47 protein-coding genes and 3 pseudogenes (2 of these 50 only partly in view) are annotated in these 56768 nt (G+C 71.5%); 29 read left to right on the top strand and 21 right to left on the bottom strand.

Annotated features, from left to right (window positions below):
• From ACZ7OY_RS04360 to ACZ7OY_RS04350, 3 genes are all read right to left on the bottom strand, one after another.
• On the bottom strand, positions 1–719 hold the 5' portion of the coding sequence (locus ACZ7OY_RS04360) for a sugar ABC transporter permease (protein ID WP_471909960.1). The gene continues 193 nt to the left of window position 1, outside the view; the window shows 719 of its 912 coding nt (coding positions 1–719); its start codon is at positions 717–719; its stop codon lies off the left edge, out of view.
• Positions 720–732: 13 nt separating this feature from the next.
• Positions 733–1737 (bottom strand): carbohydrate ABC transporter permease, encoded by a 1005-nt coding sequence (locus ACZ7OY_RS04355; RefSeq protein WP_471909959.1) that lies wholly within the window; start codon positions 1735–1737, stop codon positions 733–735.
• Between the two features lie 132 nt (positions 1738–1869).
• The gene (locus tag ACZ7OY_RS04350) at positions 1870–3144 is read right to left on the bottom strand and encodes an extracellular solute-binding protein (protein WP_471909958.1); all 1275 of its coding nucleotides are present in this window, start codon (positions 3142–3144) and stop codon (positions 1870–1872) included.
• Between the two features lie 424 nt (positions 3145–3568).
• Here ACZ7OY_RS04350 and ACZ7OY_RS04345 point away from each other — a divergent pair, with 424 nt between their 5' ends.
• Together ACZ7OY_RS04345 and ACZ7OY_RS04340 are read left to right on the top strand one after the other, a co-directional pair.
• A complete protein-coding gene (locus tag ACZ7OY_RS04345) occupies positions 3569–4603 on the top strand; it encodes a substrate-binding domain-containing protein (protein ID WP_162468175.1) in 1035 nt (344 codons plus the stop codon).
• A gap of 166 nt (positions 4604–4769) precedes the next feature.
• On the top strand, positions 4770–5768 hold the full coding sequence (locus ACZ7OY_RS04340) for a phosphatase PAP2 family protein (protein ID WP_471909957.1): 999 nt from the start codon (positions 4770–4772) through the stop codon (positions 5766–5768).
• 70 nt (positions 5769–5838) lie between these two features.
• On the opposite strand, the gene ACZ7OY_RS04335 is transcribed toward ACZ7OY_RS04340, so the two are convergent.
• Complete coding sequence (locus ACZ7OY_RS04335) at positions 5839–8850, bottom strand: bifunctional [glutamine synthetase] adenylyltransferase/[glutamine synthetase]-adenylyl-L-tyrosine phosphorylase (RefSeq protein ID WP_471909956.1); 3012 nt, start codon at positions 8848–8850, stop codon at positions 5839–5841.
• A 309-nt stretch (positions 8851–9159) separates the two neighbouring features.
• Here ACZ7OY_RS04335 and ACZ7OY_RS04330 point away from each other — a divergent pair, with 309 nt between their 5' ends.
• The 4 genes from ACZ7OY_RS04330 (at position 9160) to ACZ7OY_RS04315 (ending at position 13955) form a co-directional block, all read left to right on the top strand.
• Positions 9160–10050 carry an alkaline phosphatase family protein gene (locus ACZ7OY_RS04330; protein ID WP_471909955.1) on the top strand — a complete coding sequence of 297 codons (891 nt, stop codon included), beginning with the start codon at positions 9160–9162 and terminating at the stop codon, positions 10048–10050.
• Between the two features lies 1 nt (position 10051).
• Entirely contained in the window at positions 10052–11404 is a 1353-nt protein-coding gene (locus ACZ7OY_RS04325; protein WP_471909954.1) for an MFS transporter, read from the top strand.
• Complete coding sequence (locus ACZ7OY_RS04320; RefSeq protein ID WP_471909953.1) at positions 11401–12420, top strand: TolB family protein; 1020 nt, start codon at positions 11401–11403, stop codon at positions 12418–12420. The genes ACZ7OY_RS04325 and ACZ7OY_RS04320 overlap by 4 nt, the downstream gene beginning before the upstream one ends.
• A gap of 107 nt (positions 12421–12527) precedes the next feature.
• A complete protein-coding gene (locus ACZ7OY_RS04315; RefSeq protein WP_471909952.1) occupies positions 12528–13955 on the top strand; it encodes an ATP-binding SpoIIE family protein phosphatase in 1428 nt (475 codons plus the stop codon).
• Between the two features lie 128 nt (positions 13956–14083).
• Here ACZ7OY_RS04315 and ACZ7OY_RS04310 read toward each other — a convergent pair.
• Positions 14084–14170 (bottom strand): annotated as a pseudogene (locus ACZ7OY_RS04310) (glutamine synthetase); the annotation flags it as partial.
• 154 nt (positions 14171–14324) lie between these two features.
• Between ACZ7OY_RS04310 and ACZ7OY_RS04305 the strand changes: the two are divergent.
• Positions 14325–14496 (top strand): annotated as a pseudogene (locus ACZ7OY_RS04305) (putative PEP-binding protein); the annotation flags it as partial.
• Between the two features lie 328 nt (positions 14497–14824).
• On the opposite strand, the gene ACZ7OY_RS04300 reads toward ACZ7OY_RS04305, so the two are convergent.
• On the bottom strand, positions 14825–15247 hold the full coding sequence (locus ACZ7OY_RS04300; RefSeq protein WP_471909951.1) for a hypothetical protein: 423 nt from the start codon (positions 15245–15247) through the stop codon (positions 14825–14827).
• 383 nt (positions 15248–15630) lie between these two features.
• On the bottom strand, positions 15631–15897 hold the full coding sequence (locus ACZ7OY_RS04295) for a hypothetical protein (RefSeq protein ID WP_471909950.1): 267 nt from the start codon (positions 15895–15897) through the stop codon (positions 15631–15633).
• A 562-nt stretch (positions 15898–16459) separates the two neighbouring features.
• Here ACZ7OY_RS04295 and ACZ7OY_RS04290 point away from each other — a divergent pair.
• The 3 genes and pseudogenes from ACZ7OY_RS04290 to ACZ7OY_RS04280 all read left to right on the top strand — a co-directional run.
• Positions 16460–16615, top strand: a complete 156-nt coding sequence (locus ACZ7OY_RS04290) for a hypothetical protein (RefSeq protein ID WP_471909949.1) — start codon at positions 16460–16462, stop codon at positions 16613–16615.
• A gap of 387 nt (positions 16616–17002) precedes the next feature.
• A complete protein-coding gene (locus tag ACZ7OY_RS04285) occupies positions 17003–17272 on the top strand; it encodes a hypothetical protein (protein ID WP_471909948.1) in 270 nt (89 codons plus the stop codon).
• Positions 17239–18243, top strand: a pseudogene (locus tag ACZ7OY_RS04280) (tyrosine-type recombinase/integrase); the annotation flags it as partial. The gene ACZ7OY_RS04285 and the pseudogene ACZ7OY_RS04280, both read left to right, overlap by 34 nt.
• Before the next feature lie 75 nt (positions 18244–18318).
• On the opposite strand, the gene glnA reads toward ACZ7OY_RS04280, so the two are convergent.
• A complete protein-coding gene (glnA, locus tag ACZ7OY_RS04275) occupies positions 18319–19680 on the bottom strand; it encodes a type I glutamate--ammonia ligase (RefSeq protein WP_351603412.1) in 1362 nt (453 codons plus the stop codon).
• 315 nt (positions 19681–19995) lie between these two features.
• Here glnA and ACZ7OY_RS04270 point away from each other — a divergent pair, with 315 nt between their 5' ends.
• Both ACZ7OY_RS04270 and ACZ7OY_RS04265 read left to right on the top strand, forming a co-directional pair.
• Positions 19996–21189: a globin domain-containing protein gene (locus ACZ7OY_RS04270; RefSeq protein ID WP_471909947.1), complete on the top strand. Its 1194-nt coding sequence runs from the start codon at positions 19996–19998 to the stop codon at positions 21187–21189.
• A gap of 307 nt (positions 21190–21496) precedes the next feature.
• Complete coding sequence (locus tag ACZ7OY_RS04265) at positions 21497–21973, top strand: DUF2871 domain-containing protein (protein WP_471909946.1); 477 nt, start codon at positions 21497–21499, stop codon at positions 21971–21973.
• Positions 21974–21982: 9 nt separating this feature from the next.
• On the opposite strand, the gene ACZ7OY_RS04260 is transcribed toward ACZ7OY_RS04265, so the two are convergent.
• On the bottom strand, positions 21983–22417 hold the full coding sequence (locus tag ACZ7OY_RS04260) for an RrF2 family transcriptional regulator (protein ID WP_471909945.1): 435 nt from the start codon (positions 22415–22417) through the stop codon (positions 21983–21985).
• Positions 22418–22585: 168 nt separating this feature from the next.
• Here ACZ7OY_RS04260 and ACZ7OY_RS04255 point away from each other — a divergent pair, with 168 nt between their 5' ends.
• The 4 genes from ACZ7OY_RS04255 to ACZ7OY_RS04240 all read left to right on the top strand — a co-directional run bounded on the left by ACZ7OY_RS04255 (position 22586) and on the right by ACZ7OY_RS04240 (position 28226).
• Positions 22586–23245, top strand: coding sequence for a DUF3105 domain-containing protein (locus ACZ7OY_RS04255; protein ID WP_384732371.1), 660 nt, complete (start codon positions 22586–22588; stop codon positions 23243–23245).
• Positions 23242–23865, top strand: a complete 624-nt coding sequence (locus ACZ7OY_RS04250; protein WP_471909944.1) for a DUF305 domain-containing protein — start codon at positions 23242–23244, stop codon at positions 23863–23865. Before ACZ7OY_RS04255 ends, ACZ7OY_RS04250 begins: the two co-directional genes overlap by 4 nt.
• A gap of 240 nt (positions 23866–24105) precedes the next feature.
• Positions 24106–26046 (top strand): S53 family peptidase, encoded by a 1941-nt coding sequence (locus tag ACZ7OY_RS04245; protein WP_471909943.1) that lies wholly within the window; start codon positions 24106–24108, stop codon positions 26044–26046.
• Between the two features lie 134 nt (positions 26047–26180).
• Positions 26181–28226 carry an NAD(+) synthase gene (locus ACZ7OY_RS04240; protein WP_471910372.1) on the top strand — a complete coding sequence of 682 codons (2046 nt, stop codon included), beginning with the start codon at positions 26181–26183 and terminating at the stop codon, positions 28224–28226.
• A 106-nt stretch (positions 28227–28332) separates the two neighbouring features.
• Here ACZ7OY_RS04240 and ACZ7OY_RS04235 read toward each other — a convergent pair whose 3' ends face one another.
• The 4 genes from ACZ7OY_RS04235 to ACZ7OY_RS04220 form a co-directional block, all read right to left on the bottom strand.
• The gene (locus ACZ7OY_RS04235; RefSeq protein WP_471909942.1) at positions 28333–29553 is read right to left on the bottom strand and encodes an MFS transporter; all 1221 of its coding nucleotides are present in this window, start codon (positions 29551–29553) and stop codon (positions 28333–28335) included.
• A gap of 194 nt (positions 29554–29747) precedes the next feature.
• Positions 29748–30800 carry an endonuclease/exonuclease/phosphatase family protein gene (locus ACZ7OY_RS04230; protein WP_471909941.1) on the bottom strand — a complete coding sequence of 351 codons (1053 nt, stop codon included), beginning with the start codon at positions 30798–30800 and terminating at the stop codon, positions 29748–29750.
• A 322-nt stretch (positions 30801–31122) separates the two neighbouring features.
• On the bottom strand, positions 31123–31749 hold the full coding sequence (locus ACZ7OY_RS04225) for a TetR/AcrR family transcriptional regulator (protein WP_471909940.1): 627 nt from the start codon (positions 31747–31749) through the stop codon (positions 31123–31125).
• Between the two features lie 83 nt (positions 31750–31832).
• Positions 31833–33422 carry an MFS transporter gene (locus tag ACZ7OY_RS04220; RefSeq protein ID WP_471909939.1) on the bottom strand — a complete coding sequence of 530 codons (1590 nt, stop codon included), beginning with the start codon at positions 33420–33422 and terminating at the stop codon, positions 31833–31835.
• Positions 33423–33603: 181 nt separating this feature from the next.
• Between ACZ7OY_RS04220 and panB the strand changes: the two genes are divergently transcribed.
• The 3 genes from panB (at position 33604) to ACZ7OY_RS04205 (ending at position 36607) form a co-directional block, all read left to right on the top strand.
• Positions 33604–34470: a 3-methyl-2-oxobutanoate hydroxymethyltransferase gene (gene panB / locus ACZ7OY_RS04215; protein WP_152885677.1), complete on the top strand. Its 867-nt coding sequence runs from the start codon at positions 33604–33606 to the stop codon at positions 34468–34470.
• 293 nt (positions 34471–34763) lie between these two features.
• On the top strand, positions 34764–35789 hold the full coding sequence (locus ACZ7OY_RS04210; protein ID WP_471909938.1) for an ATP-binding cassette domain-containing protein: 1026 nt from the start codon (positions 34764–34766) through the stop codon (positions 35787–35789).
• On the top strand, positions 35786–36607 hold the full coding sequence (locus ACZ7OY_RS04205; RefSeq protein ID WP_471909937.1) for an ABC transporter permease: 822 nt from the start codon (positions 35786–35788) through the stop codon (positions 36605–36607). Before ACZ7OY_RS04210 ends, ACZ7OY_RS04205 begins: the two co-directional genes overlap by 4 nt.
• A 122-nt stretch (positions 36608–36729) precedes the next feature.
• On the opposite strand, the gene ACZ7OY_RS04200 is transcribed toward ACZ7OY_RS04205, so the two are convergent.
• Positions 36730–40161, bottom strand: a complete 3432-nt coding sequence (locus tag ACZ7OY_RS04200) for an AfsR/SARP family transcriptional regulator (protein ID WP_471909936.1) — start codon at positions 40159–40161, stop codon at positions 36730–36732.
• 362 nt (positions 40162–40523) lie between these two features.
• Between ACZ7OY_RS04200 and ACZ7OY_RS04195 the strand changes: the two genes are divergently transcribed.
• Positions 40524–41324: a site-2 protease family protein gene (locus ACZ7OY_RS04195; protein WP_471909935.1), complete on the top strand. Its 801-nt coding sequence runs from the start codon at positions 40524–40526 to the stop codon at positions 41322–41324.
• Here ACZ7OY_RS04195 and ACZ7OY_RS04190 read toward each other — a convergent pair.
• From ACZ7OY_RS04190 to ACZ7OY_RS04180, 3 genes are all read right to left on the bottom strand, one after another.
• Positions 41314–41499, bottom strand: coding sequence for a hypothetical protein (locus ACZ7OY_RS04190; protein ID WP_471909934.1), 186 nt, complete (start codon positions 41497–41499; stop codon positions 41314–41316). The two genes, ACZ7OY_RS04195 and ACZ7OY_RS04190, sit on opposite strands and share 11 nt — an antisense overlap.
• A 122-nt stretch (positions 41500–41621) precedes the next feature.
• Positions 41622–42326 carry an NADPH-dependent F420 reductase gene (gene npdG, locus ACZ7OY_RS04185; protein WP_471909933.1) on the bottom strand — a complete coding sequence of 235 codons (705 nt, stop codon included), beginning with the start codon at positions 42324–42326 and terminating at the stop codon, positions 41622–41624.
• Between the two features lie 47 nt (positions 42327–42373).
• Entirely contained in the window at positions 42374–43447 is a 1074-nt protein-coding gene (locus ACZ7OY_RS04180) for a sialidase family protein (RefSeq protein ID WP_471909932.1), read from the bottom strand.
• A gap of 118 nt (positions 43448–43565) precedes the next feature.
• Here ACZ7OY_RS04180 and ACZ7OY_RS04175 point away from each other — a divergent pair, with 118 nt between their 5' ends.
• The gene (locus tag ACZ7OY_RS04175; protein ID WP_471909931.1) at positions 43566–44168 is read left to right on the top strand and encodes a hypothetical protein; all 603 of its coding nucleotides are present in this window, start codon (positions 43566–43568) and stop codon (positions 44166–44168) included.
• Positions 44169–44216: 48 nt separating this feature from the next.
• Here the strand turns inward: ACZ7OY_RS04175 and ACZ7OY_RS04170 are convergent, their stop codons facing one another.
• Complete coding sequence (locus ACZ7OY_RS04170; protein ID WP_351610074.1) at positions 44217–44450, bottom strand: hypothetical protein; 234 nt, start codon at positions 44448–44450, stop codon at positions 44217–44219.
• Between the two features lie 58 nt (positions 44451–44508).
• On the opposite strand from ACZ7OY_RS04170, the gene map reads away from it, so the two are divergent.
• Together map and ACZ7OY_RS04160 are read left to right on the top strand one after the other, a co-directional pair.
• Positions 44509–45366 carry a type I methionyl aminopeptidase gene (gene map, locus ACZ7OY_RS04165; protein WP_471909930.1) on the top strand — a complete coding sequence of 286 codons (858 nt, stop codon included), beginning with the start codon at positions 44509–44511 and terminating at the stop codon, positions 45364–45366.
• Between the two features lie 144 nt (positions 45367–45510).
• A complete protein-coding gene (locus ACZ7OY_RS04160; RefSeq protein ID WP_471909929.1) occupies positions 45511–46158 on the top strand; it encodes a biliverdin-producing heme oxygenase in 648 nt (215 codons plus the stop codon).
• 28 nt (positions 46159–46186) lie between these two features.
• Here ACZ7OY_RS04160 and ACZ7OY_RS04155 read toward each other — a convergent pair whose 3' ends face one another.
• The 3 genes from ACZ7OY_RS04155 to ACZ7OY_RS04145 all read right to left on the bottom strand — a co-directional run bounded on the left by ACZ7OY_RS04155 (position 46187) and on the right by ACZ7OY_RS04145 (position 50202).
• Positions 46187–46831: a PhzF family phenazine biosynthesis protein gene (locus ACZ7OY_RS04155; protein WP_471909928.1), complete on the bottom strand. Its 645-nt coding sequence runs from the start codon at positions 46829–46831 to the stop codon at positions 46187–46189.
• A gap of 111 nt (positions 46832–46942) precedes the next feature.
• Positions 46943–48529: an HtaA domain-containing protein gene (locus ACZ7OY_RS04150; protein WP_471909927.1), complete on the bottom strand. Its 1587-nt coding sequence runs from the start codon at positions 48527–48529 to the stop codon at positions 46943–46945.
• A gap of 71 nt (positions 48530–48600) precedes the next feature.
• The gene (locus ACZ7OY_RS04145; protein ID WP_471909926.1) at positions 48601–50202 is read right to left on the bottom strand and encodes an HtaA domain-containing protein; all 1602 of its coding nucleotides are present in this window, start codon (positions 50200–50202) and stop codon (positions 48601–48603) included.
• 113 nt (positions 50203–50315) lie between these two features.
• Between ACZ7OY_RS04145 and ACZ7OY_RS04140 the strand changes: the two genes are divergently transcribed.
• The 6 genes from ACZ7OY_RS04140 to efeU form a co-directional block, all read left to right on the top strand.
• Positions 50316–51332, top strand: a complete 1017-nt coding sequence (locus tag ACZ7OY_RS04140; RefSeq protein ID WP_471909925.1) for a heme/hemin ABC transporter substrate-binding protein — start codon at positions 50316–50318, stop codon at positions 51330–51332.
• Positions 51329–52516: a FecCD family ABC transporter permease gene (locus tag ACZ7OY_RS04135; RefSeq protein WP_471909924.1), complete on the top strand. Its 1188-nt coding sequence runs from the start codon at positions 51329–51331 to the stop codon at positions 52514–52516. Before ACZ7OY_RS04140 ends, ACZ7OY_RS04135 begins: the two co-directional genes overlap by 4 nt.
• Positions 52513–53343, top strand: a complete 831-nt coding sequence (locus ACZ7OY_RS04130; protein ID WP_471909923.1) for a heme ABC transporter ATP-binding protein — start codon at positions 52513–52515, stop codon at positions 53341–53343. Before ACZ7OY_RS04135 ends, ACZ7OY_RS04130 begins: the two co-directional genes overlap by 4 nt.
• Before the next feature lie 189 nt (positions 53344–53532).
• Positions 53533–54672, top strand: coding sequence for an iron uptake system protein EfeO (gene efeO, locus ACZ7OY_RS04125; RefSeq protein WP_471909922.1), 1140 nt, complete (start codon positions 53533–53535; stop codon positions 54670–54672).
• 12 nt (positions 54673–54684) lie between these two features.
• Complete coding sequence (gene efeB / locus ACZ7OY_RS04120) at positions 54685–55968, top strand: iron uptake transporter deferrochelatase/peroxidase subunit (RefSeq protein ID WP_471909921.1); 1284 nt, start codon at positions 54685–54687, stop codon at positions 55966–55968.
• A gap of 3 nt (positions 55969–55971) precedes the next feature.
• Positions 55972–56768, top strand: partial view of an iron uptake transporter permease EfeU gene (gene efeU / locus ACZ7OY_RS04115; RefSeq protein ID WP_471909920.1) — the 5' portion only. Its footprint extends 76 nt past the window's final position; 797 of the gene's 873 nt are visible here — the first part of the coding sequence; the start codon lies at positions 55972–55974; the stop codon falls past the right edge of the window.

Below are 56768 nucleotides of genomic sequence, written 5' to 3'. Positions count from 1 at the left end.
GCGAAGGCGACCTCGCTGAAGGCGGTGAGGAAGTTGTAGAAGGCGGCCACCGCGAGTCCCGGCTTGGCCAGCGGCAGGATGAGCCGGAAGAAGGTGCCGAAGGGGGTGAGCCCGTCGACGCGTCCGGCCTCGTCGATCTCGAAGGGGATGGTGTCGAAGTACCCCTTGAGCAGCCAGGCGCTGTACGGGATGACGGTCGTGCAGTAGACGAGGACGAGTCCGAAGTAGTTGTCGATGAGTTGCAGGTCCGAGAGGATCTGGTACATCGGCACCATCAGGACGGCGACCGGGAACATCTGGGTCACCAGCAGCACCCACATGAACTTCTTGTAGCCGGGGAAGCGCATCCGGGAGACCGCGTAGCCGGTGGTGGCGGCGATCAGCACACCGATGAGCGTGGTGCCGAGCGTGACGATCAGCGAGCTCTTCAGCCAGTCGAAGAACTGGGTGTGCTCGACGACGAACGTGTAGTTGTCGAACGTCATCTTGCCCCAGATGCCACCGGGGTGGAGGTAGTCGTCCTTGTCCGGGCCGAGGGACAGATAGACCAGCCAGCCGATCGGGAAGAGCGCGATCAGGCTCGCGACGGTCAGCACGCCGTGGGAGGCGAGGGAGCCGGCGAGGCTGGTCTCGCCCCGGCGCCGGGTCTTCTTGCGGGGGGCCGCGCCGGGCGTGTTCTCGGTCACCGGGGCGGAGGTCTCGACTGTGGTCGTACTCATGGGATCTCCTGCCTCAGATCGCGAGCTGCTGCTCGTTGCGGTTCAGCCAGCGACGGTAGAACGAGGTGAAAACGATCAGGATGGCCAGCAGCAGGATGCCGTAGGCCGCCGACTGCGCGAAGTCGCGCGGCTGCTGTCCGAAGCCCAGGAAGTAGGCCCAGGTCACGAGGATCTGGGCGTCGGGGGCGGTGTTGCCGAACAGCAGGAAGATCACGGCGAACTGGTTGAAGGTCCAGATGATGCCGAGCAGCACGACGGTGGAGCTGACCGAGCGCAGACCCGGCAGGGTGACGTACCGGAAGCGCTGCCAGGTGCTCGCGCCGTCCATCTCCGCGGCCTCGTACAGGGAGGCGTCGATGGACTGGAGGCCGCCGAGCAGGGAGACCATCATGAACGGCACACCGCACCAGGTGTTGACCATGATCGCGGCGAACCGCTGCCAGAAGGTGTCCTCCAGCCACAGGGGCGAGGGCAGGTGCAGGGCGTCCAGGGCGGAGTTGATGATGCCGCCGTCGGCGAGCATGAAGCGCCAGCCGAAGACGGTGACGAAGGTGGGCACGGCCCACGGCAGGACCAGCACCAGCCGGTAGAGGGTGCGCCCGCGCAGCTTCTGGTTCAGCAGCAGCGCGAGGCCGAGACCGACGCCGTAGTGCAGCGCCACACACAGCGCGGTCCACACGATCGTCCAGACGAAGTGCGACCAGAAGCGGTCGTACGCCGTCGGGCCGAACAGGATGTCCTTGTAGTTGTCCAGCCCGATGAACTTGTAGGTGGCGTCGATGTGGTTGACGCCGATCGTGCGGGCCGTGTTGAGGCTGTTGGCGTCGGTGAGGGTGAGGTAGAGGCCGTACACCAGCGGGTAGAGCACGAGGACGCCGAGCACGACGGCCACGGGGGCGATCATCGCGTACGCGTACCAGTGCTTGCGGTATCCGTGCCTGAGGCGTTGGCCCAGCCCGGGCCGTGGCGCGCGGTCACCGTGGCGCTTGCCGGTGGCGCGGTCGATGGCGACTGTCATGTTCGACACCTTCTGGAAGTTCTACGGCTCTGGGAAGCGGCTGGGCGGGGCGGACCGGCCTCGGCCGGTGCAGGCCGGTGGCCGCCGGATCGTTCCCCTGCGTTCACAGGGGGATCCGGCGGCCACTGGGCATCACTTGCTGAAGTCCGGCACCAGCTTGGCGATGGCGGTCTCGGCGGCGCTCAGGCCCTGGTCGAGAGACTCCTTGCCACCCGCGATCTTGGGCAGCTCGGTGTCCAGCGGACCCCACAGGGAGCTGTACTCGGGCAGCGCGGGGCGCGGCTGGGCGGCGGCGAGGACCGTGCCGTAGCCGGCGATGCCCGGGTCGGCCTTGACCTGGTCGGTGTAGGCGTCGTCACGCGTGGGCAGCGTGGAGTTCTTCAGCGCGATGGTCGACTGGCTCTTGGCCGAGGTCATGAAGTTCACGAACTTCAGCGCGGCGTCCTGGTGGGCCTTGTCCGAACCGGCGTAGACCGAGAGGTTGTGGCCACCGGTCGGGGCGCCCGCCTTGCCGGCGGAGCCGGCCGGGACGGTGGCGATGCCGAGGTTGGACTTGTCGGAGAACGCCGAACCCTTGTAGAAGTTCGTGATCTCCCACGGGCCCTGGACGATCGCGGCGACCTTGCCGTTGACGAACGCGTCCTGGATGTGGGCGTAGGCGTCGGCGGTGGTGTCCGCCTTGTGCAGGCCCTTGCCGGAGAACAGGCCGAGCCAGGTGCCGTACGCCTTCTTCGCGGCGTCCGAGTTCACCGTGATCTTCTTGGCGGCGGCGTCGACGGTGTCGGTGCCCTCGCCGTAGAGGAAGCTCTGGGCGTAGTAGGCCTGGGTGGAGCCCCAGTAGCCGTCGACACCGGTCTTGGCCTTGATGGTGGCCGCGTCCTTCTTCAGGTCGTCCCAGGTCTTGGGCGCCTCGGTGATGCCGGCCTTGGTGAAGAGCTGCTTGTTGTAGACCAGCGCGAGGGTGTCGGTGACCAGCGGCACGCCGTAGGTCTTGCCCTCGTACTGGGCCTGCGTGACCAGGTTGGACTTGAACTTGGCCTGGTCCTTGAGGGCCTCGGTGCCGTCCAGCGGCAGGAAGTAGCCCTTCTTGGCGAAGGCGGGGGTCCAGCCGACCTCGGAGCGCAGGATGTCCGGGGCGCCGGAGGCACCGGCGGCCGTGTCGAACTTGTTCTGCGCCTGGTCGAAGGGCACGTTGACGTACTTGACCTTGATGTTCTTGTTGGCGGCCTCGAACTCCTTGACCAAGGCCTGGTACGTCGGCGCCTCGTTGGTGGCGTTGGACGTGTCCCACCACGTGATGGTGACCGGACCGCTGGCCTTGTCACCACTGCTGTCGCCACCGCCGCAGGCCGTCGCCGCGAGGGCGAAGGACGCCACCAGCGCGCTGGCCGCTATGCCACGCCGCATGAGTTCTCCTTGAGGGTTAAGCCCGTGTACTGACAGGTGGCGGTCCCGTCCGCCGCCCCTGCCGACTTGCCGACTGCGCCGTTGCGGCCGCCGGGCGACGAGAACGTAACAGCCATGTAAGCGTTGCGAAAGACCTTGCAGAAAAAAAGCGCAAGACGTCACGGAAGTTACGCCGCCGTGACCTCACCTCGACCGGCGCGAGACCGCTGTATTGCCGGGCTGAGCGGGAACTGGCCCGGTTGTGCAAGACTCTGCAAGCTCTTGCCATCCGTTTCCGGCACGGGGATTATCCGTTGCGGGAACAGGACGCCGACCAGAACTCGAGGACCCGATGACGCAGCAGCCCGGAGGGCGCCGTCCGACCACCCGCTCACGGCGTCCGATTGGTGTGCAAGGTGAGATCCGACCGGTACAGTCCAGTGCCGTGACCACCAGGCTTGCCGACATCGCCGCACAGGCGGGAGTGAGCGAAGCGACCGTCAGCCGCGTCCTCAACGGGAAGCCGGGCGTCGCCGCCACCACCCGCCAGTCCGTGCTGGCCGCACTCGACGTACTGGGCTACGAACGCCCGGTGCGGCTGCGCCAGCGCAGCGCGGGCCTGGTGGGGCTGATCACCCCGGAGCTGGAGAACCCCATATTCCCGGCCCTCGCCCAGGTCATCGGGCAGGCGCTGACCAGGCAGGGCTACACCCCGGTGCTCGCCACCCAGACCCCCGGCGGGTCGACGGAGGACGAGCTGACCGAGATGCTCGTCGACCGCGGGGTCGCCGGCATCATCTACGTCTCCGGACTCCACGCCGACACCACCGCCGACATGCAGCGCTACGAGCAGCTGCGCGCGCAGGGCGTGCCGTTCGTGCTCGTCGACGGCTTCTCGCCCAAGGTGCAGGCGCCGTTCATCTCCCCCGACGACCGGGCCGCCATGACGCTGGCGGTCACGCATCTGGTGTCGCTGGGCCACACCAGGATCGGGCTGGCGCTCGGCCCCAAGCGGTTCGTACCGGTCCAGCGGAAGATCGACGGATTCGTCCGGGCGGTGCAGGACCAGCTGGGCCTGCACGCCGAGACGATCGAGTCCGAGCTCGTCCAGCACTCGCTGTACACCCTGGAGGGCGGCCAGGCCGCCACCAACGCGCTCATCGACCGTGACTGCACGGCGATCGTCTGCGCCAGCGACATGATGGCGCTCGGTGCGATACGGGCGGCGCGGCAGCGGGGGCTGAGCGTCCCGCAGGACGTGTCGGTGGTCGGTTTCGACGACTCCCCGCTGATCGCGTTCACCGACCCGCCGCTGACCACGGTCCGCAAGCCGGTCCCGGCGATGGGGCAGGCCGCGGTGCGCACGCTGCTGGAGGAGATCGGCGGGACGCCCGCGCCGCACAGCGAGTTCGTGTTCATGCCGGAACTGGTGGTGCGGGGATCGACCGCGTCGGCCCCCGGCGAGCGCAACCGCCCGTAGCCGAGCGCAACCGTCCATAGCCGAGCGCAACCGCCGGTAGCCGAGCGCGCCGGATCGGGGCGCACGCCGTCGGGCGCCCCGGCAGGCCCCGCGCACAGAACATGCGCCCCCGCCCCGACCAGCGGATGAGCGGGGGCGGAACCCTTTTCTGGCAGACTTTGCGGTTATGGGTGAACCGACCGTGACGACACAGGAAGGCCGCGAACGGGCGGTTGTTCCGAAGTCGGTCACGGACGGGGCCGTGGCGTATCTGCTGCGCCGGCTGCGCACCCCGCGCCGGCCCCGGCTGTGGTTCGAGATCCTGCTGATCGGCGTGAGCTACTGGACGTACTCACTGATCCGCAATGCCGTGCCCGAGCAGCGGGCACAGGCGCTGCGCAACGCCGACTGGATCTGGCGGACCGAGCACCGGCTGGGCGTCGCCGTCGAGGAGTCGGTCAACCATGCCGTGAACTCGGTGAATTGGCTGATCGTCGGCATGAACTACTACTACGCGACACTGCACTTCGCGGTGACGCTGGGTGTGCTGGTGTGGCTGTACCGGTGGCATCCCGGCCGCTACGCGGCAACCCGTCTCGCCCTGTTCGCGACGACGGGCGTGGCGCTGGTCGGTTACTACCTGTATCCGCTGGCGCCGCCCCGGCTGATGAACGGCGCGGGCTTCGTCGACACCGTCATGGTGCACCACACCTGGGGCTCGATGGCTTCCGGCGACCTCAAGCACATGTCGAACCAGTACGCCGCGATGCCGTCGATGCACATCGGCTGGTCGCTGTGGTGCGGGCTGACGGTCTTCGCACTGGCCCGGGTCCCGTGGGCGCGGCTGCTGGGGCTGCTCTACCCGGCGACGACCCTGGGCGTCATCGTCGCCACCGCCAACCACTTCTGGCTGGACGCGGTGGGCGGTCTGCTCTGTCTGGTGTTCGGCTTCGCGCTGACACGTGTGTGGTACGGAGGGCTGCCGTACGGTCTCCCGCGCGAGCGGGAGCGGGAACGGGAGCGGGAACGGGAGCACGCAGGGGAACGCGAGCGGGAGCGGCGCCGGGCCGCCCGGCCGGCCGGGACAGCCGGGGCAGCGGGGACAGCGGGGACAGCGGGGACAGCCGGTACGGCCGCGACCGAGACGGCCGGGACGGCCGACGGACCGGCGGACGGCAGCGGCTGACCGGGCCGTCCGGACGGCAGCCGCCGACCGGGCCGGGCCGGGCCGCAAGGCAGCGGCAGCGCGGGCGCGGTCACCGCTCGCCCGCGGCCCCGTAGAACAGCTCCTCGACCACCGCCCGCGCCCTGCGTGCCGTACGCCGGTAGTCGTCGAGCATGTCGCCCGCGTGGCCGGGGCTGTAGCCCAGGTAGCGGCCGACCGCGGCCAGCTCGCGGGGGTCGGAGGGGAAGGTGTCCCCGGCGCGGCCGCGTACCAGCATGACCGCGTTGCGCACCCGGGTCGCCAGGATCCACGCCTCGTCGAGGATGGCGGCGTCCTCGCCGCCGAGCAGCTCGGCGGCGCGGGCGGCGGCCAGCGCCTCCCGGGTGCGGGTGGTGCGCAGGCCCGGCTCCACCCAGCCGTGCCGCAGCTGGAGCAGTTGCACGGTCCACTCGACGTCGGACAGCCCGCCGGGACCGAGCTTGGTGTGCAGCTTGGGGTCGGCGCCGCGCGGCAGCCGCTCTGACTCCATCCGGGCCTTCAGCCGTCGGATCTCGCGCACCGCCTCGTCCCCGAGCCCCTCCGCCGGGTAGCGCAGCGGGTCGACGAGGTCGAGGAAGCGGCGGCCCAGCTCCGGGTCCCCGGCGACCTGCTCGGCCCGCAGCAGGGCCTGCGACTCCCAGACCAGGGACCAGCGGCGGTAGTAGGCCTCGTAGGACTTCAGCGTCCGCACCAGCGGGCCGGACTTGCCCTCCGGGCGCAGGTCGGCGTCGATGAGCAGGGGCGGGTCGGCGCTGGGGATCTGGAGCAGCCTGCGCATCTCGGAGACGACCTTGTTGGCCGCGTCGGCGGCCTCCCGCTCTTCGACGCCCTCGCGCGGCTCGTGCACGAACAGCACGTCGGCGTCGGAGCCGTAGCCCAGTTCGTGGCCGCCGAAGCGGCCCATGCCGATGATCGCGAAGCGGGTGGGCAGCTGATCGCCCCAGCCCTCGCGCACCACCGCGCGCAGGGTGCCGGCCAGCGTCGCCGCCGTCAGGTCCGACACCGCGCCGCCCACCCGGTCCACCAGGGCGCCCTGGTCGGCCTCGGCCGGCTGGGTCTCGGTGCCGTAGGAGCCGACGATGTCGGCCGCGCACGTACGGAACAGTTCGCGGCGGCGGACACCGCGGGCGGCCCGGACGCCGTCCTCGGCGTTCTCGGCGCGGCCGACCGCGGCCAGGGTCTCCTGTTCCAGGTGGGCGCGGGAGCGGGGTTCGAGTCCGCCGCCGTCGCCGTCGCCGAGCAGGGCCACCGCCTCGGGCGCGCGCATCAGCAGGTCCGGGGCGAGACGGCCGGCGGACAGCACCCGCGCGAGGTTCTCGGCGGCGGCGCCCTCGTCGCGCAACAGCCGCAGGTACCAAGGGGTCTTGCCGAGTGCGTCGGAGACGTTGCGGAAGTTGAGCAGACCCGCGTCCGGTTCGGCGGAGTCCGCGAACCAGCCCAACAGGACCGGCAGCAGGGTGCGTTGGATGGCGGCCTTGCGGGTGACGCCGGAGGCGAGGGCCTCCAGGTGGCGCAGGGCCGCGGCCGGGTCGGCGTAACCGAGCGCGACCAGCCGTTCGCGTGCCGCCTCGGGACTCAACCGAGTCTCCCCCGGCGCGAGTTGGGCGACCGCGTCGAGCAGCGGCCGGTAGAAGAGCTTCTCGTGCAGACGGCGTACGACGCTGGTGTGCCGCTTCCACTCACGGATCAGCTCGGCGGCCGGGTCGGTGCGCAGGCCCAGGGAGCGGCCGAGGCGGCGCAGGTCGGCCTCGGCCTCCGGGACGAGGTGGGTGCGGCGCAGCCGGTGGAGCTGGATGCGGTGTTCCATGGAGCGCAGGAAGCGGTAGGCCTCGTCGAGCTGGACGGCGTCCGCGCGGCCGACATAGCCGCCCGCGGCCAGGGCGTGCAGGGCGTGCAGGGTGGTGCCACTGCGCAGCGTGACGTCCGCCCGCCCGTGCACCAGCTGGAGCAGCTGGACGGCGAACTCGACGTCCCGGAGGCCGCCGGGGCCGAGCTTCAGCTCGCGGTCGACCTCGGCGGCGGGGATGTTCTCGACCACCCGGCGGCGCATCTTCTGCACGTCGGCGACGAAGTTCTCGCGCTCGGCGACCTGCCAGACCAGGGGTTCGAGGGCTTCGACGTACGCCTCGCCGAGCGCGAGGTCCCCGGCGACCGGGCGGGCCTTGAGCAGCGCCTGGAACTCCCAGGTCTTGGCCCAGCGCTGGTAGTAGGCCAGATGGCTGGCGAGGGTGCGCACCAGCGGACCGTTTCTGCCCTCGGGGCGCAGATTGGCGTCGACGGGCCAGATGGAGCCCTCGACGGTGGTCTCGGAGCAGATCCGCATCATGTGCGAGGCCAGTCTGGTCGCCGACCTGAGGGCCTTGGCCTCGTCGGCGACTCCGTCGACCGCCTCGCCGACGAAGATGACGTCGACGTCGGAGACGTAGTTGAGTTCGTGACCGCCGCACTTGCCCATCGCGATCACCGCGAGCCGGCACGCGGCGGCGTCGTCGGGCGCGGCGGCACCGGCGATGCGCAGGGCGGCGCGCAGGGTCGCGGTGGCCAGGTCGGCGAGCTCGGCGGCGGTCTCGGCCAGCTCGGTGGTGCCGCACACGTCACGGGCGGCGATGGACAGCAGGCAGCGGCGGTAGGCGACGCGCAGCGAGACGGGGTCCACGGCCTGCGCCAGGCCGCGTTCGAACTCCTCGACCCCGGGGTGGAGATCGCGCGGCTCGTAGGTGACGAGCTCCTCCCAGTCGCGCGGGTGCCGGGCGAGGTGGTCGGCGAGCGCGGCGGAGGCGCCGAGCACGCCGAGCAGCCGGTCGCGCAGCGGCTTGGCCGCTATCAGCGTGTCGAGCAGCTCGCGGCGGGCCGCGGGGCCGGGCTGCGCCTCCAGCATCCGGACGAGGCCGTGCAGCGCGAGGTCGGGATCGGCGGTCGCGCCCAGCGCCTCCAGGAGCACCGGGTCGTCGCGGACGCCCGCGAGCTCGGGGCTGTCCAGGAGCCGTTCCGCGGCCGAGGGATCGGTGAAGCCGTGCCGCAGCAGCCTGGTGAAGGTGCTGCTCCTGCGCCCCGGCGCCGTCATCCCCGGCCTCCCGTCGGATCGAGCCATCGGATCAAGGTCGTACTGGCCCGAGCCTAACCGGAGTCCCTGGCCGAAGCTCCGGGGCCGACGCCTACGAGTCACGCCGACGGGCGGGGTGCGCCCGCTCGGGGGAGGATCGTGACCGGATTCCGGCGCCCCGGCCGGTGGGCCGGAGGGCTCGATTCCGTAATGGACGCAGTAGTTCATCCGGTCTTCATCCACCGGGTTTTACGCCGTGGGACGGGGGAATTTTGGCGTGCGCATGCTCTGTCCGCACCGCCACCCCGTTCTTTCCCACCGGAGGTAGATGTGTCCGGCAGTTCCGTGTACCGCCGCAGTCGCGCCGCCGTGGCGTCCGGGCTGGCCCTCGCGGCCGCCGCGGTCGGCCTGTGGACCGGCCTCGGCGGCTCCTCGACCGCGCAGGCCGCGGCCTCGGTGCCGACCCCGGACCACGTGGTCGTGGTGGTCTTCGAGAACCACGCCTACAGCCAGGTCATCGGCTCCTCGAGCGCCCCCTACATCAACTCGCTCAGGACCGGCGGCGCCAACCTCAGCCAGTCCTACGCCGAGACCCACCCGAGCCAGCCGAACTACTTCGCCCTGTTCTCCGGCTCCACCCAGGGCATCACGGACGACAGCTGCTACACGCCCGGCTTCTCCTCGGCCGCCAACCTGGCCTCGGAGGTGATCGCGGCCGGCCGCACCTGGGCCAGCTACAACGAGACGCTGCCCAGCCAGGGCTCGACCACGTGCAGCAGCGGCAAGTACGCCCGCAAGCACAACCCGTGGTTCGGCTTCAGCAACGTCCCGACCTCGACGGCGAAGACCTTCGCCCAGTTCCCCACCGACTACACCACCCTGCCGAACGTCTCCTTCGTCGTCCCCAACCTGTGCAGCGACATGCACGACTGCTCGGTGGCGACCGGTGACACCTGGCTGAAGAACAACCTGAGCGCGTACGCCACCTGGGCCAAGACCCACAACAGCCTGCTCGTCGTCACCTTCGACGAGGACAACCGGCTGGCGGGCAACCGCATCCCGACGGTGCTGTACGGGCAGCCGGTGACGGCCGGGTCCAGCTCGTCGACCACGTACAACCACTACAACCTGCTGCGCACCCTGGAGGACTCGCAGGGCCTGAGCGCCCACGCGGGCAACGCGGCCTCCGCAGCGGACATCACGGGCATCTGGGCGTCCTGACATGTACGTCGCGGACAGCCGCGCCGGGGCTCCCGGCGCGCCGGTGTCCGCGGACGGCGCCGTCCGGCCTTCCGCCGGGCGGCGCCGCGCCGCGGTCGCCCCCACGGTGCTGGCCCTCGGCACGGTCAGCCTGATCACCGACGTGTCCTCGGAGATGGTGACGGCGGTCCTCCCGCTGTACCTGGTGGCGGGCCTGGGCCTGTCCCCGCTCGGCTTCGGGCTCCTGGACGGCGTCTACAACGGCTTCTCGGCCCTGGTGCGGCTGGCCGGCGGTCATCTGGCCGACCGGGGCGGGGGCCGCCACAAGTGGGTGGCGGGCATCGGCTACGGCCTCTCGGCCCTGTGCAAGCCGCTGCTGCTGCTGGCGCACACGCTCACCCCCATCGGCCTGGTGCTGGCCGCCGACCGCACCGGCAAGGGGCTGCGCACCGCCCCGCGCGACGCGCTGATCTCGCTGTCCAGCACGCCCGAGACCCGCGGCCGCGCCTTCGGCGTGCACCGGGCGATGGACACGGCGGGCGCGCTGCTCGGTCCGCTGGCGGCGTTCCTGATCCTGCGGGCGACGGTGGACGGCTACGACGCCGTGTTCACCGTGAGCTTCTGTGTGGCGGTGACCGGGGTGCTGGTCCTGGTCCTGTTCGTACCGAACGGCGATCCGGCGCCCCCGACGGCTCCCCCGGCACCGCAGCCCGCCCCGGCCACCCCGGTCGCCCCCGCCGCTCCCGCCGCTCCCGCCGCTCCCGCCGCTCCCGCCGAGCGTCCCACCCTGCGAGCCGCCCTGGGCCTGCTGCGCCGGCGCGACCTGCGCCGGATCACGCTCTGCGCCCTGCTGCTGGGCCTGGCCACGGTCAGCGACTCCTTCGTCTACCTGCTGCTGCAACGCCGTCTGGGCGTCCCCGACCGCTGGTTCGCGCTGCTGCCGCTGGGCACTGCGGCGGCCTTCCTGCTGCTGGCGGTGCCGCTGGGCCGGCTGGCGGACCGGGTGGGCGGCCGCCGGGTGTTCCTGGCCGGACACGGCGCGCTGCTCCTGGCGTACGGCGTCCTGCTCTCCTCCTGGCACGGCACCGCGCTGCCGTACGCCGTCCTGCTGCTGCACGGCGGTTTCTACGCGGCCACCGACGGGGTGCTGATGGCGGCGGCCTCGGAGAGCGTGCCGCCGGCCCTGCGCTCCTCCGGTCTTGCCCTGGTCCAGACGGGCCAGGCACTCGCCCGTTTCACCTGTTCCCTGGGGTTCGGGGCGGCCTGGACACTGTGGGGCGACCGTACGGCGCTGCTGGCGTCGACGGTGGCGCTGGCGGTGTGCGCGGGCTGCTGCGCCCTGGCCCTGCGTCCCGCCCGGGAGGGCACCTCATGACCGTACGCAACCGCATCCTGGTGCTGCTCTCGGCCGTCGCCGTGCTGGCGGCGGTGGCGGCGGGCGCGGTCCTGCACGCCTCGGCCCGGGCGGAGCGCCGGGACCGGACCCAGGCGGGCGGCCCCGCGGTGACGCCCGGCCCGGTCACCCTGACCGCCCGCGGCCGCATGGTCTTCCGCAACATGGCCTGGGGCCCGCACCGCGACGAGCTCACCGCCGTCCCGGCGTCGGCCCCGGCCGGGGCGCGGACCGCCTCGGGCGTCAAGTGCCTGCGCTTCTACGCCGCCGCCGGCACCGGTGTGTGCCTCCAGGCGGTGCACGGCGCAGTCTCGGACACCTACCGCGCGCTGATCCTGGACGCCCGGCTGAAGGAGACCGCCCGCTACGACGTCCCCGGCATCCCCTCCCGCGCCCGGGTCTCCCCCAGCGGCCGCTTCGCCGCCTGGACGGCGTTCGTCGGCGGTGACTCGTACGCCGGTACGAACTTCTCCACCCGGGCGGCGATCGTGGACACCAGGACGGGGAGGCTGATCCCGTCGCTGGAGGAGTTCGGGATCGTGAAGGACGGCCGGCGCTACCGGGCGGCCGACGTGAACTTCTGGGGCGTGACCTTCGCGGCGGACGACCGCACGTTCTACGCGACGATGGCGACCAGGGGGAAGACCTACCTGGTCCGCGGCGACCTGGGGGCCCGCACCGTGACGACCGTGCGGACGAACGTGGAGTGCCCGTCGCTCTCCCCCGACGGCAGCCGGATCGCCTTCAAGAAGCGCGTCGCCGGCCTGCCCGCCGACGCCCCGTGGCGGCTGTACGTCCTCGACCTGCGCACCCTGCGCGAGACCCCGCTCGCCGAGTCCCGCAGCGTCGACGACCAGGCGGTCTGGCAGGACGCCCGCACGCTCGTCTACGCCCTGCCGGGCGACTACGGGGCGGACCTGTACACCGTCCCGGCCGACGGCACGGGCCGCCCTCACCGGATCAGCACGGCGGCGGTGTCCCCCGCCTACCTCGGCTGACCGGCCGGAGCCGTATCGGCTGGCCGGGCCACGTGACCCCTGCTACACCAGAGGGGAAGGAGGTACGCATGCCTCGTGGCCCAGTCAAGGGGTTGACCTCGCTCCTTGTGGCAATCGCAGTCCCACTCGCCGTGTGCGCGCTCCTGGCAACCGACCGGGCCACCCTGTCCCAGACGAACGTGGCCCTGATCATGATGTTCGTCGTCGCGGCCGTGGCCGCCCTCGGCCACCGGTGCGTCGCGGTCCTGACGGCCCTCTCCGCCTCCGCATGGTTCGTCTACTTCTTCACGACTCCGTACAAGAGCTTCATCCACTTCAACAACGCGGACGACGTCGTCACCGCCGGGCTGCTGCTCGTCGTCGGCCTCGCGGTCTCGCAACTGGCCCGCCGCTTCACCCGCGAGCACTCCATCGCCACCACGTTGCAGCGCAGCCTGCTGCCCCGTGAGCTGCCCAACACCAGCACCGTCCGGTCGGCGTTCCGGTACGTCCCCGCCGAGGCGGAGGTCGGCGGGGACTGGTTCGACGTGATCCCCCTCCCGGGATTCCGCACCGCCCTGGTGGTCGGAGACGTGGTCGGCCACGGCTTGAGCTCCGCGGTCACGATGGGGCGGCTGCGCACCGCGGTCCGCAATTTCTCCACCCTCGACCTGCCCCCCGACGAGCTGCTGGCCCGCCTCGACGACGTGGTCCTCCAGCTGGACGCGGAGGCGGGCGACGGCGAGGAGGGAATCGTCGCGGCCACGTGTCTGTATGCGATCTACGACCCGGTCTCCCGTCAGTGCACGATGGCCAGAGCCGGTCATTTCCCGCCCGCCATCGCCTATCCCGACGGCCGCGTGGAGCTGGTCGATCTGCCCGCAGGCCCCCTGCTCGGCGTAGGCGGCCTGCGTTTTGAGTGCGCCGACCGGAAGCTGCCGGAGGACACGCAGCTCGTGCTCTACACCGACGGGCTCATCCACGACCGTCACCGCGACATCGGGACCGGCCTGAAGCTGCTGAGCGACACGCTCTCCGGGGTGGGGCCGGAGCCGGAGAGGACGTGCGAGACGATCCTGGAGGCGGTACTGCCCGCCCGTGCGGTCGACGACGCCGCTCTCCTGGTCGCCAGGACCCGCGCGTTGCCCCGGGACCGTATCGCCGAATGGGAGATCCCGGCCGATCCGGCCGCGGTGTCCGCCCTGCGCGCCGAGGTGCTGGCGAAGCTGGCCGACTGGAACCTGGAGGAGACCGCGTTCGCCACCGAGCTGATCCTCAGCGAGCTGGTCACCAACGCCGTCCGCTACGGGGCACCCCCCATGCGCCTTCGCCTGCTGCGCGACACGAGCCTGGTCGTGGAGGTCAGCGACGGCAGCAGCACCACCCCGCATCTGCGCTACGCGACGGACACGGACGAGGGAGGCCGCGGGATCTTCATCGTCGCCCAGCTCGCCGACCGGTGGGGAACCCGCTTCACCCCCACCGGGAAGATCGTCTGGGCCGAGCAGTCGGTCCCGTCGGTTCCCGTCGGCCCCGTCCTGGCCCCGGTCGCGTGACCGGGGCCCCCGTTCCGGGGGCGGTGGGACGCGGCGGGGCCGGCGGTCCATGACCGCCGGCCCCGTTCGTCACGTCGGCGGAGAACCCGCTGCGACCGGCGCCCACAGCACCGGCAGGCTCTCCCGTCCTACAGCACCGGCAGGTTCTTCCGCAGCTCGAACGCGGTGACCTCGCTGCGGCACTCCTCCCACTCCGCCTTCTTGTTGCGCAGGAAGTGACGTCGGCCCGGACCGACCTCGCGCGATCGCCGTCGGCGCAGCGCTGACCTGCGATCGAACGGCCGTCATTGGTCGTTGTTGGTCACCGTGGGCCACCCTTCGACGGCCCGCAGACGGCCCCGCCTGAGCATCGACACCGCGCTCTCGCCCCCCGACCTCAAGACCGGCATCTGCGGCGAGCACGGCGGCGACCGGGAGTCGGTCCACTTCTTCCACGAGGTCGGCCTGGACTACGTCTCCTGCTCCCCGTTGCGCATCTCGGTCGCCCGCCTCGCAGGCCGGCCGCGGGGCCACCCAGTCGGAGGGCAGCGACTTCCGCTGACCTGTCCCGGGCGGCACCCTGTGCGGGGGTGCCGCCCCTTCGGGCATTTTCTGCGGAGACTGTCAAGCTAAGTCGCTGAGCAGGTGAAATGGCGTTTGTCCAGGTGAGGCTAGACCGCGTGATGCGCCGTGGCGAGCGCCGAGGGCGCGTACGGGGCGTGAACCTGCGGAACCGAACCCGCGTAACTCGCTTTGCAGGACGCCTACGCCGAAGCGGTGGCCGCGGTCGACGTGGTCAATCACCCCACCATCCGCGGAGGCGGACGTGCGCAACAACCCGGAGGCCGGTCCGTGGGGACCGGCCTCCGGGGGCCTGCACCGAATGAGGCTCAGGAGACGGTGACGTTCTGCGCGATCGCGGTCCCGGCTGGGCGCTTGATGGTGAAGGGCTTGCTTGTGAAGGCCTGGCTGTTCCCGTCGGGGTCTTCGCAGGTGACCGTGGCCGTCGCTTTAGTACCGGTCGACGGAATCTGCCTGAACCTCAGGGAGCCGAAGGTCACCGACTCGTTGTCGGTGTCTGTGGCCTTCGTCTTCGTCTCCGGATTGATGGTGGTGGTGACCGTCAGGTTAGTGGGGACCGAATCGTCGGCGAACCGACTGCAGCTCGCCGTCACCGCGAGGTTGACCCTGCTACTATTCTCGTCAGCCTGTGCCGAACCGGCTGTCGCGGGATTGACAGCCGCCAGTGCGGCCAGCGCCAGCACGGCGCCCCCGATGACCTTCGCTTTCCTGCTACAAGCCTGAACAGACATTGTGGCCTCCATAGGTTTGCGTTGGTCGGCCCTGTCGAGTGCGCCGACGGCGCTGCCACACCTCCGCTGACTCGCCGCGTGCATTTCGGGTTGGTTGGCGCATCCACCGATCACGCGGACGCGGACTTCGCTTCCGCGGCTTGGAACCCTTTTCGGCCTACACTTCGCCGGCCTGAGCGACTTCCCGGGCGGCCTGGCCGATTTGACGCACCGAAGGCACCGAAGTCCAACGTCGCACAGCGCTCTTCGGCACGCAAGCGCGATACTGCATTACGGAATGCAGCAATTACGGGTGGAATTCTCCGAAAATGCGAGCTCCTGGGAGTTCAAATCGGCGAAGAGAGCCTAGCTTTGGGTGACTTTCCATCCCCTTATGGTGTCGCCTATCGGTCGCGGAGGTCCTTCAGAACGGCAACGGCGAGCGCCTGGTCGACGGTGAGACGGTGCACCAGCGCACGGAAGACCTTGGCGAGCGACACGTCGACCACGTCCAGCTCGACAGCGGCATTGCCTGCCCACTGCTTCAACCGACGATGCAGCACCGGATCGAGGTCCACCGTCAGGCGCACGGGGCGTGTGCGCCTCTCACTCGAGCGCGGCTTTGCGCTCTCAGGCTCGGCTGAAGCCGCGCTCTCGCGGTCATCGGTCACACCGTCACCTCCACGCCGAGTACCGCACTCTTGGCACACGCCACCATGGCTACAGTGAGTGATTGTATGGATCCATAGGGCAGCAGCGTGCAGCCGGGCGCGTGGCCAACGAGTGAATGGACGAGACCGCGTCCGTCCACGTGCGAGGCCAGTGGGCACCGCGCGCTTCGGAGGTCAAGTGCCGTCGCGGGCGCACGGCGTCCCGTTCAGGCCCAGAACGGCTGGCTCGTGCCCCAACGGGCAGGAACGCTTGCCCATTTCGCGGGCGTGCCAGGGTACGCGATTGGGGGCAGACCTGGCGGAGGAGGCCGTAGGCGTTCCCGGGACATAAGTCCTCGGTGCGCAACCGCTGCGGCACCGGGTGTGAGAGGTTCGGAGACTGCGGTCTCGCATTGCCGACGGCTGCTCCTAGGGCATCTGAGGGCTCGGATCGTGCTGGAGCATGTGTCCGCATAGCATGGAGATGTAGGGCAGAAAAAGCCTGGGTTGGAAGGCGCTGACAGTGTCGCTACCTAACTCGGATCTGAGCGTTCGAGCCGTCTACTACCCATTTTCTCGTAGCTTGAGCGAGCAGACGCTCAAGCGCGCAATGCTCCTTTACGACGAAGTACTTTTCATCGACCCCAAGACTCCCAAAGCACGTGCCGGACTGTACTCGGTGGAGAACCATCAGCCATTCCTTACCGACGATGCAGCCTATCGCTTGAGCCAGGAGTGAACAGAGGTCGCCAACCGGTATGCGCTACTAGAGCGAGAAGGAGTGGTGCGATTCGTCGACCCAACTCCTCTTTTGGAAAATGCGTCGGCCGACGCTATTTTGTGACTGGTGACCTTCAAGCAGACATGGCCGATCAAAGTGTCATCGATCTGTTCGCCCTTGAAAATCAAGCCGTACCTTTGATCGACAGCGACCCCCATTTTCGCCTGCTATCGGCTCGGTTTACCCGAGCCGCCGAGGGGGCCAAGCTTGCAACAGCACCGCCAGGTCTAAAGCCTCCAACATTCACCGGATCTTCCGCACAAAAGCGACAGCTAGTCGAGCAGAGACTCGTAGACTCGATATTGCGCCTTGCAGACACTGTGCGAGTCGCGAGAGCAGCATGCGATGTCCGAACTGCGACTCGCCAGAGTCACCGAAGATAAAAATTCGCCACTTGAGCAACAATGCCAACTCCAACGGGAAGTCGAGGAACTGAGCGCGGAATTGAAGCGCGTGAAGTTGCGCGCCGAAGAACTGAAAATAGAGTGCTCCACCCTGGAGGCGAGACTGGCAAGCCTCGAAGGCCCGGGACGAGGCCACGAGTTCACTCCCGGACGAATAGCCATCGGCATCTTTGAAACAAGAAGTGGCTGGCCACGCAGACAACCGCTCTGACCACGCGAGAGTCGGTCGAGTCTGCGATTCGCGGTCACGCCATCCCCTCCTATCTGGGGTCGCGCCCTCTTGGTTCGTTCAAGCCCGAGCACATCCGCGACTGGCTCAGCAAGCTGGAGCAGGCCGTGCCGGCGTCCTCGTATCAGCGCGTGATCTACAACAACGTGTCGACGATCCTCAATGCGGCAGTCGATGACGGACACCTCGCCAAGAATCCCTGCCACGCGCAGTCCGTCCGCCTTCCGGCCGCCGGAACGACGCGCGTGGTGCCGTGGAGCGCTGAGCGCGGCTTTGCGGTACGCGCGGCACTCCCCCTGCGTTTCCGTGCGGCCGTCGACCTCGGGGGCGGGTGCGGACTCCGGCAGGGGGAAATCTTCGGGCTTGCTGCCGACGCGATCGGGTTCGACTCGGGATGGCTGCGCATCGCCTGTCAGGTGAAGGTGGCCAGGGGGCATCTCGTCTTCGCCCCACCGAAGCGGAACAAAGAGCGGGACGTTCCCTTGCCGGACCGCGTCGCTCAAGCCCTGAAGCAGCACATAGATGCGTTCCCGCCGGTCGACGTCACCTTGCCGTGGCTGCGGCCGGACGGTCCTCTCGTCACGAAGCGGCTTCTGTTCAGCCGTCTCAACGGCGGCGCGGTCCGGCGGACCGACTTCAACACGCACTCCTGGAAACCCGCTCTTGTCGCTGCTGGAGTCATTCCCCAGCCCAGGCCCGGCGAGCGTCACCAGGCAGCCCGCGAGCACGGCATGCACGCCCTCAGGCACTTCTACGCCTCGGTACTGCTCGACGCCGGCGAGAACGTCAAGGCTCTGAGCAGCTACCTCGGGCACAACGATCCGGGCTTCACGCTCCGCGTCTACACACACCTCATGCCGAGCAGTGACGCGCGGGCCCGGAAAGCCGTCGACGACCTCTACGACGGCACCGTTCCGAGGCCGGACGGCCCAGAGACGGCCCAGGGTCGGTGAGACGCGGCGGGGCCGACGGTCCATGACCGTCGGCCCCACACGTCGTGTCGGCGGGGAACCCGCTGTGACCTGCGTTTACAGCACCGGCAGGTTCTTCCGCAGCTCGAACGCGGTGACCTCGCTGCGGTACTCCTCCCACTCCTGGCGCTTGTTGCGCAGGAAGAAGTCGAAGACGTGCTCGCCGAGGGTCTCCGCGAGGAGGTCGCTGCGTTCCATCAGGCTCAGGGCCTCGCCGAGGTTCTGCGGGAGGGGCTCGATGCCCATCGCACGCCGCTCGGCGTCGGACAGCGCCCAGACGTCGTCCTCGGCGCCGGGCGGCAGCTCGTAGCCCTCCTCGATGCCCTTGAGGCCGGCCGCCAGGAGCACGGCGTAGGCCAGGTAGGGGTTGGTGCCGGAGTCGAGGGAGCGGACCTCGACGCGGGCGGAACCGGTCTTGCCGGGCTTGTACATCGGGACGCGGACCAGGGCCGAGCGGTTGTTGTGGCCCCAGCAGATGTACGAGGGGGCCTCGCCGCCGGCGCCCGCGGTGCGCTCCGAGCCGCCCCAGATGCGCTTGTAGGAGTTGACCCACTGGTTGGTGACGGCGGAGATCTCCGCGGCGTGCCGCAGCAGGCCCGCGATGAAGGAGCGGCCGACCTTGGAGAGCTGGTACTCGGCGCCGGACTCGTAGAACGCGTTGCGGTCGCCCTCGAAGAGGGAGAGGTGGGTGTGCATGCCGCTGCCCGGGTACTCCGAGAACGGCTTCGGCATGAAGGTGGCCTGCACGCCCTGCTCCAGCGCGACCTGCTTCATGATCAGCCGGAAGGTCATGATGTTGTCGGCCGTGGAGAGCGCGTCGGCGTAGCGCAGGTCGATCTCCTGCTGGCCGGGGGCGCCCTCGTGGTGGCTGAACTCGACCGAGATGCCCATCGACTCCAGCATGGTGATGGCCTGGCGGCGGAAGTCCTGGCCGACGTTCTGCGGGGTGTGGTCGAAGTAGCCGGAGTTGTCGGCCGGGGTCGGGCGGGAGCCGTCGAGGGGCTTGTTCTTCAGCAGGAAGAACTCGATCTCGGGGTGGGTGTAGAAGGTGAAGCCCAGGTCGGAGGCGCGGGCCAGGGCGCGCTTGAGGACGTAGCGCGGGTCGGCGAAGGACGGGGAGCCGTCCGGCATCAGGATGTCGCAGAACATCCTGGCGGTGCCCGGGGCCTCGGCGCGCCACGGCAGGACCTGGAAGGTGGACGGGTCCGGCTTGGCGATCATGTCGGACTCGTAGACCCGGGCGAAACCCTCGATCGCCGAGCCGTCGAAGCCGATGCCCTCGTCGAAGGCCTGCTCGAGCTCGGCAGGGGCCACGGCCACGGACTTGAGGAAACCCAGTACGTCCGTGAACCACAGCCGTACGAACCGGATGTCGCGCTCCTCCAAGGTCCGGAGCACGAACTCCTGCTGCTTGTCCATCTTCCGCTTCCCCATCCTTGCTGGTCAGGCCGCCTGTCCCCCGCATCGCGGGAAGCGGTCGGGCACCTGAGCATCCCACCACAACACCATTTCATGCGCGTTGCAGACCTTGATCGTCCCGTCGTCATCGGGCTGAACGCCTCACGTACAGCAGATGTACTGCTCTGAAGCCCATCTTGCCTGCTCGGGGCGACATCCGTAATGGCCGCCCCCGGTCGTCTCGAATCCGGCCCTTAAATTTGCATCTCAAATGCAAGTTTTACTACGGTGTGCCACAGAGCCGAGCGATCGATCATCGATTCCGAGGAGTACCCGATGCTGTCCGAACAGTCCGCCGCCACCGTCCGCGCCACGCTGCCCGCCGTGGGCGCGTCCCTCGGCGAGATCACCGACCGCTTCTACACCGGGCTGTTCGCCGCCCACCCCGAGCTGCTGCGCGACCTGTTCAACCGCGGCAACCAGGCCGCGGGCACCCAGCGCCAGGCGCTGGCCGGGTCCATCGCCGCCTTCGCGACGCACCTCCTGGAGCACCCCGACCGGCGGCCGGACGCCATGTTGGGCCGCATCGCCCACAAGCACGCCTCGCTGGGCGTCAAACCCGAGCAGTACGCGGTCGTCCACGAGCACCTCTTCGCCGCCATCGCCGACGTGCTCGGCGAGGCGGTCACTCCCGAGGTCGCGGCCGCCTGGACCGAGGTCTACTGGCTGATGGCGAACGCGCTGATCGCGATCGAGCGACGGCTGTACGAGGAGAGCGGAACCGCCGAGTGGCGGAAGTGGCAGGTCGTGGAGCGCGTCGCGGAGACGGAGGACGTCGTCACCTTCCGGCTGCGCCCGCTCGACGGGGGCCCGGTGCGCGACTTCCGGGCCGGCCAGTACGTCTCCGTCCGTGTCGGACTCCCCGACGGCGCCCGTCAGATACGCCAGTACAGCCTCTCGGGCGCGCCCGGCTCCGACGCTCTGCGCCAGATCAGCGTCAAGCGGGTCCCGGGCGACGCCACGACGCCGCAGGGCGAGGTCTCGAACCAGCTGCACGCGCACGTGCGGGAGGGCGACACCCTGGAGCTCTCCGAGCCGTACGGCGACCTGGTGCTCGACGGCGCCGCGGACACGCCCCTGCTGCTCGCCTCGGCCGGCATCGGCGTGACCCCGATCGTCGCGATGCTGGGACGGCTGGCGGAGACGGGCCACAGCGCCCCGGTCACGGTCGTCCACGGGGACCGCTCCCCGGCACACCACGCGCTGCGCGCCGAGCACGAGGCGTACGCGGCGAAGCTCCCGCAGGCGCCCGTCCACTTCTGGTACGAGAGCCAGGCGCCGGAGGGGACCGCCCGTACCGGCCTGGTCGACCTCACGGACGTGACCGTCCCGGCGGGCACGCACGCGTACCTGTGCGGGCCGCTGCCGTTCATGCGGGCGGTGCGCAGCCAGCTGATCGAGAAGGGCGTGGCCGCGGCGGACATCCACTACGAGGTGTTCGGGCCGGACCTGTGGCTCGCGGGGGCCTGAGCGGCGGGACCGGGGCGGGCCTGCCTCCGGAGCGGGACCGGGGCGGGCCTGCCTCCGGAGGCAGGCCCGCCCTGCCGGCCCATCCCGTCGGTCCGCCCTGCCGGTCCATCCCGTCGGTCCGCCCTGCCGGTCCATCCCGTCGGTCCATCCCGTCGCGCAGTGCCGCGTCCGGCCCTGCGGGCCTGTCGAACAGAGATAGTGACTCGCCATCAGGTTTTGTCGTTGACCGGCGGGCCCGGGCTGCGCAAGGTGGGTGGATCAACGGCTGGCCCGCTCATCGGCTCACGGCTCCAGGGGGACCGCACACATGAGGAAGATCCTCTACACCGCGCACATCTACATGATCGTCGGAGTGCTCAGCGGCCTGTACTACCGCGAGCTCACCAAGGCCGAGGACTTCACCGGCAACACCCAGCTCGGCGTCGTGCACACGCATGTGCTGGCCCTCGGCATGCTGTTCTTCCTCATCGTGCTGGCCCTGGAGAAGCAGTTCGAGCTGACCTCGCACCGGCTGTTCGGGTGGTTCTTCTGGATCTACAACGCCGGTCTCGTGGTGACGGTCGCCATGATGACCCTGCACGGCACCCTGACGGTGCTGGGGCATGCGAGCAACGAGGGGATCGCCGTCGTAGCCGGGATCGGCCACATCCTGCTCACCGCCGGTCTGGTGCTCCTGTTCATCACCCTGGGCAAGCGCCTGCCCGCCTCGTCCGCGGCCGCCAGGGCCGGCGGCGACGCCGACGGCACCCCGCTCCCGGTCGCGGTGGGCCCCGAGGGCTCCTGACCGCCCCGGTCAGCCCGGCCTGGAGATCTCCAGCAGCAGCGGCCCGGTCGGCCCGGCGATGATGTCCTGCATGGTGAGCGGGTCCAGGGTGGCGTAAAAGGCCTCCTGGGCCCGGCGCAGGGCCCCGCGCAGCCGGCAGGCGGTGTTGAGGGGGCAGGGCGTGGCGCCCTCGCACTCGACGACGTCGCCCTCGCCCTCGAAGCTGCGCACGACGGCGCCCACCGACACCGTGCGGCCCTTCTCGGTGAGCGAGAGTCCGCCGCCGCGGCCGCGGCGGGCGTCGAGCAGCCCCATGTGCTGGAGCTCGGCCACGATCTTCGCGGTGTGGGTGTAGGGGACGCCCATGTCCTCGGCGACCTCGCGGGTCGTGGGCGTGGGCCCGCCGGCGACGGCCAGGCGCATCAGAACGCGCAGAGCCAGGTCGGTGGAGCGCAGCAGCCGCATGCACCCAGGGTAGATAATGCGCATCCAGGCTTCAAATTATCTGGCCGGATCGTATCGTTCCGGCCTTTCCCCCGCCCTCACTACGAGAGCGGGCATCTCTCCCCTTACGATCGGCGCACCCGAACGGTCTCACCGTCCCGCCCCCCTTTCCCCAGAAGGACAGATCTCATGGCTTCCGCCAAGAAGAGCAGCGGCGCGGCGCGCCAGGCCCGTATAGCGGAGATGCGGCGCGCCGAACAGGCCCGCGAGCGGCGCAACCGGATCCTCGTGATCGCGGCTTCCGTGGTGGTCGTCGCGGGGCTGGTGGCCGGCGGTGTCTTCGTCGTGCGGTCGCAGTCCGACGACACCGCGGCGGCCGGCGCGAAGACCTCGGGGCACTTCACCACCGGCAAGGACGGCGTGAAGACATGGCAGGGCAAGCTGGGCCGCACCCATGTCGCCAAGACCGTCACGTACCCGGTGGAGCCGCCGGTCGGCGGGGACCACAACCAGGTGTGGATGAACTGCAACGGCGACGTCTACGACAAGGCGCTGAACAACATGAACGCCGTGCACTCGCTGGAGCACGGCGCGGTGTGGGTGACGTACAACAGCAAGGCCGCCAAGGCCGATGTGGACGCGCTCGCGGCGAAGGTGAAGAAGACGCCGTACACGCTGATGAGCCCGGACGACAAGCAGAAGGACCCGATCATGCTGACGGCATGGGCGCACCAGCGCACGGTCAAGAGCGCGAGCGACCCGGACGTCGACGCCTTCTTCGCGAAGTTCGTCCAGGGCGAGCAGACCCCCGAGCCCGGCGCCGCCTGCACGGGCGGGCTGTCGCAGTGAGGCACGTCGGACTGATCACGGGGGCCGCCGCGGCGGCCCTCGTCGCGGCCGGCGCGATCACCTACGCGGTCGCCGAGGACCACGGCCCCACCGCCGCCACGCCCTTGGCCGCCTCCGCGGACGCCGGGTTCGCGCGGGACATGGCGGTCCACCACCAGCAGGCCGTCGAGATGTCGTACATCGTGCGCGACCGCACCGAGGACCCGGAAGTCCGGCGCCTCGCCTACGACATCGCGCAGACGCAGGCCAACCAGCGCGGCATGCTGCTGGGCTGGCTCGACCTGTGGGGGCTGCCGAAGGTCTCCGCCGACGCCCCGATGACCTGGATGGGCATGGGCGACATGGCCTCCGGCAAGGACGGCTCGCTGATGCCGGGCATGGCGACGAACACCGAGATGAAGAAGCTCGGCACGCTCGACGGCAAGCAGGCGGAGATCTTCTACCTCCAGCTGATGACGGACCATCACAAGGGCGGCATCCACATGGCCGAGGGCTGTGTCTCGGCGTGCACGGTCGGGGTGGAGAAGCGGCTCGCGCAGGGCATGGTCGACGCGCAGCAGTCCGAGATCGCCCTGATGGCGGACATGCTCAAGGCGCGGGGCGCACAGGCGCGTTCATAACCGCGTCCACAACACGCACGGGGCGTGGTCCGTGGTCGGGCCGACGGATCTACGCCCCAAATCCTCTCGGACAGAGCGTCCTTGGGATCTTCTTGGCCTTTTCATTCCCCTGGCATGAACGGTTCATCGAAAGAGTGGGCCCATCGTGTGATCCATTCGCGGGCCGAACGCCGCGGGCTCCGCGCGGATCGCATGACGGCCAACCACTACATGCATGCGAACCGCAATGCAGGGGGTTCTATGAGATCCAACCGCGCCAAGATGCGCGCCGGAGCGAGCCTGGCGGCGACACTGCCGATGCTCGCGGGCGCGCTGGCGTTCGGCATACCCGCGGCACACGCCGTGGACAACCCGGGCCGCGACACGCTCGCGGGCACCAAGCCCGTCTGGGCCACGGCCAAGGCCGACAAGGGCGCGACCGCGGACACCGCGCAGGTCTCCGCCCGGGTCTACCTGGCCGGCCGGAACGCGGCCGGCCTCGCGGCCTACGCGAAGGCGGTGTCCGACCCGGCCTCCGCCGCCTACGGCAGGTACCTGAGCGCCGGTGAGGCCCAGGCCCGCTTCGGCGCGACCGAGGCCCAGGTGAAGGCGGTCAAGGCCTGGCTGGCCTCGGCCGGACTGAAGGTCACGGGCACCACGGCGCACTACGTCTCCGTCAGCGGTGACGTGGCCGCCGCCGAGAAGGCGTTCGGCACCCAGCTGCACAACTACACCAAGGGCTCGAAGACTTATCGCGCGCCGTCGAAGACGGCCTCCGCGCCGGAGAGCCTCGAGGGCGCCGTCCTGACCGTCACCGGCCTGGACAACGCCCCGCACCGGGCCAGTGCCAAGGAACAACTGCCGCCGCCGGACAGCGTCTTCAAGAACTCCGGGCCGTTCTCCTCGTACTACGGCTCGAACACCGCGAGCACGCTGCCGAGCGCGTACGGCAAGAAGATCCCGTACGCCGTGGAGGGTTACACCGGCAAGCAGCTGCGCGCCGCGTACGGCGCGGGCGACTACACCGGCAAGGGCGTGCGCGTCGCCATCACCGACGCCTACGCCTCGCCGACCATCGCCTTCGACGCGGCCACCTACGCCAAGCAGCACGGCGACGCCGCGTGGAAGACCGGGCAGCTGCGCCAGGTGCTGCCCAAGAACTACACGAAGACCGAGGAGTGCGGGGCGGCCGGCTGGTACGGCGAGGAGACCCTCGACGTCGAGGCCGTGCACGCGGTCGCGCCGGACGCCCAGATCACCTACGTGGGCGGGGCGTCCTGCTACGACGACGACCTGCTCGACTCGCTCAGCAAGGTCGTGGACAACCACCTGGCCGACATCGTCTCCAACTCCTGGGGCGACATCGAGGCCAACCAGACGCCCGACCTCGCGGCCGCCTACGACCAGGTCTTCCAGTTCGGCGCGGTCGAGGGCATCGGCTTCTACTTCTCCTCCGGCGACAACGGCGACGAGGTCGCCAACACCGGTACGAAGCAGGTCGACACCCCGGCCAACTCGGCGTGGGTGACCGCGGTCGGCGGTACCTCGCTGGCGGTCGGCAAGGGCGACAAGTACCTGTGGGAGACCGGCTGGGGCACCCAGAAGGCCGTGCTGTCCCCGGACGGCAAGAGCTGGACGGACTTCCCCGGCGCGTTCACCTCGGGCGCGGGCGGTGGCACCAGCGCGACGGTGGCGCAGCCCTTCTACCAGAAGGGTGTCGTCCCGGACTCGCTCGCCAAGGCGAACAACGCCGCCGGCAACCGCGTCGTCCCGGACATCTCCGCGATCGCCGACCCGAACACCGGCTTCAAGGTGGGCCAGACGCAGACCCAGGCGGACGGCACCGAGGCGTACAGCGAGTACCGCATCGGCGGCACCTCGCTCGCCGCGCCGGTCATCGCGGCCGTGCAGGCGCTGGCGCAGCAGGCCGGCGGCGGCAAGGCGCTCGGCTTCGCCAACCCGTCGATCTACGCCAAGTACGGCACGAAGGCCTACCACGACGTCACGGACAACCCGACCGGCTCCGGCCTGGCCGTGGCCCGCGTCGACTTCGTGAACGGCTACGACGCCACCGGCGGCCAGGTCGTCTCGGTCCGCAGCCTCGGCAAGGACAGCTCGCTGTCGGCCGTGAAGGGCTACGACGACGTGACCGGCGTGGGCACGCCGGCGAACGGCTACGTCCGCTCGTTCGGCCGCCGCTGAGGCACCGGCAGCATGCGTGAAGGGACACGGGAACTGAGCTGTTCCGTGTCCCTTCCGCACGGCGGGGGCGGGCCACGCCCCGCCCCCGCCCCCCATCGTGTCGCTCTGACGATTACACTGGGCGCGTGCCTCCTCTGAACTTCAGGTCGCTCTACCAGCACGGCTTCGCACGCGTCGCCGCCTGCACGGGCCACACCGCCATCGCGGACCCGCACGCCAACGCCGAGGCGGTCCTGCGCCAGGCGCGCAGTTGCGCCGAGGACGGTGTCGCCGTCGCCGTCTTCCCGGAGATGGTGCTGTGCGGCTACTCGATCGAGGACCTGCTGCTCCAGGACGCGCTGCTCGACCGGGTCGAGGAGGCGCTGCGGACGGTGGTGGCGGGGTCGGCCGACCTGCTGCCGGTCCTGGTCGTGGGCGCCCCGCTGCGCCACCGCAACCGGGTCTACAACTGCGCGGTGACCGTGCACCGCGGCCGGGTCCTGGGTGTCGTGCCCAAGTCGTACCCGCCGAACTACCGGGAGTTCTACGAGCAGCGCCAGATCGCCGCGGGCGACGACGAGCGCGGCGGCACCATCCGGGTCGGCGGCGAGCCGGTGCCGTTCGGCGTGGACCTGCTGTTCGCCGCCGACGACGTCCCGGGGCTGGTGCTGCACACGGAGATCTGCGAGGACATGTGGGTGCCGGTGCCGCCGAGCGCCGAGGCGGCCCTGGCGGGCGCCACCGTCCTCGCCAACCTCTCCGGCAGCCCGATCACCGTCGGCCGGGCCGAGGACCGCAAGCTGATGTGCCGCTCGGCGTCCTCGCGCTGCATCGCCGCGTACGTGTACGCGGCGGCCGGTCTCGGCGAGTCGACCACCGACCTGTCCTGGGACGGCCAGACCATGATCTACGAGAACGGGGCGCTGCTGGCCGAGTCCGGCCGCTTCCCGCTCGGGGACCAGGCCGCGGTGGCCGACGTCGACCTCGACCTGCTGCGCCAGGAGCGCAGCCGCACGGGCACCTTCGACGACAACCGGCGCACCCACGGCGCCCGCACCGCCGGTTTCCGCACGGTGCCGTTCCGGCTGGACCCGCCGGCCGCCGACCTGGGCCTGCGGCGGCGCGTCGAGCGCTTCCCGTTCGTGCCCGCCGACCCCGACCGGCTGGCCCTGGACTGCTACGAGGCGTACAACATCCAGGTCGCGGGGCTCCAGCAGCGGCTCGCGGCGATCGGTGACCCGAAGGTGGTCATCGGGGTGTCCGGCGGTCTCGACTCCACGCACGCGCTGATCGTCGCCGCCCGCGCGATGGACCGGGCGGGCCGTCCGCGCAGCGACATCCTGGCCTGGACCCTGCCCGGCTTCGCCACCAGCGACCACACGAAGGGCAACGCGCACGACCTGATGCGCTCCCTCGGCGTCACCGCGGCCGAACTGGACATCACGCCGACCGCCCGGCTGATGCTGGAGGAGATGGACCACCCCTTCGCCGCCGGCGAGCCGGTGTACGACGTCACCTTCGAGAACGTGCAGGCCGGACTGCGCACCGACTACCTGTTCCGGCTCGCCAACCAGCGCGGCGGCATCGTGCTGGGCACCGGCGACCTGTCGGAACTGGCGCTCGGCTGGTCCACGTACGGCGTGGGCGACCAGATGAGCCACTACAACGTCAACTCGGGTGTGCCGAAGACGCTGATCCAGCATCTGATCCGCTGGGTCATCGGCAGCCGGCAGTTCGACGAGGACACCGACCGCACCCTCGTCGCGATCCTCGACACCGAGATCAGCCCGGAGCTCGTGCCGGGCGAGGAGATGCAGTCCACCGAGTCGAAGATCGGCCCGTACGCGCTGCACGACTTCACCCTCTTCCACGTGCTGCGCTACGGCTTCCGGCCGTCGAAGATCGCCTTCCTGGCCTGGCACGCCTGGCACGACCCGGACACCGGCGCCTGGCCGCCGGGCTTCCCCGAGGCCGAGCGGGTGGCGTACGACCTGCCGGAGATCCGGCGCTGGCTGGAGGTGTTCTGCCGCCGCTTCTTCGGGTTCGCGCAGTTCAAGCGCTCGGCCATGCCGAACGGGCCGAAGGTCTCGGCCGGCGGATCGCTCTCGCCGCGCGGCGACTGGCGCGCGCCCTCCGACAGCACGGCCCGGTCCTGGCTGCTCGACCTGGCCCGCTTCGACCCCGCCGAGCCCGGTCACTGACCGGTCACCGACCGGTCGCCGACCGCCACGGAAACCGGCCCGGCCCCGCGAACGGGGGCGGGGCCGGGGCCGGTTCCGGTGGTGCGGGGCGCCGGGCGCCGCCCGCTCAGTGGTGCAGGGCGCCGGGGCGGTCGAGCAGGTGGGTGGCGACGACGCGCTCCCGCCCGGCCGCCGGGGCCGCGCGCCGGACGTCCACCAGGTGGGCGACGGCCGCCACCGCGAGGCCGAGCAGCGCAAGACCCGCGCCCGCGAGGGCCGGTGACGTCACGCCGAAGCCGGCGGCCAGGGCCAGGCCGCCGATCCACGCGCCGCCCGCGTTGGCCAGGTTGAACGCGGCCTGGTTGGCGGAGGAGGCCAGGGACGGCGCCGCCGACGCCTTCTCCATGACCATCAGCTGGAGCGGCGAACCGGTGACGAACGCGGCGACGCCGAGCAGGACGACCGCGAGTCCCGCGCTCCACTCGGTGCGCATCAGCAGCGGGAAGACCGCCAGGACGACGGCCAGCGAGGCCAGACCGCCGAAGAGGGTGCGGCGCATGGCGTGGTCCGCGAGACGTCCGCCGAGCAGGTTGCCCACGGTGGCGCCCACGCCGAACAGGGCCAGCAGCAGCGTCACGCTGGAATCGGCGTACCCGGCGGCGCCGGTGAGCATCGGGGTGATGTAGCTGTACGCGGCGAACAGCGCGCCGAAGCCCGCGACCGTGGTGCCGAGCGCCAGCCACACCGGCAGCGACCGCAGCTCGGCCAGTTCGCCGCGCAGCCCGCTCGCGGGGGTGTGGGTGCGGTCGTGCGGGATCAGCAGCGCCAGCGCGACGATCGCCGCGAGGCCGATCGCGCTGACGCCGAGGAAGGTGGCCCGCCAGCCCAGGTGCTGGCCCATGAGGGTGGCGACCGGGACGCCCGCGACGTTGGCGACGGTCAGCCCGAGGAACATCAGGGAGACCGAGCGGGCCTTGCGCTCCGGGGCGACCAGGCCCGTCGCGACGACCGCGCCGACGCCGAAGAAGGCGCCGTGCGGAAGGCCGCTGAGGAAGCGGGCGGCCAGCAGCCAGTCGTAGTCGGGGGCGAGGGCGGAGAGGGCGTTGCCGGCCACGAACAGGGCCATCAGGGCGATGAGGACCCGGCGGCGGGACAGCCGCGCGGTGGCCGCGGCCAGCAGGGGGGCGCCGACGACGACACCGAGGGCGTAGGCGGAGACGAGATGTCCGGCGCCTGGTATGGAGATGCGCAGGTCGTCCGCGACGTCGGGGAGCAGCCCCATCATCACGAACTCGGTCGTACCGATGCCGAAGGCGCCGACGGCGAGGGCGAGCAGGGCCAGGGGCATGAGGGGCCTTTCCGAGCGAAGTTGCGTCCATCTTATGTTCAATGACGGAACAAAGTCTCGCGCGTCCGGTATTCCTCAGGGTGAAGACGAGGTTACGAAGGATCGCGGCGGCCCCCGGGAACCGCTCGCGGCGGCCCAGAGGACCGCTCACGGCGGCCGTGACAGCTCTTCAGGGGCCGCTCGGAGGGGCCCTTTCAGGAGCCGCTCGTGGCGAGGTCCACCCGCGCGGCCACCGGCAGATGGTCGCTGCCGGTGGCCGGCAGCGTCCACGAGCTCACCGGGTCGACGCCCTGCACCATGATCTGGTCGATCCGCGCCATCGGGAACGACGCCGGCCAGCTGAACCCGAAGCCGCTGCCCGCCGCGCCCTGGGTGGAGCGCATCTGGGAGGTGACGGCGTTCAGGGCGCGGTCGTTCATGGTGCCGTTCAGGTCACCGAGCAGGATCTTCCGGTCGAGCCCCTCGTCGGCGATGGCCTCGCCGAGCGCGTCGGCGCTCGTGTCGCGCTGGCGGGCGGTGAACCCGGCGTTCATCTTCACCCGCACCGACGGCAGATGGGCGACGTAGACGGCGACGTCACCGGCCGGGGTCGCCACGGTCGCCCGCATCGCCCGGACCCAGCCCAGCTTGATGTCGACGGCCGCGACGGACGAGAGCGGGTACTTGCTCCACAGCCCGACCGTGCCCTGCACCGAGTGGTACGTGTACGTCGGGGCCAGCGCCTTCTCGTAGGTCCCGACCTCGGACGCCTTCAGCTCCTCCAGGGCCAGGACGTCCGCGCCGGACGCGGCGACGGCGCGAGCGGTGCCCGAGGGGTCGGCGTTGTCGGCGTTGACGTTGTGGGTGGCCACCACGAGGTCCCCGCCGGCGCCCGCCTTGTCCGTGAGCAGTCCCCCGAACAGGTTCAGCCACACGATCGCCGGCAGCAGCACCGCGATCAGCGCGGTCGCCGACCTGCGCACCAGCGCCAGGACCAGCAGCACCGGCACGAGCAGGCCGCACCAGGGCAGGAAGGTCTCCGTGAGGGAGCCGAGGTTGCCGACGGTGTTCGGGATGCGCGAGTGCAGCAGCATCACCAGGGCCAGCAGCAGCGCGATCACCGCGAGGACGATGCCCCGCCGCCAGATCCGCGGGTCCCCGCGCCAGCCGCCGAGCAGACGCCCCGTCAGGCGGCGGAACCGGGAGTCCGGACGCTCATCGTCCGAGACACCGTCGTCCGTCTCCGTCACATACGCCTGCTGCGCCATACCGTCGCCTCACTACCCGCCAGCACACCGTCGTCCCCTACGTCCCTATGACCCTAGGGGATGATCGGCTCCGATCCCCGCCGCCCCATGACGGCCGTACGGGCACGAGGACGTCCGTGGCGGCGCCGGGAGTTCCGCTTGCGGACCGGGGCGAGCGGTCTGTGACGAAACGCGCACATTCGGGCGGTGGGCGGGCAGGGCTCGGAGCTCCGGACGGAAGTGGCGCCGGCCGGGCCCGCCTCCGTCCGGAACTCTCAGGAGACGGACGCCCTCAGGAGACGGACGCCCTCAGGAGACGGACGCCCTCAGGAGACGGACGCTCTCAGGAGACGGACGAGCCGGCCGGGCGCAGTCCCTCGAGCAGGGTGTCGACCACCCGCTCCGCGAGGTCCTCGGGAAGGTCGCTGTCCGGCCGCATGACGGTCCGGACGAGGAGCGGGCCCACGAAGATGTCGTTGACCAGATCGAGGTCGACGTCGGCGCGCAGTTCGCCGTTGCGCTGGCCGCGGCGCAGGATCTCCACGCCGAGCCGGCGCCGGGGCGCTATCACCGTGCTGTCGTAGACGGCCCAGATCTTCGGGCTGCTCTTCATCTGCACGTGGACGTTGTGCAGGATCGCCGAGGAGCGGTTGGCCAGACCGCGCCGGCGCAGCGACTCCAGCAGGACGATCAGGTCGTCGCGCATGGAGGTGCCGGGGAGTTCGGGGTCGGGGGGCTCGGCGGCGCGCAGCACGTCGACGAACAGCTCCTCCTTGCCGCTCCAGCGACGGTAGATGGTGGCCTTGCCGACCCCGGCCGTACGGGCGATGCGCTCGATGGAGAGCTCCGCCAGGGGCACGCCGTCCTCCAGGAGTTTCATCGCTCCTTCGAGAATGGCGCGCTCCACGGCCTCGCTGCGGGGGCGTCCCCTCACGGGTGCTCCCGAAGCGTTGGTGTCGGCGAGGCTCACTGTCGTCCGTCCCTTCGTTGCGCTGGGGTGAATTCTCGGTGATTCCCCCGGCCCCCGGGTCTGCTCCCCGTCCCGACGCCTTTCTACTCCGCGGCCACCACCAGCTCCGGCTCCGGCTCGCCCTGCTGACCGGCCTTGGGCCGGCCCGGCAGGAACACCGCGACCACGACGGCGCCGACGAGGGCGATGACGGAGCCGCACAGCGCGGTGACGTGCATCGCGTGCAGGAACGCGTCGTCGGCGGGCTCGACCAGGGCCTGGCCCCGGGCGCCCAGCTTGGCGGCGATGCCCAGCGTGGCCTCGATGGACTCGCCCGCGGTGTCGCGCAGCCCGGCCGGCAGCGCGCCGAGGCTGTCCTCGACGCCGCTGCGGTAGGACGCCGACAGGACCGAACCGAGGACGGCGATGCCGAGCGCGCCGCCGACCTGCCGGAAGGTGTTGCTCAGCGCGGAGGCGGAGCCGGCCTTCTCACGGGGCAGCGCCTGCATGATCACGACGCTGGTCGGCGTCATGATGTGCGCCATGCCGGTGCCCATGAGGAAGAAGACGACCTCCAGCAGCCAGATCGGGGTGTCCTTCTCGAACGAGGCGAACGCGGCGAGCGTCGCGGCGATCAGGAGCATGCCGCCGGTGGTCGTGGCCTTGACGCCGAAGCGGTCGACGACCAGCCGGGCCCGCGGCGCGAAGATCATCTGGGCGGCGGCGAGCGGCAGCATCAGCAGGCCGGTCTGGAGCGGCGAGTAGCCGCGCACGCTCTGGGTGTAGAAGACGGAGAAGAAGGTCACGCCCATCAGGGCGAAGAAGACCAGCGCGATGACCGCGATCGCGGCCGAGAAGACCTTGTTCTGGAAGTACGTGATGTCGATGGACGGGTGGTCGCTGCGCTTCTCGACCACCACGAAGAGGGCGAGGACGGCGAGACCGGCGGCGATGGTCGCCAGCACGGTGGCATCGGTGAAGTCGGCGAGCTGGCCGCCCTTGATGATGCCGTAGACGAGCAGGACCAGGCCGACGACGGACAGGACCACGCCGGCGGGGTCGATGCGGCCGGGGCTGGGGTCGCGGGAGTCCGGCACCAGCCACAGCATCAGGGCGATCGCGAGCACCACGATGGGCACGTTGACGAGGAAGACGGAGCCCCACCAGAAGTGGTCGAGCAGCAGACCGCCGGTGATCGGGCCGATGGCGATGGCGAGGCCGACGCCGCCGGCCCAGATGCCGATGGCCTTCGGCTGCTCGTCGCGCTCGAAGACGTTCATGAGGACGGCGAGGGTCGCGGGCATCACGAAGGCGGCGCCCAGACCCATCACCGCACGGAAGACGATCAGCTCGGTCGGCGAGCCGGACTCGGCGGCGAGCGCCGAGCCGATGCCGAAGACGGCGAGCCCGCCGAGCAGGACCAGCTTGCGGCCTAGCCGGTCGCCGAGCAGACCCGCGGTGAAGAGCAGACCCGCGAAGACGAGCGTGTAGGCGTTGATCGCCCACTCCAGCTCGCTCTGCGTCGCGCCCAGACCGGTCGGGGCGGGGGTCGAGATCGTCTTGATGGCGACGTTCAGGATGGAGTTGTCGAGGACGACGATCAGCAGGCTGAGCATCAGCACGCCGAGGATCGCCCAGCGGCGCCGGTGCACCTCTTCCGGTATCCGGGAGGCAGGGACGGCAGGAGTAGTCATGGGGACGAGCCTAGGTTCTTTCCGATACGAGACCGTCTCGTATCGGAAATCCTTTACCGAGATCTTACGCGCGGGGAACGTCACGCGGGGTGCCCTGGCCCTCACCGGCACGAGGTGCCACCATGGAGGCGGTCCGGGGACACCGTGAGGGTGCCTCGAGATGACATAAGGAGTCGTTCCCATGACGCAGCTCTCGGCTGCCCAGACAACGCCCTCCGGCGGCAGCAACGCGCTGTACGGGGGCAAGGGCACCCGCCGTGTCACCGTCCGCGACATCGCCCTCGCCAAGGAACGCGGCGAGAAGTGGCCCATGCTCACCGCGTACGACGCGATGACCGCGTCCGTCTTCGACGAGGCCGGGATCCCGGTCATGCTCGTCGGCGACTCCGCGGGCAACTGCCACCTCGGTTACGAGACCACCGTGCCCGTCACCCTCGACGAGATGACCGTGCTGTCGGCCGCGGTCGTGCGCGGCACCCGGCGCGCCCTCATCGTCGGCGACCTCCCCTTCGGCTCCTACCAGGAGGGCCCGGTCCAGGCGCTGCGCTCGGCCACCCGGCTGGTCAAGGAGGCGGGGGTCGGCGCCGTCAAACTGGAGGGCGGCGAAAGGTCCCACGAGCAGATCCGGCTCCTCGTGGAGTCCGGCATCCCGGTCATGGCCCACATCGGCCTCACCCCCCAGTCCGTCAACGCCATGGGCTACCGGGTCCAGGGCCGCGGCGAGGAGGCCGCCCAGCAGCTGCTGCGCGACGCCAAGGCCGTCCAGGACGCGGGCGCGTTCGCGGTCGTGCTGGAGCTGGTCCCGGCGGAGCTGGCGGCCGAGGTGACCCGGGTCCTGCACATCCCGACGGTCGGTATCGGCGCGGGTCCCGAGACGGACGCCCAGGTGCTGGTGTGGACGGACATGATGGGGCTGACCGGCGGCCGGGTGCCGAAGTTCGTCAAGAAGTACGCCGACCTGCGCGAGGTCATGGGCAACGCGGCGAAGGCGTTCGCCGAGGACGTCGTCGGCGGGACCTTCCCGCTGGAGGAGCACTCCGTCCACTGAGCGGCCCGCCCCACCGGGCACCACGCCCACCGAGCCACTGCCGCACCACGCAGCCCCGCCGATCTTCCCCCGTCGGCGGGGCTGCGCCCTTTGCACCGCCCGGCGCCCCCGGCCGTACCGATGACGACTGCCGGCGAATCCCGGCCGTACCGAACGACTGCCGGTGAATCCCGGCCGTACCGATAACGACTGTCGGCGACTGTCGTTCGAGTGTCGGCGACTGTCGGTGGAATGTCGGCGGCTGTAGGCCGGGTGTCGGTGGTTTGTCGGTCGGGGCTGGCACCGTCGTCGGCATGACGCGAATCGACAAGAACCCCCACGGCGGAGGCGCCGCCGTCACCGTCCGGGGGCTGGTGAAGCACTTCGGGGAGACCAAGGCGCTGGACGGCGTCGACCTGGACGTGCGGGAGGGCACCGTGATGGGGGTGCTCGGGCCGAACGGCGCCGGGAAGACCACCCTCGTCCGCATCCTGTCCACGCTCACCGCCCCCGACGCCGGACACGCCGTCGTCGCCGGCTACGACGTCGTACGGCAGCCGCGGCAGCTGCGCCGGGTGATCGGACTGACCGGCCAGTACGCCTCCGTGGACGAGAAGCTCCCCGGCTGGGAGAACCTCTACCTGATCGGCCGCCTGCTCGACCTGTCCCGCAAGGACGCCCGCGCCCGCGCCGACGAGCTCCTCGAGCGGTTCTCGCTCACCGAGGCGGCCAAGCGGCCGGCGGGCACGTACTCCGGCGGTATGCGCCGCCGGCTGGACCTGGCGGCCTCCATGATCGGCCGGCCGGCCGTCCTCTACCTGGACGAGCCGACCACCGGGCTCGACCCGCGCACCCGCAACGAGGTGTGGACCGAGGTCAAGACCATGGTCGGCGACGGTGTCACCGTCCTGCTGACCACCCAGTACATGGAGGAGGCGGAGCAGCTCGCCACCGAGCTGACCGTCGTCGACCGCGGCAAGGTCATCGCGGGCGGCGCCATCGACGAGCTCAAGGCCCGGGTGGGCGGACGCACCCTGCGCGTACGGCCGCTCGATCCGCTGGAGCTGCGCCCGCTCGCCGGGATGCTCGACGAGCTGGGCATCACCGGGCTCGCCGCGACGACCGTCGACACCCAGAGCGGCGATCTGCTCGTGCCCATCCTGAGCGACGAGCAGCTGACCGCCGTGGTCGGCGCGGTCACCGCACGCGGGATCACGATCTCCTCCATCAGCACCGAACTGCCCAGCCTGGACGAGGTGTTCCTGTCCCTCACCGGGCACCGCGCCAGTGCCCCGCAGGACGCCACGCCCGCCGAAGACCGCGAGGAGGTCGCCGTATGAGCGCCACCACCGTGCCCCCGACCGCCCTCCAGGCCGACGCGCCGATCACGCTGCGCGCCCATCTGCGCCACACCGGCGCGCTGATCCGCCGCAACCTGTTGTGGATCCGCCAGGACCCGGAGTCGATGTTCGACGCGATCCTGTTCCCGGTCATCTTCACGCTGCTGTTCGTCTACGTCTTCGGCGGCTCCATCGGGCAGTCGCTCGGCGGTGGACAGCAGGCGTACGTGCAGTACGTCGTGCCCGGCCTGATGGCCATGATGGGCATGAACATGGCCCAGGGAGTGGGCACCGGCTTCAACACCGACTTCAACTCCGGTGTCATGGACCGCTTCCGGTCCCTGCCGATCGGACGCGGCTCGGTGCTGTTCGCCAAGATCGCCGTCGAGGTGATGCGGATGCTGATCGCGACCGCGGTCCTCATGGTCGTCGGTGTCCTGGTCGGCTTCGACATCACCAACTGGCCCGGTCTGTTCGCCTCCGTGGGCCTGTCCGCGATATTCGGCTCCGCCCTGATGTGGGTGTTCCTCACCCTCGGCGTGATCATGAAGAGCGCGCAGTCCGTGCAGGCGATGGGCTTCCTGGTGCTGATGCCGCTCCAGTTCGGCTCGTCGATCTTCGCGCCGACCAGGTCGATGCCGGGCTGGCTGCAGAACTTCACCGAGTACAACCCGCTGTCCTCCCTCGCGGACGCGGCACGCGGGCTGATGGTGGGCGGCCCGGTCGCGCACGGCCTGTGGGTGACGCTCGGCTGGTCGCTGGCGCTCACCGTGGTGATGGCGCCGATCGCGATCCACAAGTTCCGCACCAAGAGCTGACGCCCGTCCGGCACCAGGACGCGCGTCCGCGCCACCGCAGGGCGGCGGCCCCTCCCCCGGGAGCGGCCGCCGCCCTGCCGTGCGCCTCGGGGTTCGGGGCTCCCGGAGCTGTTCGGGGGCTCTCAGATCAGGGCTGCGGCCTGCTCGTAGGAGAGGTCGCCGCCCGCCGCGTACGCGGCCTCGTACTCCTGCTCGCCGAGCGCGGCCCGCGCGGAGCGCTGCGCCAGGCCGAGCACCTCGCGCTCCAGGATTCCGGCGACGTGGCCGGGGGGCAGCAGCCCGGCGGCGGTGCCCAGGCAGCGGGCCGCGTCGCGGGCCCGGGCGCCGCCGTCGACCTGGGCCAGGGAGACCGCCGCGACGGACAGGTAGATGGAACGCATATGGGGGGCGATGTTCTGCGCGAGGCGGTCGGCGGCCTGCTCCAGTGCCTGCCGGACGGTGACGAGGGACTCCTCGTAGCGGCCGTCGGCCGCGTCCAGCCAGGCCTCCGAGCCCAGGATGAACGCGTCGAAGACCGCGAAGTGGGCCAGCGCGAACTCCTCGCGCAGCAGCCGGGTGTGCTCGCGCGCCTCGGCCGTACGGCCGCTCACGCTGAGCCAGCCGGACAGGAAGAGCCGGGCGAAGGGCCTCGCCTCGTTGGACGGGTTCTCCCCCAGGCCGATCACCTCGCGCAGCAGGCGCTCGCCCTCCTCCTCCTGCCCCGCCTCCAGCAGCGCGGCGCCGAGCCGGGCGGTGAGGATCGCCACCTGGGCGCGGGCGCCGAGCCGGTCGGAGTGTTCGATGGCCGCCTCGTAGTCGGCGGCGGCCGCCAGATAGGCGCCCTTGCGCTCGTGCGCCTCGGCGCGGGCCGAGAGCGCCTCGGCGGTGCCCCAGGCGTCCCCGAGCCGCCGGTAGATCTCCAGCGCCTCGTCGGCGTCTTGGGCCGCGTCGCCCGCCCAGTCGGTGCGGTTGGCCAGCAGGTTGGCACGCATCTGGAGGCTGCCCGCGAGCTCCCATTCGAAGTCCGGCGTCTCGCGGCAGGTCCGCACGGCGGCGTCGATGATGACCCGGATGCGCTGCATGTCGCCGGTGAGCATCACGGCGAAGAACCAGAGCATCCCGGGCGCGCGGCAGATCTGCGGCATCCCCGGCTCGTACGTCTGGGCCACCACGCGCAGCTTGGCCTGGGCCTTCGGCTGCTGCCAGGCCTCCATCTCGGTGTCCATGCAGGCCAGATGGGAGAGATGCAGGCCGCGGCGGGCCTCGGCGAGGACCTCGCCGGTCATCGGCGGCGGCGCGTCCGTGCAGCGCTGCCAGACCGCGGCGGCCGGCCGGACGGGCTCGGTGAACGGGTCGGGGCCGAGTGTCATGACCTCGGAGCACCAGCTGCGGGCCTCGATGCGCAGATCACGCATCTGCCAGTACCAGACGAGCGACAGGACCAGGCACAGGGCCTCCTGCTCGTCGCGGGCGGCCACGGCGTGGCGCAGCGCGGTGCGCAGGTTCTCGTACTCCGTCTGGAAGCGTTCGATGGCGGCACGCTGGTCCGGGCCGCGCAGCAACGGGTCGGTGGTGCGGGCGAGTTCGCGGTAGTACGTCAGATGCGCGCGCTCCGCCTCGCCGCGCCGGCCCGCCTCGTCGAGGCGCTCGCCCGCGTACTCGGCGACGGTCTCCAGGAGGCGGTAGCGCATCCCGGCGGCCGGGCCCTGCGCCGGGCGCGGTTCGACACCCTGCGCCGTGTCCTGGCCCGTGCCGTGGTCCGTGTTCCGGTCCGTGCCGTGGTCCGTGTTCCGGTCCGTTTTCTGGTCCGTTGGGGCGGCCGAAGGCGCGGCCACCACCAGGGACTTGTCGACGAGCGAGCCGAGCGCCTCCAGCGCGGCCGGACCGCACACGGCCTCGGCGGCGGCGAGGTCGCAGCCGCCCGCGAAGACCGAAAGGCGCCGCAGGACGTCGCGTTCGTCCTCGTCGAGCAGGTCCCAGGACCAGTCGACGACCGCGCGCAGGGTCTGCTGGCGGGGGCGGACGGTACGGCTGCCGGAGGTGAGCAGCCGGAAGCGGTCGTCGAGCCGGTCCGCGATCTGGCGGGGCGTCAGCATCCGCAGCCGGGCGGCCGCGAGTTCGATGGCCAGAGGCAGTCCGTCGAGCCGTCGGCAGATCTCGGCGCAGGCCTCGGCGTCGTCCGCGATCCGGAAGCCGGGCCGGGCGGCCGCGCCGCGCTCGGCGAGCAGCCGCAGCGCGGCCGGCTCGGGCAGCGGCTCCACCGGGCGCAGCAGTTCCCCGGGCACGCCGAGGGGTTCGCGGCTGGTGGCGAGCACCGTCAGTTCCGGGCAGCGTTCCAGCAGTTCCTCGACGAGCCGGGCGGCCGCCTCGACGACGTGCTCGCAGTTGTCGAGGACGATCAGCATGCGCCGGCGGGCGCAGTGCTCGACCAGCCGCTCCACGGGGTCGTCGTACCGGTCGGCGGCCGCCGCCCGTATGCCTTCGGCGCCGGCGCCGTGCAGGACGGTCTCGCGGGCTCCGATGGCGGTGAGCACGGCCTCCGGGACGTCGGACGGGTCGTCGACGGGGGCGAGTTCGGCCAGCCACACCCCGTCCCTGGCCACGTCCCGCGCGCCTTCCGCGGACTCCTGGGACAGTCGTGTCTTCCCGGCGCCGCCCGGACCGAGCAGCGTGACCAGCCGGGCCCCGGCGAGGTCGCCCCGGATGGCATCGATGTCGGCCTCCCGGCCGACGAAGGAGGTGAGGCGGGCCCGGAGGTTGCCCGGTCGCCGGGTGTCGCGGGACTCGTCGGCCGCGGCCGTGCGGTGCCCGCCGGGAGCCTGCCGCGCGGGCCCGGCCCTGTCCTCGGGCGGGTTCAGCAACTCCGTGTGCAGCGCCCGCAGTTCCGGACCGGGATCGGAGCCGAGGCGGCCCGCGAGCAGCTGTCGTACGTCCTCGTAGGCGGCCAGCGCCTCGGCGGTGCGGCCCGCGTCGCGCAGGGCGCGCAGCCGCAGCGTCTGGAGGGGTTCGTCGAGGGGATGGGCCTCGCACAGGGCGGTCAGTTCGGGCAGGGACTGCTCGGCCTGGCCGAGGGCGAGCGCGGCGGTGTGGCGGGCGCGCAGCGCGTCCAGGCGCCGGGTCTCGCAGCGGGCGGCCCGCGCGGTGCGGTCGGGCAGGTCGGCGAGGGCGGGTCCGTGCCACAGGGCGAGGGCGTCGTCGAGGACGCCGGCCGCCTTCGCGGGGTCGCCGTCGGCCAGGGCGCGCAGGCCGTCGGCGGTCAGCCGCTCGAAACGGTGCAGGTCGACGTCGTCGGACGCGGCGGTGAGCCGGTAGCCGCCCTCGACGGAGGCCACCGCGTCCGCGCCGAGCGCCCGGCGCAGCCGGCCGACCAGCGCCTGGAGCGCGCCCGGCGCGTCGGCGGGCGGGTCGCCGTCCCAGACCTCGTCCACCAGCACGCTCACGGGGACGGTACGGCCGGACCGCAGGGCCAGCACGGTGACCAGGGCGCGCAGCCGCGCCCCGCCGACCGCGACGGACGTGCCGTCGGGGCGGAGTGCCTGGGTGGTGCCGAGGATGCGATAGCGCACGAGGTCCATTGTCTCCGGTGGCGTCGGGGCAGGTCACGGGGTTCGGTCGGCGGGGCGTGCCCCGGGGGGCCGCGGGACGGCCGCCCGTGCCCCGGTGGCCGTCTCCCCGCTCACCGCCGGCCGGCCGTCCCTCCGTCACCTCACGACGCCCCGCTCCCGGAAACCGTACTCAGCCCCTCCGACAACGTACGCGGCGCCTCCGGCGTCACCAGGCTCCCCTTGGGCAGAACATGTGCCAAAGTCCCATGGCCCCACCCTTCCGGGAACGGCGACCGGACGCGAGACGTTTTCCCCGTGTTCCCCTCGCGCCCGGTACGGTCGGGCTTCCCACCACTCGCGCAGCACCCGGACGCAGCACAGGAGCCCGACTGATGACCGCCACCACCACCCGCCACAGCGACCGGCGGATCAGCCCCGTCTTCGTCGGGATCCTGGCCGTCACCGCGGTCACCGGCTGGGCGACCTGGACCGGCTTCGCCGAGCAGCCGGGAGTGGCCGTCTTCCTGTTCGTGACGGCCGCGTGGATCGTGTCGCTGTGTCTGCACGAGTACGCGCACGCCCGCACCGCCCTGCACAGCGGCGACTTCACGGTGGGGTCCAAGGGGTATCTGACCCTCAACCCGCTGAAGTACACCCACGCGCTGCTCAGCGTCGTGCTGCCCGTACTGTTCGTGATCATGGGCGGGATCGGGCTCCCGGGCGGTGCCGTCTTCATCGAGCGCGGGCGCATCCGGGGCCGCTGGCGGCACAGCCTGATCTCCGCCGCGGGACCGCTGACGAACGTGCTGTTCGCGGCCGTGTGCACGGCCCCGTTCTGGCTCGGCGCACTGGACGGCGTGCCGACCGGCTTCCGCTACGCGCTGGCCTTCCTCGCCCTGCTCCAGGTCTCGGCCGCGCTGCTGAACTTCCTGCCGGTGCCCGGCCTGGACGGCTACGGCGTCATCGAGCCCTGGCTGTCGTACGGCGTCCGGCGCCAGGTGGAGCCGTTCGCGCCGTTCGGGCTGCTGTTCGTGTTCGCGCTGCTGTGGATCCCGTCCGTCAACGGCGCCTTCTTCGACGTGATCGACACGATCCTGCACGGCCTCGGGATCAGCGGCAACGACACGTACTGCGGCCAGGCGCTCTACCGGTTCTGGGAAGGCACGAACGAATTCTGCGCGGTCAGCCCGTGACGGACCCGTCCCGCACCGTCCGGGAGCGCTTGAAGTAGTACCAGGTCATGTTGGACGACAGTCCCGCCAGCAGCACCCAGACGACGCCCAGCCAGCTGCCCTGCACGAACGAGACGACCGCCGCGGCGACGGCGAGGAGGCAGACGGCGAGGCTGTAGAGGGCGAGGCGGGGCATGGGGACGGCTCCTGTCGGGGGACACTGCTGGCGCCGTCCAGTGTCCCCCATCGCGCCGGCCCCCCGGCACCGGCTCACCCGTCGAGGTGCCACCCGCGCCGCCGGGCGGCCGGCGGCACGCCTCACACGTCGGTGACCCGCAGCCCCGCGTGCGCCTTGTAGCGCCGGTTGACGGAGATCAGGTTGGCGACCAGCGACTCCACCTGGTGGGCGTTGCGCAGCCGGCCCGCGAAGACACCGCGCATCCCGGGGATGCGGCCGGCCAGCGCCTGGACGATCTCCACGTCGGCGCGCTCCTCGCCGAGGACCATGACGTCCGTGTCGATCTCGTCGATCTGCGCGTCCTGGAGCAGCACCGCGGACAGGTGGTGGAAGGCGGCCGTCACCCGCGAGTCCGGCAGCAGGGCCGCGGCCTGCTGGGCGGCGCTGCCCTCCTCGGGCTTCAGCGCGTAGGCGCCCTGCTTGTCGAAGCCGAGCGGATTGACGCAGTCGACCACGAGCTTGCCCGCGAGCTCCTCGCGCAGCGACTCCAGGGTCTTGCCGTGGCCGTCCCAGGGCACGGCGACGATCACGATGTCGCTGCGCCGCGCGGTCTCGGCGTTGTCGGCGCCCTCGATCCCCAGACCGAGTTCGTCGGCGGCGGCCTGCGCGCGTTCGGCGGCCCGCGAACCGATGATCACCTTCTGGCCGGCCCTGGCGAGCCGGTAGGCCAGGCCCTTGCCCTGCGGCCCGGTCCCGCCGAGCACACCGACGACGAGCCCGGAGACGTCGGGGAGCTCCCAGGGGTCCTTGGCGGGGGCCTTCTGTGCACTGTCGCTAGAGGTCATGCGCCGACTCTACGTGCGGACCGGGCCGGGCCGGGCCGCCCATCGGGTCAGGTGAGCTCCGTCACGGGCACCCGGTGGAACGTGATCGTCTCGTAGGCGCCGAAGTCGCCTGTCTCGTAAAGCAGTCCGACCGTGTCCGCGTCGATGCGCACCAGGTCGGAGTAGGCGGCGGGCAGCCCGCTCACCGTGTGCACCGGCCGCCAGGTGAGACCGCCGTCGGCCGAGGCGCGCAGCGTCATCAGGGCGCGGGCGGCGGGGTCGGCCGGGCCGGAGAAGAGCAGGACGTCGGGGTCGCGCAGGTGCAGGACGCTGCCCTCGCAGACGGGGGCGGTCAGGCCGGCCTGCGGACGGAAGGGTTTCTGCAGGGTGCGGCCGCCGTCCGCGGAGTGGGCGTCGGCCCGGTTGCCCGGCGACGGGGAGTCGTTGCGGGTGTTGAAGTAGACGCGTCCGTCGGGGAGTTCGGCGGCGGTGGTCTCGTTGACGTTGACATGGCCGTCGGTGTTCTCGTCGACGTAGCCGAGGTACCAGGTCGTGCCCCGGTCGTCGCTGAGCAGACAGTGGCCGCTGTTGTACCGCGGCTCGTTGCCGACGTCGGTGCCGGTGGGCGGCACGGTGTGGTTGGCGGCGACGACGACCCGGCCCGAGCTCAACTGGAGGGCGTGGCCGGGGGTGGTGGCGTACCAGCGCCAGCCCGCCCGCTTCACCTGCCTGGTGATCTCCGTCGGGCCCGACCAGGTCACGCCGTGGTCGTCGCTGTGCTGCACCCACACCCGCCGCCCGTCGGCGTCCTTGACCTTGCCGCGCAGGATGGCGTCCTCGGTGACGGTGCCGGCGGCCCGGACGTGGACGAGCAGGATCCGGCCGGTGTCGAGGACGACCGGGGCGGGATTCCCGGCCAGGTTCGTGCCGTTGCCCGCCACCACGGTCCGGGAGCCCCAGGTGCGGCCGCCGTCCGTGGAGCGCTTCAGGACGATGTCGATGTTGCCGTGGTCGCGCGCGGAGTCGACGCGGCCCTCGCAGAAGGCGAGCAGGGCGCCGGAGGCGGCGCGTACCACCGCCGGGATCCGGTAGCTCGCGTACCCCTCGCGGCCCGCGCGGAAGGGGACGGTGGTCTCGGTCATGGGAACTCCTCAGGCCCTGTCTCCCGTGTGTCCCGGACGTCCCCTCTTTTCCCCGGGGCGGGCGAATTCGGAGTGAACTGCGGGTCACGAGTGATGGCTTGAGGCAGTATGCGGCCGTATGGACGCCGTACGGGTCGCGCTGTTGCGTGAAGTGCTCGCCGGGACCGAGTGGCTGGACGCCACCCGGCGGTTCGCGGGGGTGCTGCGCGGATCCGTGGTGTCGCACGGGGGCGGGCTGCTGCTGGTGGGGACGCCCGGGTACGAGCCCTGGCATCTGGCCGCGCACCTGGTGGACGAGGCAGCGTGGTCGGGGACGCCGGAGCTGGCCCCCACGCTCGTACGGCATGACGCGCGCGCCTCGGACCCGGCGCACCTGGCGGCCGGTCTCGGCCGGATCGAGGCGGTGCGGCGGGGCGAGACGCTGCTGGTGGTGGCGCCCGAGGACCCCGGCAGCCCGCTCCTGGAGCGGGTGCACGACGCCCGCCGGGCCGGGGCGACGGTCCTGACGCTCGGCCGCGGGGACCGCGACCTGGTGTCCATGGCCCATGAGTCGCTCGCCGTACCGGAGAGCACCGATCTGGACCTGGACACCGTGCAGCACCTGATCAGCGCCGGGGCCGGGGAGAACGCCCTGCCGGCCCCCCGGGGCCGCCGACGGCTGCGGGACCGGCTGTCCGGCCTGGCCGACCGGCTGACGGCGCCGCCCCCGGCCCCCTGGTGAGGGCCGGGGCGGCGGGACCCGACGGCCGGGGCCGCCCCGCGGGCGCGGTCAGTCCTCGTCCGGGGTGCCGCCCTGCGGGGCGTCGTGCCAGCGGGGGTCGGTCTCCCACTGGAGGTTGCGCTCGCGGGCGGTGTCCATCGCGTGCTGGGCCTCTTCGCGGCTGGTGTACGGGCCGAAGCGGTTCTTTCCCGGACAGTCCGGCCCCTCCTCGACCTTCTTGTGCTCCAGGCAGTAGTACCACTCGCCCGGCTTGCCGACCGTGCGCTTCTTGAACAGGGCCATGACCAGCTCCTCTCGCCATCGACATGTTCCCCCATCCCCGCTGGTTAGACTCGCTGGCATGTCTGGCCAGTCGCTGCTCGTACCAGGTGAGCTCTCTCCCGCCCGTTCCGTGCCCGGAAACATCCGCCGACCCGAGTACGTCGGACGGCCCGCGCCGAAGCCGTACACCGGTCCGGAGGTGCAGACGCCCGAGACGATCGAGGCGATGCGCCGCGCCGGCCGGATCGCCGCGCAGGCGATGGCCGAGGCCGCGAAGATCATCGCGCCCGGTGTGACGACGGACGAACTCGACAAGGTGGCGCACGACTACATGTGCGACCACGGCGCCTACCCGTCCACGCTCGGGTACCGCGGCTTCCCCAAGTCCCTGTGCACCAGTGTCAACGAGGTCATCTGCCACGGCATCCCCGACTCGACGGTGCTGCGCGACGGCGACATCGTGAACCTCGACGTGACGGCGTACATCGGCGGGGTGCACGGCGACAACAACGCCACGTACCTGGTCGGCGAGGTGGACGAGGAGTCGCGGTTGCTGGTGGAGCGGACCCGGGAGTCCCTCGACCGCGCGATCAAGGCGGTCCGGCCCGGCCGGCAGATCAACATCATCGGCCGGGTGATCGAGTCGTACGCCAAGCGATTCGGGTACGGCGTGGTCCGGGACTTCACCGGGCACGGCATCAACTCGTCGTTCCACTCCGGGCTGATCATCCCGCACTACGACAGCCCGCACGCGACGACGGTGATCCAGCCGGGGATGACCTTCACGATCGAGCCGATGCTGACCCTCGGCACCCACGAGTACGACATGTGGGACGACGGCTGGACGGTCGTCACCAAGGACCGCCGGCGCACGGCCCAGTTCGAGCACACGCTCGTGGTCACGGACACCGGCGCGGAGATCCTCACCCTGCCGTGACACCGCCCGCCCCGCTTCAGGCCCGCTCTCCCCGGAGAGCGGGCCTTTGCCGTGATCGGGCCCCTGATCCGGGGTAGGTATTTACCGACAGGCCGTCGGCAAAAGTGTTGACTTAGGTAAGCCTTACCTTAGAGGATGCGCTCCATGGACTCCTTTTCGACAGTCATCCGCACCGCGTCGCACGAGCAGCACACGGAGGCCGAGACCTCGACGTTCATGAGCGATCTGCTCGGCGGCCGGCTGGGGGTGGACGCGTACACGCGCTACACCGAGCAGCTGTGGTTCGTCTACGAGGCGCTGGAAACCGGGTCCGGGCGGCTGGCCGGGGACCCGGTGGCCGGGCCGTTCGTCCGGCCGGAGCTGTTCCGGCTGGCCGCGCTGGAGCGGGATCTGGCGCATCTGCGCGGCGCCGACTGGCGGACGGGCCTGTCCGCGCTGCCCGCGACCCGGGCGTACGCGGACCGGGTGCGCGAGTGCGCCGAGCGGTGGCCCGCCGGGTACGTCGCCCACCACTACACCCGCTATCTCGGCGACCTCTCCGGCGGCCAGATCATCCGCGACCGGGCGGAGCGGACCTGGGGCTTCGAGCGCAAGGGCGACGGGGTCCGCTTCTACGTCTTCGAGGAGATCGCCAACCCGGCCGCGTTCAAGCGCGGCTACCGCGAGCTGCTGGACACGGTCCGGGCCGACGATCTGGAGCGGCAGCGGATCGTGGCGGAGTGCAGGCGGGCGTTCGCGCTGAACACGGCGGTGTTCGGCGCGCTGGCCGAGGAGTTCCCGCTCAGCGCGTGAGCGCACGGCCTGACCTGCCGGACAGGCCCTAGCGTTCCAGGAAGACCCGGCCGCCGATCTCCACCCATCCGTACGGCTGGGGCGCGGTCAGGATCTGGGAGCCCGCGCCCTGCGTGATGTTGAGTGCCCGGCCGAGCTGCTCGGTCAGCAGGATCGCCGCCGCGCCCGTCGCCTCGTCCTCGTCGATGCCGTCGTCGCGGCCGGGGAAGGCACGGGCGCGCACGCGTCCGGCGGCCTCGTCCTCCCAGGCCCAGGCGTAGATCCACTCACCGGGCGGCGGGACGGTGAGGGCGTCGACCTCGGCGGCCGTGGCGTACTGGCGCAGGGTGCGCGGCGGGACCCATTCGGCCCGCGCCTCGATCCAGCTGAACTCGCCGTCCTGCCGCGCCCCGACCACTCCGGCCGGTGTGACCAGTTCGGGCACGTCCACGAGCCAGGCCGTGCCGACGCAGGGGTGTCCGGCGAACGGCAGCCGCAGGGTGGGCGTGTAGATGTCGATGACACCGCGCTCGGGGTCGTCCACGAACACCGTCTCGCTGAAGCCCAGTTTCAGCGCCAGGGCCTGCCGGTCTTCCCGGTCCGGCAGCCGGGAGCCGTCGCGGACGACACCCAGCTCGTTGCCGTACCCGCCGTTCGCCGCGCAGAACACGCGCAGCACGTCGTAATCAGTCACCGGGGAATTGAAGCACCGACCGGGACGCGACGTCGTCCCAGGTCGCCGGGGTGCGGCCCGGGGGCGGACCGGGCGGCCGGGCCGGCCCCGGTCCGCCCCCGGACGGACGGTCTACGCCTCCGTACGACGCCTGCGTACGAGGTACACCGTGCCCGCGCCCGCCGCCACGGCCGCGGCGCCCGCCGCGCCCAGGGCGCCGACGGGGACGCCCGCGCCGGTCGCGGCCATGCTGCCGCCGGCCGCCCCACCCGTCGTACCGCCGGTGACGGAGCCGGTGGTGCCACCGGTCGTGGAGCCACCCGCCGTGCCACCGGTACCACCCGTGCCGCCGGAGTCGCCCGTGCCGCCGGAGTCGCCCGTGCCGCCGGAGTCGCCCGTGCCGCCGGAGTCCCCGGACGGGAGTTCGGCGTCGTCGGTCAGGGCCACGGACAGGTCGACCGGGTCGAGCGCGGTGCCCTGGGGGTAGAAGCCGCCGAAGGCCTTCGCGCCGGCCGCGGTCAGCGTCGCGGTGACGTCGTCGAGGGTGAGGACGTCGTTCTCCGGGGTCAGGTCGGCGGAGGCCGCCGTCAGGTCGGCCAGGACCACGTCCCGCGAGGTCTCGCCCAGGCTCGTCACATCGGCGGTCAGTTCGCCCTTGCCGTCGTCCATGGTGGCCTGCAGTCCGGCGAGGGTGAGGTCGAGGCCGTAGGTGCCGTGGTCCTCGTGGCCCTTGAAGTTCACCGCACCCTCGAAGGCGGCGGAGAGGGTGCCGGCCTCGGTGTCGTAGGTGCCGGTGGCGTCGGGGAAGGTGAGGACGCCGTTGCCGGCGGCCTGCGTGGCGCCGCCGGTCGCGGTGACCGTGCCCTTGGCGACGCTGCCCACGACGTACGTACGGAACGACTCCTTAACGCCCCACACGAGCGTGCCGTCGGCTATGTCGCCCCGCGGCGCGGGCTCCGTGGCGGAGTCCGAGGGCGAGGGCCCGGTGCCGGTGGACGCGGACGCCGACGTGCTCGCGGACGCGGAGGCCGACCCGGTCGCCGAGGCCGGCGGGGACACCGGGGCCGACTCGGTCGCGGACGTCGACGGGGACGGCGAGGCCGACCCGGTGGCCGACGGGCTCGGCGACTGCGTCGTCCCCGGCTGCGCCACCGTCAGCGGGTCGCCGGCCGCGTTCGCGTAGGAGGCGCTGCCGAGGAACGCACCGGCCTCGGTGGTGAGCGTGGTGCCCAGGTCGGTCATCGCCGGGCCGGTCGGCGCGGCGACCCGGGCGAGCGGCACGTCCTGCTGCTTGGCTCCGCCGTCCGCGACCAGGTCGGCGGTCAGGGCGCCCGCGCCGCTGTCGTAACGGAGGTCGGACAGCACCCGCGTGAAGCCGTGGGCCGTGGACCGTACGGTCAGGGTGCCCTGGAAGGCCAGGCGCACGGCGTGGGTGGTGGTGTCGTAGGTGCCCTGGCCGTCGGTGAAGGTGAAGACCCCGTTGTCCGCGGCCTGCGTGGCGCCGTCGGTCGCGGTGAACGTCCCCTGTGCCCAGGGTCCGGTCACGTAGGAGCGGTACGACTCCTTGATGCCCCAGGTCAACCGGTAGCCGGTGAGCGGCACTTCGGCCGCGGAGGCGGTGGGTGCGAGGGCGAGCGCGGCGGCACCCAGGGTGGTGGCCGTGGCCACCGCGGCGGCGAGGGCGAGCGGTCGTCTGCGGGAACGGATGCTGGCGGGCATGGCGGGATCTCTCCTCGGTGCAGGGATAGGGATACGGGGAAACAGGGCCGGTCGCGGCCGGTCAGGGCCGGTCAGGGCCGGTCTTCGGCGGGGGTTGCGGCAGGGACGTCGGCAGAGGTTTCGGCAGAGGTACCGGCGGTGGCTTCGGCAGAGGTGCCGGTGACGGCTTCGGCAGAGGTACCGGCGGTGGCTTCGGCAGAGGTGCCGGTGACGGCTTCGGCAGAGGTATCGGTGACGGCTTCGGCCGGGGTGCCGACGGTGGCCGTGCGGGGGCGCCGGGTGCGGCGGCGGGCCGCCGTGAACAGCGCTGCCGCGAGCAGCAGGGCGCCCGCCGCGAGGGCGACGGTCAGGGCCGTGCCGCCGTGGCCTTCGGCAGTGGCGCTCGCGACGGGCTCCGCCGAGGTCTTCGGCGCGCCCGTCGGCACCGGCGCGGGCACGGCGGACGCGGTGACGCCGGCCGTGTCGCCGAGGTCGGGCAGCGCGGGCAGTTCGGCGTCGTCGGTGAGGGTGACGGCCAGCGACACCGGGTCCATCGCGGTGCCCGCCGGGTACATCCCGCCGAAGGCCCGCGCGCCCTCGGCGGTGAGCTTCGCGGGCGCCTCGGTGAGCGCGACCAGGCCGTGGTCGTCCTTCAGCCCCTTCGCGGTGAAGGTGACGAGCGGGACCTTCTTCCGGGTGAGGTCCGGGCCCGCGACATCCGCGTACAGGGTGCCGACGCCATGGCCGACGACGGCCCGCAGTCCGCTCAGTTCCAGGTCGAGGCCACGGTCGCCGGTGAAGCGCACCGCCCCGGCGAACCGGGCCGTCAGGGCGCCCTGGCGGTACGTGCCCTCGCCCGCGGGGAAGCGGAAGAGCGCGCCGCCGTCCCGGGCACCGGCGGACAGGGTCCACCGTCCGTTCGCGATGTCCCCGGTGACGTACTCCCGGTAGGTGCGCCGTACGCCCCAGTCGACGGCGCCGTCCTCGATCGCGTCGCCCGCGCGCTCCTTCTTCGCGGCCTGCTTCGTGCGCGAGGGCGCGGGCGTGGGTGTACGCGGGTCCGGGGTCCGCTCCGCGGGACGCACGTCCACGGCCAGGCTCACCGGGTCGAGGGCCGTCCCGGCGGTGTAGTACCCGGCGAAGGACCTGGCGCCCTGCGAGGTCAGCGTGGCGGGCACGCCGGCGAGGGCGACCGAGGTGCCCGCGCCCCGCATGTCGATGCCGCCCAGGGCGAGGGAGGCGAAGGGCACCTGCGAGGACGTCGTGACCGTCCCGGTGCCCTTCGCCTTGCTGGTGACGTCCAGGTAGAGCGTGCCGGTGGAGCCGGTGATGCGGACGCTGGGCCGGCTGAGGGTGAGGTCCAACCGGTACGTGCCGTCCGCCGCCTTGTGGCCGACGAAGCGGACCCCGCCGGCGAAGGAGGCGCGGAAGGCGCCGGTGGCGGCGTCGTAGGTGCCCGTGGCCGAGTGGAAGCGGAAGCCGCTCGCGCCCACGGTGGCCGCGCCGCCGGTCAGGAAGTAACTGCCGTTCGCCACGGGCCCGGTGACATAGCTCTGGAACGAGGACTTGACGCCCCAGTCGAGCCGGCCGCCCTGGACGGTGCGGCTCGCGGCGTGCGCGCCGGCGGCCGGGAGCAGGGCGCCGAGTACGGCCGCGCACAGCACGACGAGCAGGGCACGAAGACGTGCGGGCATGGCAGGTCCTCCGGACACGGTACGGAAGCGGTGACGGTGGCGAACATAGGTAAGGCTAACCTAAGCTGCATTCGCTCCACCCCGACTGACGACCCGAGAGAAACGGACGGACCGTGCGACGCTTGCGCACCCGACTGGCGGCAGCACTGGTCCCGGTGCTCGCCCTCACCCTGGCCACGGCCGGCTGCACGACCGCCTCCCACGGGTCCGGAGCACCGTCGCGGCCGGCCGCGGCGGCCGAACCGGCCGACCGCGTCGAGCCGTTGCCGGTCACCCCGCAGCCCCGGCTGCCGGTCACCGTCACCTCCGCCGACGGCCGGAAGGTGACCGTGGCCGCGGCCCGGCGCATCGTCGCGCTGTCCGGCAGCCTCAGCGAGATCGTGTTCACGCTCGGGCTCGGCGACCGTGTCGTCGCCCGCGACATCACCGCGACCTTCGAACAGGCCGCGAAACTGCCGGTGGTCACCCGCAATCACGACGTCTCGGCCGAGAGCGTGCTCGCCCTGCGCCCCGATCTGGTCCTCGCCGAGACGACGACCGGCCCCCGGGAGGCGATGGACCAGCTCCGGGCCGCGGGCGTGCCCGTCCTGGTGGTCGGCCCGGCCCTGGGCCTGGCCGACGTGGGCCCGCGCATCCGGGCCGTGGCCGACGCCCTCGGCGTACCGGCCGCGGGGACGGAGCTGGCCCGGCGCTCGCAGCAGCGGATCGCCGCCGTACGCAAGGAGATTCCGCGGCACACCGGAAAGCCGCGGGTCGCGTTCCTCTATCTGCGTGGCTCGGCCTCCGTGTACCTCATCGGCGGTGCGCGCTCGGGCGCGGTCTCGCTCCTGGAGGCGGCCGGGGCCGTCGACGCGGGCGCGGAGTCCGGGCTGGACAGGGACTTCACCGCCATCACCACCGAGGCGCTCGCCCAGGCGGCGCCGGACGCGATCCTCGTCATGACCAAGGGACTCGAGTCGGTCGGCGGGATCGAGGGACTGGTGAAGATCCCCGGCGTCGCCCAGACACCGGCCGGGGCGGACCGGCGGGTCGTGTCCGTCGAGGACGGCGTGCTGCTCAACTACGGGCCGCGCACCGACCAGGTGCTGAAGTCGATCGTGACGCAGCTGTACGGGGGTGAGGCGCGATGACCGCCGTCGGGAACGAGCCGGTACGGTCCACGGACCCGGACCCGAACCCGGTCCCGGACCCAGCCACCGCCACCGCCACCGGCTCCACCGCACCCGCGCCGCCCGCGCCCATCGCCCCGGACGCCGCCGCGTCCTCACCCGCACCCGCACCCGCCGGGCAAGGTATCGCCGTCGGGCTCACCGCCGGGCTGGTGCTCGGGCTGCTCGTCCTGGTGCCGGTCGCCGCCGGGCTGGGCGCGTACCCGATCCCGACCGGTGACGTGCTGTCCTCCGTGCAGCACCGGCTCGGGCTGGGCGGCGCGGAGCTGGACCGGGTCGCCGAGTCGGTGCTGTGGAACGTGCGCTTCCCGCGGATCGTGCTCGCGCTGCTCGTCGGCGCCTCGCTGGGGTGCGCGGGCGCCTTGATGCAGGGGGTGTTCGGCAATCCGCTCGCCGAGCCGGGCGTCATCGGCATCTCCTCGGGCGCGGCGGTCGGCGCGGTCGCCACGATCGCGTTCGGGCTGGACTTCCTCGGCGGCTGGACGGTGACGGCCGCCGCCTTCGCCGCCGGGCTCTGCACGGTCCTGCTGGTGTACGCGATGTCGCGCTCCGGCGGCCGTACCGAGGTGGTGACGCTGATCCTCACCGGAATCGCGGTGAACGCCTTCGCGGGCGCGCTGATCGGGCTGTTCCTGTTCCTCGCGGACACCGCGGCGGTCAACCAGATCGCGTTCTGGCAGCTGGGCTCGCTCTCCCAGGCGACCTGGCCGAAGGTGCTGGCGGTGCTGCCGTGCGCGGCGGTCGGGCTGACGCTGGCGCCCCGGTACTCGCGCCGGCTGGACCTGCTGGCGCTGGGCGAGCGGCCGGCCCGGCATCTGGGCGTGGAGGTGGAGCGGCTGCGGATCGTGCTGGTCCTGGTCATCGCGCTGCTGACGGCGGCGGCGGTGAGCGTCTGCGGGATCGTCGGCTTCGTCGGTCTGGTCGTACCGCATCTGCTGCGGATGGCGGCGGGACCCGGGCACCGGTTCCTGGTGCCGGGCAGCGCCCTGCTGGGCGCGCTCGTCCTGCTCGCGGCCGATCTGACGGCGCGTACCCTCGCCGCCCCCGCCGAACTCCCGCTCGGCGTCCTCACCGCCCTGCTCGGCAGTCCCTTCTTCTTCTGGCTGCTGCGCCGCACCCGCCGCGGGCAAGGAGGCTGGGCATGAGACTCCCCCGAGCGCTGCCGCGCCCCCGCCCGCTGCCGCCTCCCCCGGCCCGTCCCGGCGAGGTCCTGGCCGCCGCCGAGGCCCTGCGCGTCCGCCTCGGCACCCGCGAGGTGCTGCGGGGCGTGGACGTGGAGGTGCGCGCGGGCGAGGTGCTCGCGCTGGTCGGACCCAACGGCGCAGGGAAGTCGACGCTGCTCGGCGCCCTCGCCGCCGATCTCCCGGCCACCGGGGGCGCGGTACGCGTCCACGGGCGCCCGGCGGCGGAGTGGTCCGCGCCCGAACTGGCCCTGCGCCGCGCGGTCCTTCCGCAACAGGCCGCGCTGTCCTTCCCGTTCACGGTCGAGGAGGTCGTCAGGATGGGCCGCGCCCCGCACCCGGCCTCGCCCGCCGAGGACGACCGGGCGGTGGCCGCGGCGATGGCCGCGACGCACGTGTCCGGCCTCGCCGCGCGGCCGTTCCCGGCACTCAGCGGCGGCGAGCGGGCCCGGGTCGCGCTGGCCCGGGTGCTGGCACAGGCGGCTCCGCTGCTGCTGCTGGACGAGCCGACCGCCGCGCTGGACCTCAAGCACCAGGAGTCGGTGCTGCGGCTGTGCCGGGCAAGGGCGCACGCCGGTGACGCGGTGGTCGTGGTGTTGCACGACCTGGGGCTCGCCGCGGCCTACGCGCACCGGGTCGCGATCCTGTGCGCCGGTGGTGTCGCGGCCGACGGACCGCCGGCCGAGGTCTTCTCCGAACGCCTGCTGTCCGAGGTCTACGACCACCCCGTCGAGGTGCTGCGTCACCCGCGCACCGGCGCCACGCTCGTAAACCCTAAACGGAACCTTTGAATCAGCTTTGACTCGCTATTTACATACCAATTGGGCAGTCGTGATCATCTCGTGGCCATAGGGCCTCTATGAGAGGTGAATCACGCCACGCAGGGGTATCAGGCAGGTAAGCCTCGGTTAAGTTAGGCCAGCCTCACCAATCCTTGTGAGTACCGTCACGCCGTTTTCCAGCCACCCGTGGGAGCCCGCATGCGAGCCGTCAGACTGTCCGTCGTCACCGCCGCCGCCACCGCAGCAGCGCTGACCGCCGTCACGGGCTGCACGCAGAAGAGCACCGCAGCCGACGACGCCGGGGCGATACAGGTGACCGCCGCGGACTCGACGTGCAAGACGTCCACCACCTCGGTGCCGGCCGGTCACGTCACGCTGAAGATCGAGAACAAGGGCTCCAAGGCCACCGAGGTCGAGATCCTCTTCCCGGACGACCGGATCGTCTCCGAGAAGGAGAACATCGGTCCGGGCACGAAGTACACGCTGACCGCCGAGGTGAAGTCCGGGGCGTACGAGATCGCCTGCCGCCCCGGCATGAAGGGCCTCGGCATCCGGCAGAAGCTCACCGTCACCGGCGGTTCGGCCGCCAAGCGCAACCCCGAGCTGGACAAGGCGGTCGCCGCCTACCGCGAGTACGCGCAGGAGCAGGCCGACGCCACGCTGCCGCTCGTCGAGACCTTCGCCGCCGCCGTCAAGGCCGGTGACATCGAGGCCGCCAAGAAGGCCTTCGCGCCCTCCCGCCTCGGCTGGGAGCGCACCGAGCCGGTCGCCGAGTCCTTCGGCGACATCGACCCCAAGGTCGACGTGCGCGCCGACGGCCTCGAAGAGGGCCAGGAGTGGACGGGCTGGCACCGCCTGGAGAAGTCGCTCTGGGAGGACAAGAAGATCGCCGACACCGACAAGAGCCTCGCCGACCGGCTGGTCACCGACCTGAAGGACTGGCAGAAGCGGGTCGGCAAGGCCGAGATCACCCCGACCTCCATGGCCAACGGCGCCAAGGAGCTCCTCGACGAGGTCGCCACCGGCAAGGTCACCGGCGAGGAGGACCGCTACTCGCACACCGACCTGTCCGACTTCAAGGGCAACGTCGAGGGCGCGCAGAAGGCGTACGAGCTGCTGAAGCCGGTCGCGCAGAAGAACGACGCGGCGCTGGCCGGCGAGCTGGACAAGCAGTTCGCCGCGCTGGACACGCTGCTGGACAAGTACCGCGCGGACAAGACCTCGTACGACTTCGTCTCCTACGACAAGGTCACCAAGGACCAGCGCAAGGAGCTCTCGGACGCGGTGAACGCGCTCGCCGAGCCGCTGTCCAAGCTCGCCGCGGCCGTCGTGAAGTAGGAGGGGCCACCGATGACGGACGCTCAGGACACCACCGCCGGGACCCCCTCCGGCATCGCGCCCACCCGGCGCTCGCTGATCGGCTGGGGCGGTGCGGGCCTCGCGCTCGGCGCCGCCGCCGCGGGCGGCGCGGTGGCGATGACCCGGGTCGGCAACGACGTCGACCCGGCCGCCGCCGAGACGGGCGCGGCGGTCGCCTTCCACGGCGCGAACCAGTCGGGTATCGCGACGCCGGTCCAGGACCGGCTGCACTTCGCCGCGTTCGACGTGAAGACCGACGACCGCGCCGAGTTCGTGCAGCTGCTCAAGGACTGGACCGAGGCCGCCCGGCGGATGACCGCGGGACGGGCGGTCGGCGAGGGCGCCTACGGCGGGCTCGCCGAGGCGCCGCCGGACGACACCGGCGAGGCGCTGGGCCTGAAGCCCTCGCGGCTGACCCTCACCATCGGCTTCGGCCCGTCGTTCTTCGACCGGTTCGGTCTGGCCGACCGGCGCCCGGCGGCGCTGGTCGACCTGCCCAATTTCCCCGGCGAGAACCTCGACAAGTCCCGCACCGGCGGCGACCTGTGCATCCAGGCCTGCGCGGACGACCCGCAGGTCGCCGTGCACGCGATCCGCAACCTGGCCCGCATCGGCTTCGGCAAGGTCGCCATCCGCTGGTCCCAGCTGGGCTTCGGCAAGACGTCCTCGACGACCCCCGACGCCCAGACCCCGCGCAACCTCATGGGGTTCAAGGACGGCACCCGCAACATCGCGGGGACGGAGACGGACCGGCTGAAGAAGTTCGTCTGGGTCGGCGACTCCGACGTCGACGCCAAGTCGGCCTGGATGACCGGGGGTTCGTACCTCGTCGCGCGGCGCATCCGGATGAACATCGAGACCTGGGACCGGACCTCGCTCCAGGAGCAGGAGGACGTCTTCGGCCGCGACAAGGGCGAGGGCGCACCGGTCGGCAAGGCCAAGGAGCACGACGCGCCTTTCCTGAAGGCGATGAAGCCCGACGCGCACGTCCGCCTCGCCCACCCCGACTCCAACGACGGGATCACCATCCTGCGCCGGGGCTACTCCTTCACCGACGGCACCGACGGTCTCGGCCGGCTCGACGCGGGCCTGTTCTTCCTGGCCTACATGCGCGACGTGCGCAAGGGGTTCATCCCGCTGCAGCGCCGGCTGTCGGCGTCCGACGCGCTCAACGAATACATCCAGCACGTGGGTTCGGCGCACTTCGCCGTCCCGCCGGGCGTCCGCGACAAGGACGACTGGTGGGGCCGGGCGCTGTTCTCCGAGGAGGCGTAGCCCGTGTTCTCCAACTACCTGATCGGTCTGCGCGAGGGGCTGGAGGCCAGCCTCGTCGTCTGCATCCTGATCGCCTACCTGGTCAAGACCGGCCGCCGGGACGCCCTGCGGCCGATCTGGACCGGCATCGGCATCGCGGTCGCCATCGCGATGGGCTTCGGCTGCGTCCTCGAATTCGGCTCGCAGGAGCTGACGTTCGAGGCGCAGGAGGCGCTCGGCGGCTCCCTGTCGATCGTCGCGGTCGGCCTGGTGACCTGGATGGTCTTCTGGATGCGGCGCACCGCCCGCCATCTGAAGTCCGAGCTGCACGGCAGGCTGGACGCGGCGCTGGCGATGGGCACCGGCGCGCTGGTCGCCACCGCCTTCCTCGCCGTGGGCCGCGAGGGCCTGGAGACCGCCCTGTTCGTGTGGGCGTCGGTGCACGCGGCCAGCGACGGCACCCCGCGCCCGCTGGTCGGCGTCGCGCTGGGTCTGGCGACCGCGGTCCTGCTGGGCTGGCTGTTCTACCGCGGCGCCCTGCGGATCAACCTCGCCAAGTTCTTCACCTGGACCGGCGGCATGCTGGTCGTGGTGGCGGCGGGCGTGCTCGCGTACGGCGTCCACGACCTCCAGGAGGCCAACTGGCTGCCGGGCATCCGCAGTCTGGCCTTCGACATCAGCGACACCGTCGACCCGGGCAGCTGGTACGGCACCCTCCTCAAGGGCGTCTTCAACTTCCAGCCCGACCCGACCGTGTTCCAGGTCACGGTGTGGCTGCTCTACCTGGTCCCGACACTCGCCGTCTTCCTCGCCCCGGTAGG

It is taken from the genome of Streptomyces sp. NPDC107559 (assembly GCF_055657365.1).
Note: the sequence above shows the minus strand (reverse complement) of the source record. Positions and strands in the feature narration are given on the sequence as shown.

Coding starts and splice junctions, on each gene's coding strand:
- ACZ7OY_RS04205 (WP_471909937.1), top strand. CDS start 35,786: ATGAGCGCCACCACCGTGCCCCCGACCGCCCTCCAGGCCGACGCGCCG.
- glnA (WP_351603412.1), bottom strand. CDS start 19,680: ATGGACAAGCAGCAGGAGTTCGTGCTCCGGACCTTGGAGGAGCGCGAC.
- ACZ7OY_RS04130 (WP_471909923.1), top strand. CDS start 52,513: ATGAGACTCCCCCGAGCGCTGCCGCGCCCCCGCCCGCTGCCGCCTCCC.
- ACZ7OY_RS04145 (WP_471909926.1), bottom strand. CDS start 50,202: ATGCCCGCACGTCTTCGTGCCCTGCTCGTCGTGCTGTGCGCGGCCGTA.
- map (WP_471909930.1), top strand. CDS start 44,509: ATGTCTGGCCAGTCGCTGCTCGTACCAGGTGAGCTCTCTCCCGCCCGT.
- ACZ7OY_RS04335 (WP_471909956.1), bottom strand. CDS start 8,850: ATGACGGCGCCGGGGCGCAGGAGCAGCACCTTCACCAGGCTGCTGCGG.
- ACZ7OY_RS04230 (WP_471909941.1), bottom strand. CDS start 30,800: ATGGCGCAGCAGGCGTATGTGACGGAGACGGACGACGGTGTCTCGGAC.
- npdG (WP_471909933.1), bottom strand. CDS start 42,326: ATGACCTCTAGCGACAGTGCACAGAAGGCCCCCGCCAAGGACCCCTGG.
- efeO (WP_471909922.1), top strand. CDS start 53,533: ATGCGAGCCGTCAGACTGTCCGTCGTCACCGCCGCCGCCACCGCAGCA.
- ACZ7OY_RS04340 (WP_471909957.1), top strand. CDS start 4,770: ATGGGTGAACCGACCGTGACGACACAGGAAGGCCGCGAACGGGCGGTT.
- ACZ7OY_RS04355 (WP_471909959.1), bottom strand. CDS start 1,737: ATGACAGTCGCCATCGACCGCGCCACCGGCAAGCGCCACGGTGACCGC.
- ACZ7OY_RS04300 (WP_471909951.1), bottom strand. CDS start 15,247: ATGTCTGTTCAGGCTTGTAGCAGGAAAGCGAAGGTCATCGGGGGCGCC.
- ACZ7OY_RS04255 (WP_384732371.1), top strand. CDS start 22,586: ATGGCTTCCGCCAAGAAGAGCAGCGGCGCGGCGCGCCAGGCCCGTATA.
- ACZ7OY_RS04285 (WP_471909948.1), top strand. CDS start 17,003: ATGTCCGAACTGCGACTCGCCAGAGTCACCGAAGATAAAAATTCGCCA.
- ACZ7OY_RS04175 (WP_471909931.1), top strand. CDS start 43,566: ATGGACGCCGTACGGGTCGCGCTGTTGCGTGAAGTGCTCGCCGGGACC.
- ACZ7OY_RS04210 (WP_471909938.1), top strand. CDS start 34,764: ATGACGCGAATCGACAAGAACCCCCACGGCGGAGGCGCCGCCGTCACC.
- ACZ7OY_RS04190 (WP_471909934.1), bottom strand. CDS start 41,499: ATGCCCCGCCTCGCCCTCTACAGCCTCGCCGTCTGCCTCCTCGCCGTC.
- ACZ7OY_RS04160 (WP_471909929.1), top strand. CDS start 45,511: ATGGACTCCTTTTCGACAGTCATCCGCACCGCGTCGCACGAGCAGCAC.
- ACZ7OY_RS04265 (WP_471909946.1), top strand. CDS start 21,497: ATGAGGAAGATCCTCTACACCGCGCACATCTACATGATCGTCGGAGTG.
- ACZ7OY_RS04325 (WP_471909954.1), top strand. CDS start 10,052: ATGTACGTCGCGGACAGCCGCGCCGGGGCTCCCGGCGCGCCGGTGTCC.
- ACZ7OY_RS04200 (WP_471909936.1), bottom strand. CDS start 40,161: ATGGACCTCGTGCGCTATCGCATCCTCGGCACCACCCAGGCACTCCGC.
- ACZ7OY_RS04320 (WP_471909953.1), top strand. CDS start 11,401: ATGACCGTACGCAACCGCATCCTGGTGCTGCTCTCGGCCGTCGCCGTG.
- ACZ7OY_RS04270 (WP_471909947.1), top strand. CDS start 19,996: ATGCTGTCCGAACAGTCCGCCGCCACCGTCCGCGCCACGCTGCCCGCC.
- ACZ7OY_RS04135 (WP_471909924.1), top strand. CDS start 51,329: ATGACCGCCGTCGGGAACGAGCCGGTACGGTCCACGGACCCGGACCCG.
- ACZ7OY_RS04350 (WP_471909958.1), bottom strand. CDS start 3,144: ATGCGGCGTGGCATAGCGGCCAGCGCGCTGGTGGCGTCCTTCGCCCTC.
- ACZ7OY_RS04150 (WP_471909927.1), bottom strand. CDS start 48,529: ATGCCCGCCAGCATCCGTTCCCGCAGACGACCGCTCGCCCTCGCCGCC.
- ACZ7OY_RS04170 (WP_351610074.1), bottom strand. CDS start 44,450: ATGGCCCTGTTCAAGAAGCGCACGGTCGGCAAGCCGGGCGAGTGGTAC.
- ACZ7OY_RS04260 (WP_471909945.1), bottom strand. CDS start 22,417: ATGCGGCTGCTGCGCTCCACCGACCTGGCTCTGCGCGTTCTGATGCGC.
- ACZ7OY_RS04245 (WP_471909943.1), top strand. CDS start 24,106: ATGAGATCCAACCGCGCCAAGATGCGCGCCGGAGCGAGCCTGGCGGCG.
- panB (WP_152885677.1), top strand. CDS start 33,604: ATGACGCAGCTCTCGGCTGCCCAGACAACGCCCTCCGGCGGCAGCAAC.
- efeB (WP_471909921.1), top strand. CDS start 54,685: ATGACGGACGCTCAGGACACCACCGCCGGGACCCCCTCCGGCATCGCG.
- ACZ7OY_RS04220 (WP_471909939.1), bottom strand. CDS start 33,422: ATGACTACTCCTGCCGTCCCTGCCTCCCGGATACCGGAAGAGGTGCAC.
- ACZ7OY_RS04195 (WP_471909935.1), top strand. CDS start 40,524: ATGACCGCCACCACCACCCGCCACAGCGACCGGCGGATCAGCCCCGTC.
- ACZ7OY_RS04180 (WP_471909932.1), bottom strand. CDS start 43,447: ATGACCGAGACCACCGTCCCCTTCCGCGCGGGCCGCGAGGGGTACGCG.
- ACZ7OY_RS04235 (WP_471909942.1), bottom strand. CDS start 29,553: ATGCCCCTGGCCCTGCTCGCCCTCGCCGTCGGCGCCTTCGGCATCGGT.